Below are 43,780 nucleotides of genomic sequence, written 5' to 3' on the forward strand. Positions count from 1 at the left end.
GCGAGAGTGCTCACTCACCGACGGCTACCAGGCACCGAGTCTGCCCAATCAGGCAACCCGGTAACTCCCATTAGGAGACGATGAGGGCGGCGATGACCAGGACGAGGGCGGCGGCCAGGGCGCCGAGGGCGGACGGGGACCAGGTGACGGTCATCGGGGTCCGCTCGCCCTGCCCGCGCGACCTCTTCTCCGCGAGCTCGGTGAGCTGCTGGGCGACCCAGTCGGCGTGGGTGCGGCCGGCCATGGCCTCCGCCGCCGACTGCTCGGCCTTGGAGAGCTGGGGCTGGCTGGACGGGGTGTAGCGGCCGGCCCGCGCGGGCACGCCGGCGGCGGCGGTGCCGCGCCGCGCGGCCCTGGCCCGTTCGCGGGCCGTCGCCTGGGGTGTCCAGCAGCGGACACTGTCGTCGCCGGACTCGATGATGATCGCGTGGGAGACGTGGACGCCGTCGATGGCCTTCCACGGCACGAAGTGGTTGCGCAGCGGGTTGCGGACGAGGATGCCGTCCTCGCGGGCGAGGATGCCGGGACGCAGGCAGCCGACGAAGACGGCGGCGGTCAGAACGGCGAGCACCGCGCCGGCGACCAGCGCGGACGGGATGCGGCCGTGCAGGATCAGATCGACGGCGTTCAGCCCGGCGAACACCATCCACACCCAGCCGAGCACCCAGGCGATCTTGGACCGGAAGATCTGTGGCTTCACCGCTCGCTCACCGTTACCTCTCCGTTCAGCAGGCGGTCACCACGCTAACGCCTACCGCGCACTGCTCACGCCTGCCACTTGAGCTGCGCGAAGCCGGGCTTGATCACTCCGTTGATCAGCGCGAGCCGCTCGTCGAACGGGATGAACGCCGACTTCATGGCGTTGACCGTGAACCACTGCAGATCGTCCCACCCGTAGCCGAAGGTTTCGACGAGGTTGGCGAATTCCTGAGACACACTGGTGTCACTCATCAACCTGTTGTCGGTGTTGACGGTCACCCGGAAGTACAGGCGGCGCAGCAGCCCGATGGGGTGGTCGGCGAGCGAGGCGGCGGCGCCGGTCTGGAGGTTGGAGGTCGGGCACATCTCCAGCGGGATGCGCTTGTCGCGCACGTACGCGGCGAGCCGGCCGAGCTTCGCCGTGCCGTCCTCGGCGACCTGGATGTCGTCGATGATGCGCACCCCGTGCCCGAGCCGGTCGGCCCCGCACCACTGGATGGCCTGCCAGATGGACGGCAGCCCGAACGCCTCGCCGGCGTGGATGGTGAAGTGGGCGTTCTCCCGCTGGAGGTACTCGAAGGCGTCCAGGTGGCGGGTGGGAGGGTACCCCGCCTCGGCGCCGGCGATGTCGAAGCCGGCCACGCCCACGTCGCGGTAGCGCACGGCCAGCTCGGCGATCTCCATGGAGCGGGCCTGGTGGCGCATCGCGGTCAGCAGCGTGCCGACCTGGATGCCGCGCCCCTCGGAGCCGAGCCGGAAGCCCTCCAGCACCGCCTCGACGACCTCGTCCAGCGACAGGCCGGTGGAGGTGTGCTGCTCCGGCGCGAACCGGACCTCGGCGTACACGACTCCGTCGGCGGCGAGGTCCTCGGCGCACTCGGCGGCGACCCGCACCAGGGACTCGCGGGTCTGCATGACGCCGACGGTGTGGGCGAAGGTCTCCAGGTAGCGCTCCAGCGACCCGGAGTCGGCCGCCTCGCGGAACCACTGGCGCAGGTTGACGGCGTCGGTGCTGGGCAGCCGGTCGTAGCCGGTCTCGCGGGCCAGGTCGATGATCGTCTGCGGTCGCAGACCGCCGTCGAGGTGGTCGTGCAGGAGAACCTTCGGGGCCCTGCGGATGGCGTCGTGTGTGGGCTGCTGAGTCATCTCGACATCCTAGGGATCGATGCGGCCGGATCCTCGCTCATTCGTCCCGGTTGACGGTGTCGGGAGAGAACCCGGGCAGGCAGACGGCGATGTACTCCGCGCCCTCCGGTCCCACGGTGTAGCGGATCTTCTCGCCGGGGAAGGTGGTGATCGCCTCACCGGCCCGCACCTCGGTGACGCCCTCGTCGTGCTCGACCACGACAGTGCCGCGCAGCACGACGGTGTGCTCGGTGAACTCGGGGGTCTGGGCAGGCTCCTCCCAGCCCGGCGGGGCGACCATATGGGCGACGGACACCTGCTCGTCACCGCTGTTGACCCGTCCGACGTACTCGTCGATGACCTTGCCACCCGGCACCGGAATGCGGGTCGCGCCCGCGAGTTTGCGTACCACGCCGGCCAGTCTAGAAGCCGGGCATGCGCACCACACCGGCCGGGCCGCCCCACGCGCGCGCGGTATAGCGGATTCGTCTCGGTGGCCCCTGGGCGCAGGGACAGATCAGCGCGGGATCAGGAGATTCCTGGCCGATCACACGGCGTGGGAACGAGCAGGCACGTGGAAGGGGAAGCGCGGGGACAAGGATGCGCGAGGTCAGGGAAGGGCGGAGAAGGGGCAGGAACGCGCGGAAGGGCGGGAGATCCGGCGGCGCTGGGGGCGGGCCGGGCGGGCGTCAGTGGGCGATGTCGACGATCAGGCGGGTGGGGTCGGACTGCTCGGAGACCCGGAACCCGGCGCGGTGGCGCAGCACCAGCGCGATCGTCACGACGCCCTCGAAGTCGCCGGTGCGCACGACGGTCGCGAGGTTGGGCAGGCCGGGCCGCAGAACGGGCTTGCGCCCGAAGGTGATCTCGCCGTCTTCGGTGTGGGCGTTGGCGGGCTTGAGCGTCACCTGGAGGTACGCCCCGCCGTTGACGTCCACCGGCTTGCCCGAGCCGTCCTCGTACAGCTTGCGCACCCAGTCGACGGTGTAGCCGGTCCTCGCGCCCTGCAGGTCGATGACCACCCGGTCGAACCCGTCGTGCCGGGCGAAGCGCGCCCCCTGCACGATCGGCGGGTGCTCGGGGGCGCGGGTCACCGAGACCCGGTCGGTGCCGGTGGGCGGGGACGTCTCGCCGGGGGCGGCGGTGGTCGTCCTGCCCGGTGTCGCTCCGGGCGTCGGCGTGGCCGGGGACGTCTCCGTCGGCGCGGGAGAGCCGGACGGACCCGGGCTCCGCGGGCTCGCGGAGCCGGCGACCGTGGCGGTGGGCGACGGTGCGGCGGGCGTTGCCGTGGCCGTGGTGTCCGTGCCGGGCCCGGCGCCACAGGCGGAGCCGGCCAGGGCGAGGGACACGAGCGCGGCCGTGGCGATGGTGATCCTCTTCATGCTGGGCACCTCCACTGACCGGCTCTACTCCTCTGACCCCGAGAATGCCTCACAGGTTCGCGGAGAAACTCCGTGACTCGAAAATGTGCCCCATACGTCCGAGAATGCGACGCCGGAGCCCCGGCACGGTGCGGCCCCCGGCGCCCAGGGCACCGAGGGCTGCATCTGCGCCTTGGTCAGGCGGTCTCCACGAGCTGGGGCTGGGGGTCGGCTTCGGCGGTGGCCTTCTTGGCGTTGCCGCGGGCCAGGAGGACGCCGGTCAGCGCGATGCCGAGCCCGATCAGGGCGATGGCGGCGCAGACCGCGAAGGAGGACCGGATGGCCGGCATGGTGACCGCGCCCCCGTGGGCGGTCGCCACGGCGGTCACGACGGCGAGGGTGAGCGCGCCGCCGACCTGGCCGGAGGTGTTGAGCAGGCCGGAGGCCAGGCCCTGCTCGTCGTCGGCCACTCCGGCGGTGGCCTGGATGTTCAGCGCGGGGAACATCAGCGCGAACGCCACGCCGAGCAGCACCATGCCCGGGATGACCATCGTGGCCAGGCTGGGGTGCTCCCCCGCGCCGAGGAAGACGCCGTACCCGCCGACCAGGGCGACGGATCCGATGGCGATCAGCCGGCCGGTGCCGAACCGGTCGGCGAAGTCGCCCATCTTGGTGGAGGTGAGCGCGACCAGCAGGCCCGCGGGCAGGAAGGCCAGGGCGGTGTGCAGGGCCGACCAGCCCAGCAGGTTCTGGAAGTACTGCATGGCGACGAACTGGAAGCTCACGTAGGAGCCGAACAGGATCACCAGGCCCAGGTTGGCGCGCACCAGCGGCCCGGAGCGCAGGATGGCCAGCCGGACGAGCGGGTGCTCGACTCGCAGCTCGGTGATGACGAACACCGCGAGCAGTGCGATGGCGCCGGCGAGGCTGCCCAGGGTCCGTGCGGAGCCCCATCCGGCTTCGGGGGCCTGGACGACGGCGAACACCAGCAGCAGCATCGAGAAGGTGATGGTGGCGGCGCCGAGCAGGTCGTGGCCGCCCTCGGCCCGCTCTTCGCGCTTGGGGCGCGGCAGCATCCGCAGGCCCGCGGCGAGCGCGATGAGCGCGACCGGCACCGGCATGAGGAACGTCCAGCGCCAGCCGAGCTCGGTGAGGAATCCGGACAGCACCAGGCCCAGCGAGAAGCCGCTGGCGCCGCTGGCGGTGAAGATGCTGAGCGCCCGGTTGCGGGCGGGGCCTTCGGCGAAGGTGGTGGTGATGATGGACAGGGCGGCGGGCGCGGTGAAGGCGGCGCTGATGCCCTTGACGAAGCGGGCGACGATCAGCAGCGTGCCGTCGTTCACGATGCCGCCGAGCAGGGAGGCCACGGCGAAGACGGCGAGCGCGATGAGGAAGACCCGGCGGCGGCCGAGCAGGTCGGCGGTGCGTCCGCCGAGCAGGAGCAGCCCGCCGTAGCCGAGGACGTATCCGCTGACGACCCACTGCAGCGTCGCGGTGGACAGGCCGAGGTCGGCCTGGATGGACGGCAGCGCCACTCCGACCATCGAGACGTCGAGTGCGTCGAGGAAGATGACGGCGCTGAGCACGACGAGCGCTCCCCAGAGACGCCCGTCCCAACGCTGGTCTTGCGGGGTGGGAGACATGGGACAGGACAGTACATGCACATGCATTCAATGCACAAGCATTTAATGCGCGTGCATTTATTGACCTTGCATGCTATAGTCCGGTCATGGACGACGGCGTCGGAGTCGATGTCGTGAGCTCATGGCGCGGCCTGCTGGCCTGCCATGCCACGACGTGGTGCGCGCTCGAACGCGAGCTCGGCGACAAGCACGGGCTGGGCGTGAGCGATTTCGAGGTGCTCGACCGGCTGGCCGAGTCCGAGCATGGCAAGGCGCGCGTCCAGGAGCTCGCCGACGCCGTCAGCCTGAGCCAGAGCGCGCTATCGCGGCTGATCTCCCGCCTGGAGAAGGCCGGTCTGGTGTCCCGCGACGCCTGTCAGCACGACCGGCGGGGCGTCTTCGTCCGCATCACCGAGGCGGGGGCCGAGCGCCACGAGCAGGCCCTGCCCACCCACCGCGCCATCCTGAACGACCGCCTCCCCCAAGGCCTCAGCGCCCTCCCCCACTGACCAGCCCCCGAACGCCCGGCCGGTGTGCGCCGGTCATTCCAAGAAAAGCGGGATGGCCGAGCGGGCGTGCGGTGCTGCCTCCGTCCCACACAAAGGGTGAAGAACGGCACCGGAAACGCCTCACCCGCTCCAGATGGGCACGTCGCGGGAGCGGGTGAGGCGGGAGGCGTCAGGGGGTGATGCGGTCGATCACCAGGGGGAGCAGGGCCGGGTCGGCGGCGTCGCCGATCGCGTACGCGCCGTCCAGGGCGGCGAGGGCGCGGTCGAAGCGCGTGGCGTCGTCGGCGTGCAGGGTCATCAGCGACTGCCCCTCGCGCACCGCGTCGCCGGGACGGGCGTGCAGGGTGATGCCCGCGCCGAACGACACGGCGTCCTCTTTGCGGGCCCGGCCGGCGCCGAGCCGCCAGGCGGCCAGCCCGACTCCGTAGGCGTCCAGCCTGGCCAGCACGCCCGAGGACGGCGCGGTGACCACCGTCGTCTCGGCGGCCCTGGGCAGCGCGGCGTCGGGGTCGCCGCCCTGGGCGCCGATCATCCGCCGCCAGGCGTCCATGGCCGAGCCGTCCTTCAGCGCGTCCGCCGGGTCCTTGCCGCTCACTCCGGCCGCGGCGAGCATCTCGCGGGCGAGCAGCACGGTGAGTTCCACCACGTCGGACGGGCCGCCACCGGCCAGGACCTCGACGGCCTCCTCGACCTCCAGGGCGTTGCCCACGGCGCGGCCGAGCGGGCGGTCCATGGCGGTCAGCAGCGCCACGGTGGCCACCCCGTGGTCGGCGCCGAGGTCGACCATGGTGCGCGCCAGCTCACGCGCGGTGTCGACGTCCTTCATGAACGCGCCGGAGCCGACCTTGACGTCGAGCACGAGCGCGCCGGTGCCCTCGGCGATCTTCTTGGACATGATCGACGACGCGATCAGCGGGATGGACTCGACCGTGCCGGTGACGTCGCGAAGCGCGTACAGCTTCTTGTCGGCCGGTGCGAGCCCGTCGCCGGCCGCGCAGATCACCGCGCCGGCGTCGCGCAGCACGGCGAGCATCTCCTCGGCCGACAGCGAGGCCCGCCAGCCGGGGATCGACTCCAGTTTGTCCAGGGTGCCGCCGGTGTGCCCGAGCCCGCGTCCGGAGAGCTGCGGCACGTACGCGCCGCAGGCGGCCACCAGCGGCGCGAGCGGCAGTGTGATCTTGTCGCCGACGCCGCCGGTGGAGTGCTTGTCGGTGGTGGGCCGGTCGAGCACCGACCAGTCCATGCGGGTGCCGGACCGGATCATGGCCTCGGTCCACCGCCCGATCTCGCGGCGGTTCATCCCGTTCAGCAGGATCGCCATGGCCAGGGCGGACATCTGCTCGTCGGCGACCTCGCCGCGCGTGTAGGCGTCGATCACCCAGTCGATCTGCGGGTCGGACAGCTCGCGGCGCTCGCGCTTGGCGACGATGACCTCGATCGCGTCCATCGCGGTCAGGCCCCCCGCGACAGGTCGTCCGGGCCGAAGGCGTGCGGCAGCACCTCGGCCATCCGCCACGGCCCGTCCGGCGTCTCGACCAGCAGCTCGGGGCCGCCGTGCTCGAACAGGAGCTGCCGGCACCGCCCGCAGGGCATGAGCAGCTCACCGTGGCCGTCCACGCAGGTGAAGGCCACCAGCCGCCCGCCGCCGGAGGCGTGCAGCGCCGAGACCAGGCCGCACTCGGCGCACAGCGACAGGCCGTAGGAGGCGTTCTCGACGTTGCAGCCGGTGATGACCCGGCCGTCGTCCACGAGGGCGGCGGCGCCCACGGGGAACTTCGAGTAGGGCGCGTAGGCGCTGGCCATCGCCTCGGTCGCGGCCTCGCGCAGCGCGTCCCAGTCGATGTGCTCGCCGGTGGTTCCGGTCTCGCTCACTTGCTGCTTCCCCCGTGATGGTGCCGATGATGTCGCAGGTGGTGACGCCGCCGCCTCACGTGGCCTGGCCCTTGCGGTAGGGCAGGCCGTCGGCCGCCGGCATGCGCAGCCTCTGGGAGGCGAGCGACAGCACCAGCAGCGTGGTGAGGTGCGGCGTGAAGGAGGTGAACTGCTCGGGCACGGTGTCGGTGGTGGTGAACACCGCGAACACCAGGATCGCGAAGATCCCGGTGATCAGCGCCGCGCGGGTGCGGCGCTGCCGGACGAGCTGGTAGACGCAGAATGCCGCGAGCAGCAGGGCGACGACCAGCAGCAGCGCGTGCACCGAGGTGCCGCCCTGGCGCAGTTGCAGGGCGTCGGTGTAGCCGAACAGCAGGGCGCCGCCGGCCAGGCCGCCGGGCCGCCAGTTCCCGAAGATCATGGCGGCCAGGCCGATGAAGCCGCGCCCGCCGGTCTGGCCCTCGCGGTAGATGCCGGCGGCGACGATCGACAGGAACGCCCCGCCGAGCCCGGCGAGCGCACCGGAGATCACCACGGCGACGTACTTGTAGAGGTACACGTTGACGCCGAGCGACTCGGCGGCCACCGGGCTCTCGCCGCACGAACGCAGCCGCAGGCCGAAGGCCGTCCGCCAGAGCAGGTAGAAGCTGAGCGGCACCAGCAGGATGGCCACGATGGTGAACAGCGAGACGTTCTGCGTGATGCCGTACAGCACGCCGGCCAGGTCCGACAGCAGGAACATGTGCGTGCCGGCCAGGTCGCGCAGCGGCGCGCCGATGCCGGGGACGCTGACCGACTCGATGGGCGGGATGCGCGGCGACTGGGTCTCGCCGCCGCCCTTCATCCCGACGAACACCAGCTTGGACAGGTACTGCGTGACGCCTTGGCCGAGCAGGGTGATGGCGACGCCGGAGATGATGTGGTCGACGCCGAAGGTCACGGTGGCGATGGCGTGCAGCAGTCCGCCGAGCGCGCCGCCGACGGCTCCGGCGATCACTCCGGCCCAGGGGCTGCCGAAGGTCAGGCCACCCCAGGCGCCGCACCAGGTGCCCATGATCATCATGCCTTCGAGGCCGATGTTGACCACGCCGGACCGTTCGGACCACAGGCCGCCGAGCGCGGCCAGGCCGATGGGCACCGCGAGGCCGATGGCCGCGCCGACGGTGCCGCCGGAGGTGATGTCGTTGGCTCCGGTCACCACCCGGGCCAGCGACATCATGACCAGCAGGGCGAGGACGCCGAGCAGCGCGATCTGCCAGCTCAGCCGGAAGCGGCGGGCCGAAGGTGCGGGCGCCGCCTTGGCCGAGAGGTCGGTGACGGTCATCGCGCATCCCTTCTGGCCGGAGCGGAGACGTGCGTGATCGTCATGCCGCCACCTCCTGGGCGGGGGTGCCGGCCCCCGCGGAGAGCTGCCGGCTGACCCGGCGCTGCTCGGCGACGGCGCGGTAGCGGTGGACCAGCTCGTAGGCGACGATGACCGAGAGCACGATGGTGCCCTGCATGATGACCACGATCTCCTTCGGGATGCCGTTGAAGTCGAGGATGTCGTTGGAGTTGTCCAGGAAACTCCACAGCAGGGCGCCCAGGGCGATGCCGATCGGGTTGTTGCGTCCCATGAGGGCGATCGCGATGCCGGTGAAGCCCAGCCCGGCCGGGAAGTCCAGGCTGTAGGAGTAGGACGCGCCGAGGAGCTGCGGCATGCCGACCAGGCCGGCGACCGCGCCGGACAGGATCATCGTGTAGAGCACCATCTTCTTGACGTTCACGCCGCTCGCGACGGCCGCGGACTCCGACCGGCCGGTGGCCCGCAGGTCGAAGCCGAAGCGGGTCCGGTTGAGCACGACGGAGTACGCCACACCGAGCAGCGCCGCCACGATGATCATGCCGAAGACCTTGACCGGGGTGCCGGGGATGAGCGCGATGCCGGGGAACTGCCCGGACGGGCCGATGGGCTTGGTGCCGACGTTGTTGCCGTTCAGGATCGCCAGCCGGCCGGGGGTGAGCAGCCAGGCGCCGAGGCCGGTGGCGATCGCGTTCAGCATGATCGTCGAGATGACCTCGCTGACCCCGCGCGCGGTCTTCAGCACCGCGGCGATCGACGCCCACAGGCCGCCGATCAGCACGGCGACCAGCATGGTGACGCCGACGTGCAGCGGGCCGGGCAGGGTGATCGCGCCGCCGACCGCGGCGGCGATCAGCGCGGCGAGGCGGTACTGGCCGTCCACGCCGATGTTGAACAGGTTCATCCGGAACCCGATCGCGACGGCGAGCGCGGAGATGTAGTACGTGGTGGCGCTGTTGAGGATGATCACCTGCACCCGCGGCTTGGTGCTGAAGTCCAGCAGCAGCCCGAAGGTCGCCAGCGGGTCGTTGCCGTTCAGCAGCAGGATGATCGAGGTGACCACGCCGGCGAAGACGATGGCGAGGATAGGAGCGGCGAGCGCGAGCAGGCCGCTGAGCCTGACCCTGCCGAGCAGCCGGTCGGTGAAGGACGAACTCATGCTTCCTCCCCGGCCTCGGCCGCGGCCGAGCCGGCTCGCTCTGGGGACGTGGCGGCGCCGGTCATCGCGGAGCCGAGCTGCTCGGGCGTCACCGAGGCGGGGTCCACGTCGGCGACGACGCGGCCGCGCAGGATGACCTTCAGCGAGTCCGACAGGCCGATCAGCTCGTCCAGGTCCGCCGAGATCAGCAGGACGGCCAGGCCCTGGGCGCGGGCGGCGCGCAGGTGGTCCCAGATGGCGGCCTGGGCGCCGACGTCCACGCCGCGGGTGGGGTGGGAGGCGATGAGCACGACCGGGGCGCCGCTCATCTCCCGGCCGACGATCAGTTTCTGCTGGTTTCCGCCGGACAGCGCCAGGGCGTCCACGTCGATGCCGGGAGTGCGGACGTCGTAGTCCCTGACGATGCGCTCGGTGTCGGCGCGGGCGCCGGCCCGGTCGATCCACGGGCCCCTGACGTTGGGCTTCCTGGTCTGGTGGCCGAGGATGCGGTTCTCCCAGAGGGGCGCCTGGAGCAGCAGTCCGTGCCGGTGGCGGTCCTCGGGGATGTAGCCGATGCCGCCTTCGCGGCGCCGCAGCGTGCTCCAGGCGGAGATGTCGGCACCGTCGAGGACGATCGTGCCCGCGGCGGAGCGCATGCCCATGATGGCCTCGACCAGCTCGGCCTGCCCGTTGCCCTCGACACCGGCGATGCCGAGCACCTCGCCCTTGTGGATGTCGAACGAGACGTCCGCCACGACCGCGCGTCCGTCGCCGTCGCGGACGGTGAGGCCGCGTACGGCCAGCGCGACCTGGTCGGTGACCGTGGACTCGCGGGTCTCGGGGCTCGGCAGCTCGCTGCCCACCATCAGCTCGGCGAGCCGCCGGGCCGTGACGTCCTTGGGGTCGACCTCGGCCACGGTGGTGCCGCGCCGGATGACCGTGATGGCGTCGGCGACCCGCAGCACCTCGTCGAGCTTGTGGGAGATGAAGATGATGGTCAGGCCCTCGCGGACCAGGCCGCGCAGGTTGTCGAACAGCTCGTCGACCTCCTGCGGCACCAGCACGGCGGTCGGCTCGTCCAGGATGAGGATGCGCGCGCCGCGGTAGAGCACCTTGAGGATCTCCACCCGCTGGCGGGCGCCGACGCCGAGGTCCTCGACCAGGCTGTCGGGCTGGACGCCGAGACCGTAGGCGTCGGAGATCTCCTTGATCTTGCGGCGGGCCGCGGCGAAGTCGATGCCGACACCGCCCTTGCGCGGCTCGCTGCCCAGGATGATGTTCTCCAGGACGGTGAGGTTGTCGGCGAGCATGAAGTGCTGGTGCACCATGCCGATGCCGGCCGCGATGGCGTCGCCCGGGGTACGGAAGGAGACCGGCGCGCCGTTGACGCGGATCACGCCTTCGTCCGGCCGTTGCATGCCGTACAGGATCTTCATGAGCGTGGACTTGCCCGCGCCGTTCTCTCCGACGATCGCGTGCACGTGTCCGCGGCGCACGGTCAGGCGGATGTCACGGTTGGCGACGACGCCGGGGAATCTCTTGGTGATGCCCTCTAGCTCGACGGCGGGCTCGGTCGTGGTGGCCGAAGAAGTCGAAGTGCTGATGGCGGCCTCCTCCATGCGGACGGCCTCGGTGGCGGGGCGGCCTGTCCGCTGGGGCGCGGCGGCCGGCCTCTCGCCGGCGGGACGGGTGGGCGCTCGGACCACGCGGGCCCGTGCCGGACGCGGCGGCGGGCCCCCCGGGCGGATCGGCGTCCGGGGATGGCCGCCGCCCCGGCGGAGCGTGAACCGACAGTAGCCGAAGGGGCCCGGTGCTCTGGCCGCCGGGCCCCTCGCGGATTTCAGCAGGTCACTCGGACGGGACCTTGATCTCGCCGTCGATGATCTTCTGCTTGTACTCGTCCAGCTTGTTCTTGATGTCGTCGACCTGGCCGCCGGTGGTGGAGAAGTCGACGCCGCCGGCCTTGAGGTCGTAGGTCGTCGGGCCGGCCTTGACCGTGCCGTCCACGTAGCTCTTCAGGAAGTCGAAGACCGCGACATCGACCTTCTTGAGCATGGAGGTCAGGATGACGCTGCGCACGCTCGCGTCGGCGGTGAGGGCCTGGTCGGAGTCGACGCCGATGGCCCAGGCCTTGGCGTCCTTGGCGGCCTCGAAGACGCCGCCACCCGAGCCGCCCGCCGCCTGGTAGACGATGTCGGCGCCGGCGTCGTACATGCCCTGCGCGGCGGTCTTGCCCTTGGCCGGGTCGTTGAACCCGGCGAAGTCCGGCGGCTGGGTGAGGTACTTCACGTCGACCTTGATGTCCGGCTTCACGGACTGGGCGCCGCGGACGTACCCGGCCTCGAACTTCTTGATCAGCGGCACCTGGACGCCGCCGACGAAGCCGATGTGGTCCTTCTTGGTCTTCAGCGCCGCGGCGGCGCCGACCAGGAAGGAGCCCTCGTTCTCGGCGAAGACCAGGTTGGAGATGTTCGGGCCCTGCGCCGCGTCGTCGATGATGGCGAACTTGACCTCGGGGAACTCGGCCGCGACCTTCTTGATCGCCTCGGAGTAGGCGAAGCCGACCGCGATGACCGGGTTGTAGCCGCTCTGCGCGAGGAGGCGGAGGCGCTCCTCCTTCTGGGCGCCGGTCTCGCCGGCCCCGGCCTCGAGCTCCTTGGTCTCGCCCAGCTTCAGCTCGGCCTTGGCCTTCTCCAGGCCCGCCGCGGCGGCGTCGTTGAACGACTGGTCGCCCCGGCCGCCGATGTCGTACGCGAGGCCGACCTTGGCGGCGTCCGCCGCCGCCGGCGCCGAGGAGGCCGCGGTGGCCCCCTGGGAGGCGGTGTCGGTGCCGCCGGAACCGCTGTCGCCGCCGCATGCCGCGACGGCCATGAGCATGGCGCTCACCGCGGTCGTGGCGGCCAACTTGCCTGCGTGATTGCGGAGCAAGATGACTCCTTCCGTGATCTTCGCCGTCCAACCTGTGTGCACGCGCGAAGAAAGACCGCACGGCAACCCTGCACGGAAGATAGTTGTTTGACCGGTGATGGCCAAACCAGCGCCTGGCTCCGAAATAGGTCCGTTATGCAGCTCAGTCCGGCCTGTGACCTGCGAAACCGTGAAACAGCGCCCCGGAGAGCCCCTTTCGGACGCCCCGCACGGCCCGCCGCCGGGGCGTGGAGGGCTAGGCGGTCACCGGCTGGGCGTCGGGCCGCTCGGCGGAGCCGGTGGCACCCTCCCACAGCGCGGTGAGGGCCGTGGCGGCCAGGATGCGCACGCCGATGCCGATGCACCTCTCGTCCACGTCGAAGGTGCCCTGGTGGATGTCGATCTGCCGGGTGTCCCCCGGGGTGCGCACGCCGAGCCGGGCGTAGGCGCCGGCGACCGACTCCAGGTACCAGCCGAAGTCCTCGCCGCCGAGGGACTGCGGCGTGGGCACGGTGGACTCCTCGCCCAGCACGCGGTGGGCGGAATCGCGCAGCATCCGCACGCTGTCGGCCTCGTTGATGGTGGGCGGGACGCCGCGGATGTAGTTCATCTCGGCCTCGACGCCGTAGGCGATGGCGACCGAGTCCAGCAGTGACTTGAACAGGTCGGGGGCCTCGTGCCAGGCCTGCTCGTCCAGGCAGCGGATGGTGCCCTCGGCCACGCCGTCGTCGGGGATGGCGTTGGCGACCGAGCCCGCCTGGACCCGGCCCCACACCAGCGACAGCGACGAGCGGGGGTCGACGCGGCGACTCAGCGCGGCCGGCAGCTCGGTGACGATCTTGGCGAGCGCGAAGACCAGGTCGGCGGTCAGGTGGGGGCGTGCGGTGTGGCCGCCGGGGCCGGCGACCCGGACGCTGACCTTGTCGCACGCGCCGGTGATCGGGCCGACCCGCAGGCCGAGCTTGCCGACCTCCACGCGCGGGTCGCAGTGCAGGCCGAAGATGCGGTCCACACCGCTGATGCCACCGGCCTCAAGGACCTTCAGCGCGCCGCCGGGCATGACCTCCTCGGCGGGCTGGAAGATCAGGCGGACCCGCCCGGGCAGCAGCCCGGCGGCCGCCTGCCCGGCCAGGAACAGCCCGGTGCCGAGCACGATCGAGGTGTGCACGTCGTGGCCGCAGGCGTGGCAGACGCCCGGGACGGTCGAGCGGTAGGACACGTCCTTCTCGTCGGGGAGCGGCAGCGCGTCGATGTCGGCCCGCAGCGCGACGGTGGGGCCGTCGCCGCTGCCGATGTCGCAGATGAGGCCGGTGCCGCGCGGCAGTGGGGTCGGGACGAGCCCGGCGGCGGCCAGGCGCGCGGCGATGCGCTCGGTCGTGCGGTGCTCGACGAATCCGAGCTCGGGGTGGGCGTGCAGGTCACGCCGGAACCCGATCAGGGACTCGTTGTGAGCGCGCAGGAACGCGTCGAGCTCGCCCCGTAGATCACTTGCCGGCATGGCCTATCGCCCCGTTCGACGTCCTCAGGTTGGTGGTGACGAAGCGGTCCTCGGCGAGTTCTGCGATCGTCGCGTCGACGACGTCGTCGAGGGTTCCGCCCGCGTTCAGGATGGTGCGCTGGCGTTCGCAGGAGTTGCCCTGCTCCACCACGTCGGTGATGGTGGCGAGCTCGTCGGCGCAGCCGAGTCGCTCGGCGACCGGCGCCAGCTCACGCGCCAGCTCGTACAGCATGTCGCGCATCGGCGCGGTGGATCCGTGGTCGTCGGTGATGACGAACGCGTCCAGCCCGTAGCGGGTGGCCCGCCACTTGTTGTCGCGCACGACCCAGGGGGCGGGGTGCGGAAGGCGGTAGCCGCGGTCGAGCTGCTGGTCGAACTGCTGGACCAGACACTGCGACAGCGCCGTCACCATCCCGACCTCGCGGAGGGTGGGTATCCCGTCGAACATGCGAATCTCAATCGTGCCGAAGTCGGGGTGTGGCCGGATGTCCCACCACACCTCTTTGATGCTCTTGATGGTCCCCGCGCGCTTCAGGGTGTCCATGTATTCTTCGAACTCGGCCCAGTCGGCCAGCATCTGCGGTGGTCCCGCGGTCGGCAGCGCACCGAAGACAATGGCCCTGCTGGAGGCGAGCCCGGTGTCTTGGCCGCCCCAGTATGGGCTGGAGGCCGTCAGCGCCAGGAAATGCGGCAGGTAGGCCGCAAGTGCGTTGACGATGGGGATGACTTTATCCCGATCCCGCACCCCCACGTGGACATGTACGCCAAATGTTTGGATCCTCCATGCCAGCCACTGCATCTCTTCGACCAGCTCGGTGTAGCGCTGGACGGGGGCGTAGACGGCGTCGCGCCAGTCGCTGATCGCGTGCGTACCCGTGCAGGCCAGGGCCATTCCCTGCGGGTCGACGACCTCACGGAGGCGATCGATCGTTGTGCGCAGGTCGTGCAGTGCCTCGCCGACCGTGTGGCACACGTCGGTGATTATCTCGAGTTGCGACTGCATCAACTCGTGCATGACCTTCGGCCGGGGGGTCTCGCTGAGATCGGGGATGGCCTCCAGCACCATGCGCGCGTCCTGGCGGAGCCGGCGCGTGCGCTTGTCGACGAGCTGGAGCTCCCATTCGACGCCCAGAGAAGGGCCACGCGAGGGGTTGAACGCGATAGGCACAGCAACGCCTCCATGAGCAACGGTCCCAAGGCCGAGTCTCCGCCACCCGGCGTGATCGGCCAACCCTGAGTCACCCCAGTACGCTCCGGCTTACCGCGAATACCGCGTTGTCCCCACGAAACCGGAGGAGCTACCCCACCTATCCATGGTCAACCGCAAAACGGTCGTTCACCATCTCTGCCCCTGAAGGGGCCCTTGTATGCGGGCACCACACGGACCGGAGGCGGCTACCGGTCGGCCGTGCGCAGGAAGCGCCAGGCGATGAGCCCGATCACCAGGGCCAACAGCAGATTGACGGCGATCAGGATGCCGTGCACCACGTAGAAGGCCTTCGGGTGCCCATCGGCGAGGTTGAACCCCAGCATGATCCACTCAAAGACCATGAACGCGGCCACGACCAGCAGAAAGCCGGCCACACGTCGAGTCGTCTTCACCGAGTCCACTGTACCTCCGGATGATGACCGACCGTCTTCGTGATCTTTGTAGTGTCTTGCCCCACTGGAAATCCGACAAAGCTACTCTGAGTTCCCTATGGGGATGAAGTTCGTATCAGCCGTCAGCGCGCTCGCGCTGGCCGGCGGGCTCACGCTCGTCGGCCCCGCTCCGGCGCGCTCCGCGTCCGACGACACCGCGCCCGTCGGCGGCGCGCTGCTCGGCCGGCGCGGCGTGGTGGTCGACCCGGCGGCCAAGGCCCTGCCCAAGACCGAGGCGTCGGCCTTCGTCGTCGCCGACGCCGACACCGGCGAGGTGCTGGCCGCCAAGGACGCCCACGGGCGCTTTCTGCCCGCCAGCACCCTGAAGATCCTCACGGCCGTCACGCTCATCCCCAAGCTGGACAAGGCAAAGATCATCAAGCCGAGCGCGGAGGCGTGCAACGTCGAGGGCAGCGCCGTCGGGCTGACCCAGCACCGGATCTACCGGGTGCACGACCTGCTCCGCGCGCTGATGATGGTGTCCGGCAACGACGCCGCCGTGGCGCTCGCCGAGGCCAACGGAGGCCTCGCCCGCACCCTGGCCGACATGAACGCCGAGGCCAGGCGGCTGCAGGCACTGGACACCGTCGCCAAGACGCCGAACGGCCTGGACAAGCCGGGGCAGAGCAGCTCGGCCTACGACCTCGCGCTCATCGCCCGCGCCGGGCTGGCCAACGCCGACTTCCGCGAGTACGTCGGCACCAAGGTGGCGAACTTCCCCGCCCCCGGCGGCAAGCACTACGAGATGGCCAACCACAACCGGCTCCTCGGCCGCTACCCCGGCATGATCGGCGTCAAGAACGGCTGGACGACCAAGGCGCTCGGCAGCTTCGTCGGCGCCGCCAAGCGCGGCGGCCACACGATCATCGTCTCGATCATGCGGCACGAGGGATCGTTCTGGGAGGAGGTCAAGCAGCTCCTGGACTGGGGGTTCGCCTCCCGGGGGCACGTGGCCGCCGTCGGTTCGCTCGTCCAGCCGGTGCCCGAGGCCAGGCCCACCAAGCCGGTCGGCGGCCCGCCCGGCGCGCCGCCCGTCGCACGGGCCGCGACGCCCGCGCCGGCCGCCTCCGGCCAGAACTCCCCACTGCTCGGCACCGGCGCCCTGGTCGCGGCCGCCGGCCTGCTCGGCGGCGGCCTGTGGATCGCCTACGGCGTGCGCCGCCGCTCCCGCCGCCGCGGTCGGCCGCTCCCGCCGTCGCCGTAGCCGCCGCTCAGCGGTACTCGCTGGCCGGGGCGGGCGTCGGCTCCGGCGGCGGGGCTCCCCCGGAGGTGGCGGTCCAGGCGGCGACGTACAACGCCCAGCGGGTGGACAGGTTGAGCCACACGAGCAGGCCGACGATCACGGCGAACGCCCCGTAGATCGGATTGCCCAAGGTGTGCCCGAGCAGCAGCGTCGCGGCCTGCTTGAGCACGCCGAACCCCGCCGCGCCGAGCAGCGCGCCCTTGAGCGTGATCAGCACCGGCTGGCCCACCCGGGCCATCCAGCCGAGGATGACCAGGAAGACCAGCATGTCGGCCAGGACGCTGATCAGCACGCCCGCCGTCCGCACCAGCGCGGTGGCCACCACCGACTCGCCGAACCCGAGCCAGCCCGCGATGGTGCCGGTGGCCTGCACGGCGAACCCGCCGACCACCACCGAGACCACCAAGGTGAGGCCGATCAGCAGCAGGGCCACCAGGTCGCGCAGTTTGCCGACGAACCAGTTCACCGGCGGCTCGCAGCTCACGCACATCTCCTGCAGCGCGCCGCGCAGGGCGTCCACGACGCCGAGCCCGGCGTACAGCAGGCCGAGCAGGCCGATGAGGCCCGCGCTCGTGCGCGCCGCGGCGAGATCCTGGATGCGCAGCCGGCCGGCCAGGCCGGGAAGCTGCTGGTCGACGGCGCGCACGAACGTGGCGAGCGCGTCGGGCCGCACGCTGAGGACGTAGCCGAACAGGGAGAACGCCAGCGCGAGCAGGGGGAAGAACGACAGGAACGCGAAGTAGGTGACCGCGCCGGCCAGCCGGTCGCCGCGCTGGCTCTGGTAACGGTGAAAGGTGCGGATCAGGTGGTCCAGCCAGAGCCAGCGCACCCGCGACCGCTCGATGCGGCGCCTGCTCCACTGTTTGCCGGCCTCGATCGTCCGCACGACCGAGGCCCACGCGTCGCCCATGCAGGTCACCTACCCCGTGGGCGTACCATATGCGATCATCGCGGCCCGCGCTCGAACCGGGCTCGCCGCGGCCGCCACGCGGGCGCGGCCAGCCCGGACACATCCCGGCGCCGGCCGGGCGGCCTTCGCGGCGGGTCAGCGCCTGGGCAGGAAGCCGACGCGCTCGCGGACCTGCTCCATGGTCTCGCGGGCCACGGCCGAGGCCCGCTCGGCGCCGACGGCGAGCATGCGGTCGAGCTCGGCCTCGTCGGACAGGAGCTTCTCGGTGCGCTCGCGGATCGGCGCGAAGGCGTCCACGACGACCTCGGCGACGTCCTTCTTGAACGCGCCGTAGCCGAGGCCGGCGTACCGTGCCTCCAGCTCGGGGATCGGCGTGCCGGTGAGCACCGACTGGATGCGCAGCAGGTTGGTCACCCCGGGCTTGTTCTCGGGGTCGGCGACGACCTCGGAGCCGGTGTCGGTGACCGCGCGCATGATCTTCTTGCGCAGCGGGCCGGGCTCCTCCAGGACCTCCAGCAGGCCCTGCGGGCTGGAGGACGACTTGGACATCTTCGCCAGAGGGTCCTGCAGGTCGGCGATCTTCTCGACCTCTTTGAGAATGTAGGGCGCCGGGACGGTGAACGTCTGGCCGTACCTGCTGTTGAAGCGCTGCGCCAGGTCGCGGGTGAGCTCCAGGTGCTGCTTCTGGTCGCCGCCGACCGGCACGAAGTCGGCCTGGTACATCAGGATGTCGGCCGCCTGCAGGATCGGGTAGGTGAACAGGCCCACCCCGGCCGAGCTCTCGCCGTACTTGGCGGACTTGTCCTTGAACTGCGTCATGCGCGCGGCCTCGCCCATGCCGGTGTTGCACATGAGGATCCAGGCCAGCTCGGCGTGCTCGCGCACCTGGCTCTGCACGAACAGCGTGCTGCGCTCGGGGTCGATGCCCGCGCCGAAGAGCTGCGCGGCCGAGACGCGCGTGCGGCGGCGCAGCTCGGCGGCCGAGGGGTTCACCGTGATGGCGTGCAGGTCGGCGATGAAGTAGAACGCGTCATGCGTCTCCTGCATGTCCACCCACTGGCGGACGGCGCCGAGGAAGTTGCCGAGATGGAAGGACTCGGCGGTGGGCTGGATGCCGGAGAGCACGCGAGGTCTGGCCATAGCTCCCAATTGTGTCAGGAGTGCGGACCCGCCCGCGACCCGCGCGCGCCGTGGGAGAGGTCCCCGGAGGCGCGGTCAGGCGGTGGCGGGGGTGGGCGGTTCGGCTTCGCCGGGGGCGGCCGGGACGACCTTGGGGACGACGCGCACCCGGGCCACCCGGCGGCCGTCCATCTCGGTGACGATCAGCGTGCAGGCGGGCCGGTCCACCCGCTCGCCGGTCTCCGGCAGGTGGCCGAGCGCGGCCATGACGTACCCGCCGAGGGTCTCGTACGGGCCCTGGTCGAGCCGGATGCCGGTCTCGGCGGCGAAGTCCTCCAGGTTGACCAGCCCGTCGATCTCCATCTCGCCCGCGACCAGGCGCACCTGCTCGCCGTCGGCGTCGTACTCGTCGCGGATGTCGCCGGTGAGCTGCTCGACCAGGTCCTCCATGGTGACGATGCCGGCCGTGCCGCCGTACTCGTCGACGACGATGGCCAGGTGCTGGCCGTCGTGGCGCATCTCGCTGAGCGTGGGCAGCACCCGCTTGCTGCCCGGGAGCAGCTTGACCGGCCTGATCGGCACCAGCTCGCCGATGGGTTCGATGCGGCCGGTGAGCACCGGGTCGAGCAGATCGCGCACATGGACGAATCCCACGATGTCGTCATAGGAGTCGCGGTACACCGGGAACCGGGAGTGCGGCATCGCGGCGGCCAGGATAGCCGCCTCGGCGAGCGGGGTGTCCAGCGCCATGAACTCCACCTCGGTGCGCGGCAGCATCACCTCGCGCAGATGGCGCTTGCCGGCGGTGAAGACCTCGTCGATCAGGTCGCGCTCGTCCTGGGTGAGCTCCTGGTGGGCGACGACCATGTCCCGCAGTTCCTCGGTGGTCATCTCGGCCCGGTCGGCCTGCGGGTTGCCGCCGAGCAGCCGCACCACCCCGTCGGTGGACTTCGACAGCAGCCAGATCACCGGCCGCGAGAGCATGGCCAGCCGGTCGAGGAACGGGGCGACGGCCAGCGACAGTCCCTCGGCCCGCTGCAGGGCCAGCCGCTTGGGGGCCAGCTCGCCGAGCACGAGGCTGGTGTAGGAGATCGCGAGGGTGACCGCCACCAGCGACACCGGCCGCACGACCGCGTCCGGGGCCCCGGAGCGGGCGACGTACGGTTCGAGCTGGCCGGCCAGGGTGTCGGCGCCGACCGCGGCCGACAGCATGGTGGCCACGGTCACCCCGATCTGCACGGCCGACAGGAAGCGGTTGGGATCGCGGGCCAGCCTGGCCACCCGCGCGCCTCGCCCGCCCTCGTCGGCCAACCGGCGGATCTGGCTCTCTCGCAGGGAGACCAGCGCGATCTCGGCCGCCGCGAAGAACCCGCCGGCCAGGATGAACAGCAGGACCAGGGCGATGTCCGCCACGACGTTCTGCACGCCGATGTCCGTTCGTGAGGCTCACACGATGATCTGGTCAGCGTACCCGTTGCCGCTTTTCCACCCGGACGCCGGAGCCGGGTAAGCTAGGCGATAGACCTACAAAATCAAACACGATCGCACACGATCGAACGGAGGCTGGCTAGTGAAGCTGCTGGTTACCGGAGGCGCCGGATACATCGGGAGCGCCGTGGCGGCTCAGCTCGTGGAGGCGGGCCACGAGGTCACCGTGCTGGACGACCTGTCCACCGGGCACGCCGACGCGGTGCCCGCGGGCGCCGCCTTCGTCCGGGCCGGCATCACCGAGGCGGGCGGCGTGCTCGACCCGTCCTTCGATGGCGTGCTGCACTTCGCGGCCCGCTCGCTGGTGGGCGAGTCGGTGGAGAAGCCCTCGCTGTACTGGTCCAACAACCTCGGCGGCACGCTCGCCCTGCTGGAGGCCATGCGGGCGCACGGCGTACGGCGCGTGGTCTTCTCCTCCACCGCCGCGACCTACGGCGAGCCCGAGCGCACCCCGATCACCGAGACCGACCCGACGCGGCCCACCAACCCCTACGGCGCCTCCAAGCTGGCCGTGGACACCGCGCTCACCGCCTTCGCCGGCCTGCATGGGCTCGGCGCGGTCAGCCTGCGCTATTTCAACGTCGCCGGGGCCTACACCGGCGCCGACGGCCGGGTGTACGCCGAGCGCCACGCGGTGGAGACCCACCTCATCCCGAACGTCCTGGCCGTCGCCCTCGGCCGACGCGAGGCGGTGAGCGTGTTCGGCACCGACTACCCCACCCCCGACGGCACCTGCGTGCGCGACTACATCCACATCGACGATCTCGCGCGGGCCCACCTGCTGGCGCTGGACGCGTGCCGGCCGGGCGAGCACAAGATCTACAACCTGGGCAGCGGCACCGGTTTCTCGGTGCAGGAGGTCATCTCGGTGTGCCGCGAGGTGACCGGCCACCCCATCCCGGCCGTGGTCGGCGAGCGCCGCCCGGGCGACCCGGCGGTGCTGGTGGCCTCCTCCGAGCGCATTCAACGCGAGCTGGGGTGGAAGGCCGAGCACGCCGACCTGCGCCGCATCGTCGCCGACGCCTGGGCCGCCATCCCCCGCTGACCTCGCACCACCGTCCCGCGCCGCCCCCGGGCCGCCCGCTTTCCCTGCCGGTCCCGGGCCACCGGCACCGCCGTGCCGCGCTGCCCCGCGGCCACCGGGGCCGCCGTACCCGGATGGGACGCCCCTGCCGCCCGGCCCTGCGTCCGCCGGCGGGACGCCCCGGCAGTCTTGGCCGTCTTGGCCGTCTTGGACGCCGTTCCGCGCGGGCAGCGGGTCCGAGCGCCGGGTGGGCGCAGGCCGGTCAGCCGCGCGGCGGTGAGACCCGTGTGCCGGGCCGGTTGGTCGCGGGCCGCCGGTCGCCGGCGCGCGGGGGTCGCGCCCCGATCGACCGGCGTGACCAGTTCGGCGCGGTTGTCGCCCTCGTTGCCGTCGACCACCTCGGAGGTCAGGCCGGCGACGGCGCGCAGCGGGCCGCGGGCGTCCCCCTTGACCCGCCCGACGATGGTGACCGCTCCGGAGTCCCCGGCCGGGATGTCGACGGCCGAGGAGCACACCACCTCGTTCCTGGACGTCCCCGGACGGCAGGAGGCGACGTTGACGGCGGCGATCCGGACGGCGTCCGGCACGCGTACGGTGAGCACCGGCAGCACCGCCTGGCCCGGCCCGGCGTTGCGCACCTTCACCACGTACGACAGCCAGTGGCGGGGCTGGGCGACCCGCGGCGTGGCCGTGACGCGCACCGACAGGTCCGCCCCGCCCCACCTGCCGGGCCGGGGCCCGGTGGACGCGTGGACGACCGTGGGAGCGGCGGCGGCGACGAAGAGGACCAGTCCGGCGGCGATCCCGGCGGTGAACAGACCCATTGACGTACGACCCCCAAGTGTTCGGGATCAATTGAACGCCGCGGCACCGCCACTCCGCCCGCCCGACACGCACCCCGCCGTCCAGGCGAATCCCAGCCCCGGGCAAAATCTCATCCCCGCGCAGGGAGCGCGACGCCCCGGAACGGTCAGCGGCAGGGGGCGAGGGCCGGACGGGTGGTGTCGGGCTTGAAATCCACCTTGGAGAAGTACTTGCGCAGCAGCCCCCGCACGGTGCCGTCGGCGTACATCTGGCTGATCGCCGCGCGCACCGTCTCGCAGGCCCGCACGTCGCCCTTGGGCACGCCGACGGCGTACCGCTCGTCGGTCAGCCGCGCGCCCAGCACCCGGTAACGGGCGTTCTCCCGGTCGGCGAACCCGGCCAGGAGCAGGTCGTCGCCGGGGACGGCGTCCACCTCGGCGGCCCGCAGCAGGTCCATGCACTCGGCGTAGGTCGCGGCCGGCACGAGTTGCACCCGCACCGCGTCCTGGACGATGCCGGTGGTCACGCTGGCCCCGGGATTGCACATCTTGCGCCCGGCGAGGTCGGCGAGCTTCTCGAACGGGTCGCCGTCGCGCACCAGGACGTCCACGTGGGAGACGTAGTACGGGCCGGCGAACGTCACGGCGTCCTGCCGGGCGGCCGACATCGTGTACGTCGCGACGACCAGGTCGGCCCGGCCGGAGGCGAGCGCGCCGGCCCGCCCGCCCAGGGGAACCGCCCGGTAGGTGACGCCGTCCGGCGGGACGCCGAGCTGCCGGGCAATGTGCCCGGCCAGCTCCACCTCGAAGCCGTGCCAGCCGTCCTGCTGGTGCAGGGCCACCCCCGGCACCAGGTCGCGCACGGCGATGGTCAGCTTTCCGGTGCGCGCGGCCTTGTCGACGATCGAGGAGAAGGTGGGCCGACTCGGCGAGGGCGAGGCGCTCGGGGATGGCCGGTGGCTGACGACCGGGGGCGTCGCGCGGCCGAACTCCGGGCCCCACTCCCACGCGGCCAGGGCGCCACCGCCGGCCAGGGCCAGCACCGCCGCCGCGGCGGCGATCCACCGCCCCCGGCGCGGCGCGCGGGGGGCCGCCGCGCCGCTTCCGGCGTGCGTGGCCACCGTCCCCGCGGGCACGTCGTGCGCGAGGACCGGCACGGCCGCCATCCCCCCGCCCGGCGTGGTCACCCCGGCCCCGACGCCGGACCGAACCTCGGCGGGCCATCCGGCCGGAACCCCACCAGGACCGACCGCAGCGGAAGCATCCCCGGGCCGGGCTCCGGAGGGCGTGCGGCCGGGAGCGGAGGCGGCCCACCCGGCGGAGACGTCACCGGGATGAGTACCGGAGGGCCGTCCGGCAGGGGCGTCACCAGGACGGACGCCGGCGGGCCACCCGGCGGAGACGTCACCGGGGTGGGTACCAGGGGGGCGTCCGGTGGGGGCGTCTCCGGAACGGGAACCGGGGGGACGGGCGGCGGGGGGCCAGGGAGTCGTGGGGGTCTCACGGCCGGCGAGTTCGGCGCCCTCGCTGAGCACGGCGGTCGAGACGCCCGCGTCGCCGGCGTCGGCATGGCCGAGCAGCCACAGCAGCACCCGGTCGGCGGTGGGCCGCGCGGCGGGATCCTTGCTGAGGCAGGCCCGCACCACGCCGCGCAGCCGCTCGGGCATCGCGCTCAGGTCGGCCTCGTCGTTGAGCACGCGGTTGAGCACGGCGGCGATGGACGTGCCACCGAAGGGCGCGCGGCCGGTGGCGGCGAAGGCGACGGTCGAACCCCAGGCGAACACGTCCGCGGCCGGCCCCACCTCGCCGCCGGAGATCTGCTCGGGGGCCATGTACGCGGGAGTGCCGACCGCCCGGCTGGTGATCGTTCCGGTGGAGTCCAGGATGCGGGAGATGCCGAAGTCGACCACGCGCGGGCCGTCCGGCGCAATGAGCACGTTGTCGGGTTTGAAGTCCCGGTGCACGATGCCCGCCTTGTGAATGGCGGTGAGCGCCGTGGCCGTGCCGACCGCCAGCCGCTCCAGCGCGCCGCCGGCGAGCGGCCCGCCGGTCTCGACGGCCTCGCGCAGCGACCTGCCCTCGATGTACTCGCTGGCGATGTAGGGGACGTCCCCGTCCAGGTCGGCGGCGATCACGCGGGCCGTGCAGAAGGACGCCACCCGCGCGGCGGCCTTCAGCTCACGGGCGAAGCGCGACCGGGCCGTATGGTCGCCGGAGAACCGGACGTGCAGCAGCTTGACCGCCACCCGCTCGCCCGACTCGTCCTGGCCCAGGTAGACGACGCCCTGGCCGCCCTCGCCCAGGCGTCCGGCGAGCCGGAAAGGGCCAATCTGCGCGGGGTCTCCCCGTCCGAGTGGCCCGAGTTGCGGCATTCCTGTCCCCGATGGTGTTGTCCGGTCCCGACCAGGAAACTTTACGACCCCTTGGCCGTCCGCTCCGCACCCGAGACCACGCCGTGATCTCCCGCCCACGCCGCGACCCGGCGGCACGCGCGTGGCCGGCCTCTCTCAGCGCGCGCCGGCCGCTGTCTCCGTACGCGCTCGCCGGCGCGTGTTCCTCGTACGCGTCGGCCCGTGTGACGTCGAAGGGCCGCCCCACCGGCGCACCGGAGGAACGGCCCCACGTCCTGGCCTCCCGCGGTCGGGAGGACTTCTCAATTGGTGGTCATCATGACCCGGTGACTCGCAGGTGTCGTCGTTCGGCCAGCTCCTCCGCGCCGACCAGGGTCAGAATCGGGGTACCGGGCGGCGCGAACATGGTCACCACCAGCTGCGACTGCGCGTCCGGAAGGTTGTTGGCGCCCTGGAGGTGGATCACGTCACCCCCGGGCTCGAACAGGGCGTCACCGGCCTTGAGCACCCGGGGCGGCTGCCCCTCCAGCTCGAAAAGGATCTGGCCCTGGGTCACGTAGCCGAAGATCGGCCCGGGGTGCCGGTGCGGCGGCGCACCCGGGTCACCGGGCGGCAGGGTGACCCGGATGGTCCTGGCCTCGGCGCCGGCCGGGATCCGGGCCGCCGCTTCTGGCAGGGTGGTGATCACCTCAACGCCTGGGGGCAGGTGTGCGTGCTCGCCGCTCATGCATTCCTCCGTCCGAACAGGGACTGTCCAGAGTGAGGACAAGACGGCCTCCCCATTTGTGACACCTCTGCCCGCCGAGGGTGTGACGGCCCGCAGACGCGAAAAGGCCCCTACCAGCGGCGACGCCGCAGGCAGGGGCCCGTCCTCGGCTAGGCGGACATCTTCTTCTTGAGGTTCTCGTCCAGCGCGGCCAGGAAGTCCTGGGTGGTGAGCCACTTGGCGTCCTTGCCGACGATGATCGCGAGGTCCTTGGTCATCTGACCGCTCTCGACGGTCTCGATGGAGACCTTCTCCAGCGTCTCGGCGAACGCGGTCACCTCGGGGGTGTTGTCGAGCTTGCCGCGGTGGGCCAGGCCACGGGTCCAGGCGAAGATCGAGGCGATCGGGTTGGTGGAGGTCGGGTTGCCCTTCTGGTGCTCACGGTAGTGGCGGGTCACCGTGCCGTGGGCGGCCTCGGCCTCGACGGTGCGGCCGTCGGGGGTCATCAGCACCGAGGTCATCAGGCCGAGCGAGCCGAAGCCCTGCGCGACGGTGTCGGACTGCACGTCGCCGTCGTAGTTCTTGCAGGCCCAGACGTAGCCGCCCTCCCACTTCAGCGCCGCGGCGACCATGTCGTCGATCAGGCGGTGCTCGTAGGTGATGCCGGCGGCCTCGAAGTCGGCCTTGAACTCGGTCTCGTACACCTCGGCGAAGATGTCCTTGAAGCGGCCGTCGTAGGCCTTGAGGATGGTGTTCTTCGTCGACAGGTAGACCGGGTACTTACGGGCCAGGCCGTAGCGCATGGAGGCGCGGGCGAAGTCGCGGATCGACTCGTCCAGGTTGTACATGGCCAGCGCGACACCGGAGCCGGGGAAGTCGTAGACGTCCAGCTCGATGGGGTCCGAGCCGTCCTTGGGGGTGAAGGTCAGGGTCAGCGTGCCCTCGCCCGGGATCTTCAGGTCGGTCGCGCGGTACTGGTCGCCGAACGCGTGACGGCCGACGACGATGGGCTTGGTCCAGCCCGGGACGAGCCTCGGCACGTTCGACATGATGATCGGCTCGCGGAAGATGACGCCGCCGAGGATGTTGCGGATGGTGCCGTTCGGCGACCGCCACATCTTCTTCAGGCCGAACTCCTCGACCCGGGCCTCGTCGGGGGTGATGGTGGCGCACTTGACGCCGACGCCGTACTGCTTGATGGCGTTGGCGGCGTCGATCGTCACCTGGTCGTCGGTCGCGTCCCGGTGCTCGATCCCGAGGTCGTAGTACTTGAGGTCGACGTCGAGGTAGGGCAGGATCAGCTGGTCCTTGATGAACTTCCAGATGATCCGGGTCATCTCGTCGCCATCGAGTTCGACGACGGGGCCGGCTACCTTGATCTTGGGCATGCTTGGGGTTCCCCTTCTTACCACTTCATACGACTAGGCTGACCAAACCGGTCTTTCTACGCACACAATCGTCCGTGAGGCTACCTGACCGGGTTCGCCGTGCCGCTATCTGCCCGCCATCCACTGCAGGGCGAGGCTGACGGCGACCCCGGCGAGCAGGCAGCCGAGGACGCCGAGGGTGACGGCGTCGGTGCGCCGCCTGCGCACGGCGAGCAGGCTCTCGCCGGGGACGACCAGTCGCAGGACGGCGCCCAGCAGCACCGAGCCCGCGACGACCAATGAGCCCGCCCATGCGGGCAGGCCCATCGCGATCGTCACCAGGCCGGTCGCCGCGCCCGCCAGGACCAGCAGGTACGACGCCCAGCCTCTACCTCTCGTCAATCGGTGTCCACTTCTGGGCGCTTTGCCCGATGTACTCGCTGTCGGGACGGATCAACCGGTTGTCGGCGTGCTGCTCGATCACATGGGCGGTCCAGCCGGACATCCTGCTCACCGAGAACACCGGGGTGAACAGGTCCGTCGGGATGCCGAGGTAGTGATAGACCGTCGCGGCGTAGAAGTCGACGTTCGGGTAGAGCCCCTTCTCGGCGAAGACGACCTCTTCCATCTCCTTCGACATCCGATAGTAGGTGTCGTCACCGCTCGCCTCGCCCAACTCCCGCGACATCTCGCGCAGGTGCGTCGCGCGCGGGTCCTCGGTCTTGTACACGCGGTGGCCGAACCCCATGATCTTCTCGCCGCGGACCAGCCGGTCGCGTACCGCCTGGGCCACGCCGCTCGGCTCGATGCTCTCCAGGGTGCGCATCACCTGCTCGTTGGCGCCGCCGTGCAGCGGGCCCTTCAGCGTGCCGATCGCGGCCACGATCGCCGAGTGCATGTCCGAGAGCGTCGCCGCGCACACGCGGGCGGCGAAGGTGGAGGCGTTCATGGTGTGGTCGGCGTGCAGCACCAGGCAGGTGTCGAAGATCTCGACCGCGCGGCGCTCGGGCACCCGGCCGGTGATCTGCAGCAGGAAGTTGGCCGCGATGCTCAGCTCGGGGTCGGGCTCGCGCGGCTCGCCGCCGGTACGGGCCGCGTGGTAGCGCGCGACCAGGATGGGCTGCTGCGCGGTCAGGCGGGCCGCCTTGCGGTGGTTGGCCTCGGCCGAGTTGGAGCCCTTGTCCGGGTCATCGGCGCTGGCCAGGGAGACCAGGGTCCGCAAGGCCTCCATGGGGGCCTGTTTCTCGGCGATCTCGGCGACGTTCGCCGCGACCAGGCCGCCGAGGGTGCGGCCCTGGACGAGCTCGGCGCCGTACGCGGCGAGCTGCGCGCGGGTGGGCAGCGTGCCGACCTGCAGCAGATGCGCGGTCTCTTCGAAGCTCGTGCGCCCCGCCAGCTCGTGGATGTCGTAGCCGCGGTAGAAGAGGCGCCCGGCTCTGCCGTCGATGTCGCTCAGCGCTGTGGACGCGGCGACGACATCGGCGAGACCTTTGGTGGGGTTGTCCGCCATGGGTGGTTTCCTCCGCTTATCTTCGCTCGAAGTCTACCTGTGAGCAGGTAAAACCCGCCGCGGAGGCCCAGACGAATTTCCCCATTGATTCTCGTTATGGCAAAGGAGATTCCCCACCCCTTCGTTTGGGTAAGCCGGAGCTATAGCGGAAGTAACGGCGGGCTACCTGGGGAGGAACTGCCGTGGAGGGGCCGTTCATACGCGTCGAGGACAGCGGCGAGGTCGTCCCGTTGCGCCCCGAAGTGACCACCATCGGCCGAGGCCGGGGTGTCGATGTCAGGCTGGCCGATCCGAGCGTGTCACGACTGCACGCCGAGTTCGTCCGCCGAGGGCCCTACCTGTATGTCGTTGACCTGGGCCTGTCCCGCAACGGCACCCGGGTGAACGGCAGGCCGATCGCCCGGAGGGTGCTCGACGACGGCGACGTCGTCTCCTTCGGCGCGGCGCGCTGCCGGGTGGGCGGCATCCCCCGGGAGGACATCACGCCCGAGGTCGAGCTGCGGCGGGCCGCCGCGCCCGAGCTGACCAGGCGCGAGGTCGACGTCCTCACCTCGCTGTGCCGGCCCGCGCTGTCGGACGAGGCGTTCGTCGCCCCGGCGACCGCCCGCGAGATCGCCGACGACCTGGTGGTGACCGAGGCCGCGGTCAAGCAGCACCTTCTGCGGCTGTACCAGAAGTTCCGCATCCCCGAGGGGATCAACCGGCGCACGCGGCTGGCCAACGAGGTCGTCGCCCTCGGCCTCGTGCGGCCCACCCCCGTGGTGCCGCCTCAGCGCACCTCCGGCCCCGGCGAGTCCCCACCCCCGCAGACCGCCGGCCGCCGCGCCTCATAAGCGTCCGTTCCCGCCCCCGCACCGGCGGGAACGCACCGCACCCACCCGAGCGCGTTCCGTCATACCAGGACGCGGAAACCACCCCGGAAACGCCTGCGATCGCTAGCGTAAAGGTCATGACAGCCCAGGTCCGGCCCGAAGTCATGACAGACCGGCCATTTCCCGACTGGTTGATCCCGCCACCCGAGGGGTTCCATGCGGAAGACCTCGATCACATGCCGGATCTGCCCGCGCACAGCGAGTTGATCGACGGAAGCCTGGTCTTCGTCAGCCCGCAGACATCCTTCCACTCGGTGATCCTCGACCTCATCGGTGCCGCTCTGCGACGGCTGGCCCCCTCGGAGTACCGCGTGCGCAGAGACATGAGTGTCATCCTCGGGCCACGACAACGTCCGGAACCGGACCTCACCCTCATCCACGACAGCGCCGATCGAGGGCTCGACGTGACCGCCTATCGGGCGGCCGATGTCCTGCTCGCCGTCGAGGTCGTCAGCCGGGACTCGGAGGTACGCGACCGTGAGCGCAAGCCGCAGTTGTACGCGGCCGCGGGCATCCCGCACTTCTGGCGGGTCGAGCCGAATGGCCGGCAGGCCACGGTGTACGTCTACGAGCTCGACCCGGCCACCAAGGCGTACGCGCTGATGGGCATCCACCACGACAAGCTGCAGCTCACCGTGCCCTTCGAGATCGACATCGACCTCACCGAGATCGAGCGCCTCTGATCGGCGAACCGCTCGGCCCGGCCGGGGCGCGGGGCCGGGGGCCGAGTGGACGTACCTCGGCCCCGGGTGTGCGGGTGGGTGGTCAGCTCGTGCAGGTGGCCTTGCCGGAGACGTAGACGCGGACGGCGCCCCCGTTGGTGGCCGTCACCGTCAGCTTGTCCCGGCTGAAGGCGTCGGAGTCGGTGTCCAGGCTGGTCGACACCGACACCGCCGGGCTCGCGGTGATGACGATGGTGCCGGTCAGCATGGTGGGCGCGTACGACGGGCACATGACCAGGAACGATTTGGTGGCGCCGGGTTCGACCCAGACGGCGTTGCCCGCGCCGGCCGTCGCCGCCGAGGCCGGGGCGACGACGGCGGTGAGCCCGCCGGCCGCGGCGGCGGTGGCCAGGACGACGCTCGCGGTGAAGCGCTTGATCATGATGGTGTCCTTTCTCTCCGGCCCCCGTTGGGACCGTGTGGATTTCCTGGGCCCCGCCACGGATCGGGCGGGGTGGTCGTGGGCCGGCCGGGCACTCGCCCGGTCCGGAATGCGGGGGTCTGCGGTCAGGGGCGGGCGGGGACCGAGGGCTCGGGCGTGAGGCGGGGGGTCGCGGAGGCGGCGGGGCGGGGGCGCAGCACCCGGGCCAGGACGCCCGGCGACATGAGCCGCTGGGGCGGGGCCTGCAGGTTGGCGACGCTCAGGAACGCGTTGCCGACCACCGGGTCGGTCTCCGCGGCCGCGTGGACGCGCGCGAGGTAGCCGTTGAGCAGCCGCACGCGCGCAGGTCGCGGTCCTTCGACGGCGGGGAACCGCAGGTCACCGACGACGGACATGTCCCACGCGATGTCGATGGCCTTGGCGGCGCGCCGGTAGAAGCGGCGGGCCAGCTCGTCCCGCCCGGCGGCCAGGCAGTCGCGCAGGGCCAGGGCCTCGCACGCGGCCACGGTCATGCCCTGTCCGTAGCTCGGGTTGAACTGGCACAGGGCGTCGCCGAACACCAGGTATCCCTCGGGGTGCCGCCGCAGGCTCTCGTACCGGGACCTGATGCTCACCGGGATGCGCATCAGCCGCGGCGCTCCGAGCGGCTCAAGGCGGGTCAGGAGGCGGTGCAGGTCCGGAACCGGGAGCCGGGCCGCGAACCGGTGGTACCCCTCGGGATCGACGGGCGGGATGTCGTCACCCATGCCGAACAGCGTGACGAGCCACCGATCCCCCTCCGCGCTGAGCGCCACCCCGCCCCGGGGCACGGCCACGCTGTGCCCGACGATCATGGCGACCACGTCGGCGTCGCCCGGCCGGCGCCGGTAGGCGCGCGAGACGTACACCAGGCCGGAGTCGACGCGTTCCTCCCGCGCGGGCCGATGGCCGAGCCGGCGCAGCCACTCGGCGCCCCGGTTGCCGCGGCCGGTGGCGTTCACCACGAGGTCGGCCGGCAGTTCCTCGGCGTCCTCCGCGCGCCGGCCGTGGCCGAGCACGCGTACCCCGGTCACCGCGCCGTCCCGGCCGGCGATCGGCTCGACGACCTCGCGGCCGTCGTGGATCTCCACACCGGGCAGCGCCGCGACGCGGGCCCGCAGGTAGCGTTCGAGCAGCGGCCGGCTCACGCTCAGGCCGCGCATCCGGGACGGCGCGGGGTGCAGCCGCCGGCCGTCGTTGTACCAGTGGACGTCCTGCTGGATGTCGCAGGGGACGGCGCCCGCCGCGACCAGGTCTTCGCGCAGCCCGGGGAACAGGTCGCCGAGGACCTCGCATCCCCGCGAGAGCATGCCGTGCGCGTGGTGGCCCTGCGGGACGCCGCGCCGGGGCACGCCCTCCTCGGGGAGCGCGTCCCGGTCGAGCACCGTGACGCGGTCGAAGGATTCGCTGAGCGCGCGGGCCGCGAGCAGCCCGCCAACGCCCGCTCCGGCGACGACGGCGTGGCCGCCGGGCCGTGGTCCGATGCCGGTCATCGCCGTCAGCCCCATTGGGAGGGGTCGCCGGTGAGCGACCACTGGGACGGGTCGCCGGCGTCGGCCTGGGCCGATGCCGTGCCCAGGCCGAGGAGGGCTCCCAGGGCGATCAGGGCGATCGCGGCCCGTGCCGCCGTGCGGATGGTTCGTTCGATCATGGTTCACCTCGTTGTCCGCCGCCTGTGCGGGGCGGTGTCGTGCTCACGTCAACGAGGATGCGCGGCGCCGCTTGGGACCCGGTGGGAACCGGCTTTCCCAGCGGATTCCCAGCGGGCTCCCAGCACCGGCCGAGGGCTGAACGCGGTGGTGGAGGTCAGGGGGTGGCGAGGAGGGCGGCGAGGAGAGTGCCGACTTCTTGCCGGGTCATGGCGCGGCCCTGGGCGGCGTGGCGTTCGTACTCCTGCGGCGGCAGGGCCTCGCGCACGGCGGCGGCCTCGCGCGGGCCGTCCAGCGGGTCCATCAGCTCCGGGGAGACGCCGGCCCGGGCGCCGATCGCCTGCACGGCGCCCATCAGTACGGCGGCCTGCGCGGCGCGCCCGGTCAGTACGAGGGCACGGGCCGTGCTGTGCACGGTCACCAGCCAGAACGAGATGTCCCCGTAGCGATCCATCGCGGCGAGGACGTCCGCCGCGACGGCCAGTGCCCGCGCGCCGTCGCCGCGGTCGCAGGCGGTCTTCATCTCGCACCAGGCCGCTCCGTCCGCGGCCCAGTCGTGGCCGCTGGCGCGGGCGGCGGCGACCGCTTCCTGGAAGACCGCCGCGGCCGCGGCCGGGTCGCCGAGGGCGCGCAGGGCCATGCCCTGGACCATGAGCGTCTCGGCTTCCAGCCAGTCCAGGGCGCTGCGCCGGGCGAGGCCGACGGCGGCGCCGGCGGTGGACCGGGCGTCGATGCCGGCCCCGGCGAGCGCGCCCAGGTACGCGAAGTAGGCGGTGGCGCTCGCCTCGGTCACCGGGTCGCCCGCCTCGCGGGCCTCCTGCACCGCCGTACGGGCCGCCTCGTACGCCTCCTGCGGCCGCCCGGCCAGGTAGCACAGCCCGCAGACCGCGAATCGAGCCCGGGCCCGGACGCCGGCAGCGGCGTGCGGGGCCAGGGCGAAGGCCTGGGACAGCCAGGTCAGCCCTTCGGCGACGTACCCGGTGCGGAACCAGAACCAGAAGAGCGCGCCGCCCAGCCGCAGCGCGTACTCCCCGTCGCCCGTCGCCAGGGCGGAGGCGAACGCGGCCCGGAAGTCGGCCTGGTCACGGGTCAGCCCGTCCAGCAGCGCCGCTCCCTGCGGGCCGCGCAGATGCCGTTCGGTGCTCTCGGCGCGGGCCAGCACCCAGGCGCGGTGGCGTTCCCGGGCCGCGGCCAGGTCCTGCGGCGAAAGCTCGGCGCGGGCGTAGTGGCGCAGCGTCTCCAGCATCCGGTAGCGGCGCGGCGCGGTGCCCGGCTCGGCGGTGACCAGGGACTTGCGGACCAGCGCCGACAGCGGGACGAGCACGCCGTCGACGTCGCCGACGGCGGCGGCGGCCTCCAGGTCGAAGCCGCCTTCCAGGACGCCGAGCCGGTGGAACAGCCGGCGTTCGGCGGGCTGTAACAACTGGTCGCTCCAGGCGACGGTGTCGAGCAGCGTGCGATGGCGGCCGGGCCGTCCGGCGGATCCGGCGACCAGCAGGGTGAACCGGTCGGTCAGGGCGTCGGCGATCTGGTTCAGCGACAACGTACGGCACTGCGCCGCGGCGAGCTCGATGGCGAGCGGGATGCCGTCGAGCCCCGCGCACAGGCCGGCGATCAGCTCGCGGTCGCCCGGCTCGGGCGTCCATCCGGGCAGCGCGGCGGCGGCGCGGCGGAGGAACAGTTCGGCGCCCTCGGTGGCGGCGGGAAGCGGCGGCACCTCGTACACCATCTCTCCGCTGATGCCGAGGGACTCGCGGCTGGTGGCCAGGACGCGCACGCCGCCGCATCGGGTCAGCAGGGTGTGGACCAGCGTGGCGGCCGGGGCCAGCAGGTGCTCGCAGTTGTCCAGGACGACGAGGGTGTCGCGTCCGGCGAGCATCCCGGCAAGGTGATCGGGAGAGGCGGTGGTGGGCAGGCCGAGCGCGGCGGCGATCGTCGGAACGAGCAGGTCGGCGGTGTGCAGGCCGGCGATCTCCACCAGCCACGGCCCGTCGGCGCCGGTACGGGCACGCGCGGCCTCCAGGGCCAGTCGTGTCTTGCCGACCCCGCCCGGGCCGGTGAACGTGACCAGCCGGTGCGCGTCCAGCAACGCGGCGACGGTGGCCAGCTCATCGGCGCGGCCCACGAAACTGGAGAGCGCGAACGGCAAATTACCCGTGGCCTGCGCCGGCCTCGTGGCGTGAAGAGGGGGGACGTCGAGCATTCCCTCCCCGGCACCGGAGAACCGGGGATCGCGCACGCCTTCGCCAGGCCGAGGAGAAACGACGGCGGCCCCGTGCCCTCGTACGGGCTGGGCCGAACGCTCCTCCTGAGCAGGCACGACAGCGCCTTCCCGAGCAAGAAGCGCGGCCTCCCCTCCCGAGGCGGGCACCGCCGAGTCAGTGCCATGGGCGGGTGCCGCCGGTTCGCGTACCGGGGGTCGTGCGGGGGCGGGCGGTGGGTCGAGGAGGGGGTCTTGGGCGAGGATGGCCGTCTCCAGGTCGCGCAGGCCGCGTCCGGGGTCGATGCCCAGCTCGTCGGCCAGCCGCCGGCGCACCGCGCGCAGCGCGGCCAGCGCGTCGGCCTGCCGTCCGGAGCGGTACAGGGCCAGAGCGAGCAGCTCCCAGCCGCGTTCACGCAGTGGCCGCTCGGCGACCAGCGCCTCCAGCTCGCCGACGGCGTCGGTGTGCCGTCCCGTGGCGATGATCGCGGCGAGCCGGTCCTCCTGGACGGCGGCGCGGAGGTTCTCCAGCCGGGTCACGTCCGGGGTGGCGAAGGCCGCGCCGCCGAAGTCGGCGTACGCCGGGCCGCGCCACAGCGCGAGGGCCCGGCCGAGCAGGTCCGCCGCCTGCCCGGGGTCGCCGCCCTCCAGTGCGCGCCGGCCGCGCGCCGCCAGGTCGGCGAAGCGTTCGGCGTCGACGGCGGCGGGGGCCACCCGCAGGGCGTACCCGGGGCCCTCGCGCACCAGCAGCCGGGGCGGCGCACCGGGCGGGCGCTCGGGCTCCAGGGCTCTGCGCAGGTCGGCGACGTAGCCGTGCAGAGTGGTCGGCGAGGGCTGCCGCGCGCCCTCCCACACCTCGGACATGATGCGGTCGGCCGAGACGATGCGGCCCCGGGCGATGAGCAGCAACGCCAGCACGGCCCGCTGGCGCGGCCCGCCGAGCCCGGCCGCCCGTCCGCCCACCTCGGCCCGGATCGTTCCCAGCACCCCGAACCGCACGTCCTCGGCAACGCCCACCGCAGCCCTCCCGGCCTGGATCACCGCCCCGCCGCGACGATATCCGACCGGCCGTTCTCCGCAAGGCCGCCGATACCCGCGAATCGGGATTCAGCTTGCGGCCATGTTCCGGGAGATGTGTCGGTAGCAGATGTTCAGGACTTCCAGACTCAGGTAATCGTCGTTGTCGCAGCGCAGCCTGATGGTTCTGGTGAGGCCGGCCACTTCGGGGAAGGCGGCCAGCGGGTCGGGATCGAGCGCGGTCGCGGCGGCCGGCATCGCCTTGCGCTTGCGGTGCAGGTTATCGGCGTGTTCCTGGGTGACACCGGCTGCGGAGGCCTGGGCCAGGTGATCCTCGGCGAGACTCCGCAGTCACCGGACCAGCGGCTCGGCCTCGGCCTGCGGCGGCTCGGTCCCGATGGCGGCCAGGGCGGCTTCGGTGAGGGGCGTCGCAATCACGAACCGCCACATTTGGTTACAGGGAAAGGTTCATCGGCCGAGAGGATCAGTCGACCTGATAGAGGGCGGCACGGTACGCGCCGTCCGCACAGTCCGCATATGCTCCCGCTCCCAATAGCATGGTCGTTCCAGGCTTTCGTGCGATGGCGACGATGTTCTGGCCGCAGTCCTTGCCGCCGCCCAACTGCTGCCTTCGCAGTGTGCGTCCCCTCGCGTCCACGTGCCGCAGGTAGGTGTCGTAGGAGTCCCTGATCCAGGCCCCGCCCCTGCCGTCGGCCTCGATCTCCATGAAGCCCGTCCCCTCGATGGCCCTGTCAGCTCCCACCTCGATCCGCCAGGCGCTGCCGTCCCAGCGGGCCAGCAGCGTCCGCGACTTGGATGGCTCCTCAGCCGAGCTGTCGAAGATCCCGCCGACCGCCCACACCTGTCCGTGGCCGCGTACCAGGACGTCCCAGAAGATGGCGCTGCCACCTTCTGGGAGTTTCTGTGGGGGCAGCGGCATCTTCTCCCACCCGTGACCGTTCCACCGGGCGGCTGCCGATCTTCCGGGCCGGTGCCGCGGCGCTCCAACCCCCGGCCGACCGCCCACACTTCGCCGGGGACCTGTCCGTCGAGCCCTTCCCCCCAGATCGGCACCTTGGTGTCCACCCAGGTTCCTCCGGTCAGGCGCTTGACCACGGCGGGGCTTTTCGGATCGTACGGACCGCGCCTGGCCAGGAACCAGATCTCGTCGCCCACCGTGACCGCGTCCTTCACGAACAGGCCCGGACCGAGGTCGGTGACCTGCCAAGCCTTGCCATCCCAGCGTGCGGCATAGCTGTGGTCCCGCTCCGACTGGTAGTCGGGCGGTCCGATGAAGACCCAGACGTTTCCACGGGCGTCAATCGTCGCGGCCAGGCCGAGTCCTTTGACCGGGGGGAGTTTCACCTGCCGCCAGCCGTCCGCCCCGAACCGGCCCAGCCAGGCCGCGCCGTCCTGTTCCCCGATGGCCCACGCGACGCCATCCGGCCGGACCGCCACGTCGTGGAGAATCCCGGACTCCTGATCCCGAGGGAGGATGTGCACGGGCTGCCATGATCCCTTCGTCGTTCTGGCCGGTGGGCTTGGTGTGGCGACGGGCGGTGATGGTTCGACGACCGTCTTCGTCAGCGTGGGTGTGCTCGTCGAAGGAGCGGCTTCCGGCGGCGGCACGTCGCCGGCGCAACCCGCCACACCCCAGACGATCATGATGGTGGCGAGGAACCGGGGGACCTGTCGCATGTGGCCCAGACAACAGCAGAAGATCACCGCACGCAACGGGGCGCCTTTCTTGGGGCCAGGAGTACTTAAGGTGCCGCATGAAGCGGCACGGGCTGAATCCCCGGCCCTCAAGCCGGGGAGCGCGTCAACGAACGGCCGGTAGCAGGCGGACCGCCGGGGGCAGTGGCGCGCGGGCCGGGCCGGCGCGGAACGACTGGATCATCAGGGCCGCGAAACGGCGCGACGCCGCGGCGCGCTGCTCGGGTGACTCGGCGCGGATGCCCTCGTTCGCCATCAGCGCCATGATGAAGTCCTCCAGCACGAAGTCCGCCCGCAGGACACCCGCCTCCTTCGCCCGCGCGATGAGCCGGAGCAACAGCCCGATCGTGCGCTCGCGGTCGGCGGTGAAGTACGGCAGCCGTGCGGTGAACGCGCGGGACAGGCCCCGGTCGAGTGCGTGCGCCTCCATGAGCTTCTCGAGCACCAGGCAGAAGCCGTGCCACGGGTCGGCCTGCGCCAGCCCTTCCTCGACGACCGTCGAACACATGGCCATCGGCTCGGCGAAGACCTCGCCGAGCAGCGCCTCCTTGGTCGGGAAGTGCCGGTAGACGGTGGCCGCGCCGACCTGCGCGCGCCGGGCGATCTCCCTGATCGGCACGTCGAGGCCCTCGGCGGCGAACGCCGCGCGGGCGACCGCGAGGATGCGCGCGCGGTTGTCGCGGGCGTCCGAGCGCAGCTTCTCCCTCACTTCGGCGGTCACCGCTCTCACTTTAGTCAAACGGACGGGGTGTTCCGTTACGGTGCGGCGCATGAGAGCTGTTCAGTTTTCCGAGTACGGCCCGGCCGGCGTCGTGCACGTCGCCGAAGTCGAGGAGCCGCACGCGGGGCCGGGGACGATCCGCGTCGCCGTACGGGCGTCCGGGCTGTCGACGGGAGAGGCGTCCATCCGTTCCGGGAAGATGCGTGACCTGGTGCCGGTGGCGTTCCCGCACCGCACCGGGTTCGACGCCGCGGGTGTGGTGGACGAGGTCGGCGACGGCGTCACGGGCGTCGGAGTCGGCGACGAAGTGTTCGGCATGACCGCGACGACCACGCGCGGCGCCAACGCCGACCACGCGGTCCTGGGCGCCTGGGCGCCGAAACCGGCCCCGTGGAGCTGGGAGGAGGCCGGTGGCGCCGCCGGAAGCGTCGAGACGGCGACCCGCGTGCTCGACCGGCTCGCGGTCGGCGCCGGGCACACCGTACTGGTGCAGGGCGCGGCCGGCGCGGTGGGCACGGTCGCCGTGCAGCTCGCGGTGGTACGCGGCGCCACCGTCATCGGCACGGCCGGGGAGCACAACCACGACTTCCTGCGTTCGCTCGGCGCGGAGCCGACGACGTACGGCGCGGGCCTGGCCGAACGGGTCCGCGCGCTGGCACCGGGCGGGGTGGACGCGGTGTTCGACTGCGCGGGAGGGGCGCTGCCCGACCTGATCGCCATCGCCGGGAGCCCGGCGCGCGTGGTGACCATCGCCCCCGACCGCACCGCGGCGGCCCTCGGCGTGCACCTGTCGCACGGCGTACCGGCCGGGGACGCGGCGGCGGCCGTCGGAGCCGCCGACCCGCTGGCGGTACACGGCCTCGCCCTCGCGGTCGAACTCGCCGGGCAGGGCAGGCTGCGGGTACCGGTCGCGGCGGCGTTCCCGCTCACCGAAGCCGCCGCCGCCCACGAGCTGAGCGAAACCCGCCACGCCCGCGGCCGAATCGTCCTGGTGAACTGACCACCCCGCCGACCGGCCACCCACGGCTCAGAACGTGCCACATGTGTGGTCAGGTTCGACGGGCGGCTCGCACAGCACCAGGACGAGTTTCATAAGCGGTGCCGTGTGAGTCATACCTCTGGGAGGGAGGGATCAGGTTTCCAAGGGTTCGGTGCGGTGATGGACCAGCGTTCATGGTCGCGCCAGGCCCCGTCGATATAGAGGTATGCGGGCGACAGCCCTTCGTAACGGAAACCCAGGCGCCGGGCCAGGGCCAGGGATGCTTCGTTCGCCGGCTGAATGTTGGCCTCCAACCGATGGAGCCGCAGTTCGGTGAAGGCGTGCTGCAGAATGAGGGTGAGCCCGTCGGTCATATAACCTTGCCCTGCGGACGGGGTGAAGGCCGCATAGCCCAGGGACGCGCCCTGATAACGGCCCCGGATGATCGAATTGATGTTGACCGTGCCGGCGGCTACGCCGGTCTCCCGGACACGGATCAGAAAGCCCAGATTCGTGCCGTCATCGAAGCGGCGCATCCAGACCTGAAACTCTTCCGCGGTCGCGGGCAGCTGCATCCATGGCGAATGTAGCCCGGTGCTGGCCTGCACGAGTGAGCAGAACTCGTCCTGGTCGGAGAGGGTGAGCGGGCGCAGTTCGACCCGTGATGGCAGTTCGGACATGGATCAACGTTAGGGCCTGGTGTGAGCTCGCCGTCCGCTACGAGGCGACCTTGCACATCGCCTGTATCAAAGAGTGGCTGCGACCACATTCGAACGCGTCGTAGCATCGGGTCCCGTGATCGTATGGCTCAACGGCACGCACGGCGCGGGCAAGACGACGACCAGTGCACTCGTGCAGCGACTGATCCCGGATTCCCGGGTCTTCGACGCCGAGAAAGTCGGCGAGACGCTCATGGACATCACGCCGGGGCTGCCCGCGACGGACAACTTCCAGCACTGGCCGCCTTGGCGGCCACTCGTGGTCGAAACCGCCCGCCGCGTACTCGACTACACCGGTGGCACTCTGGTAATGCCCATGACGGTCCTGGTCGAGCAGTACTGGCGCGAGATCAGCACGGGCCTCGCCCACCATGCCATTCCGGTACGGCACTTCGTCCTCCACGCCGACCAAGAGACCCTCCGCGCGCGCATCGAGGGGGACACTCTTCTCGCCCCCGTCCCCTCCCCCTTCCGGCTCAAATACCTTGAGCCCTACGCCGAGGCGGCCCGCACGTGGCTGCACGCCGAGGCCGAGGTCGTCGACACCACACACCTCACCCCCACCGAGGTCGCCCTGCAGATCGCCAAGGCCCTCAGCAACTGAAATCCATCCCCCTGTGATACCGCGCGCTGTCGGTGAACGTTTCCGGGTCACAGCACCGGCTAGGAGGAGCGGAGTGGTCGACGTCAGGAAGACTCTGACTCTGGCTGTTACGACGATGGCCGTCCTTGTGCTGAGCGGGTGCGGGCGTCAGCCGGTCACTCAGACGAGCTCAGGCGACACCGGCAACGCCAAGACGGGAAAGCTCGATGTCGCCGTCTTACGGACGAGCGAATACGATCACCTGGTCTTCGACTCCCCCGAAGACCTTGCCGCCAGTCGGGCCGCTCCTGTAGTGATCGCGTTTCCTGCTGTTCCTCCAACCGGCCAAGAATCCGGCAGCAGGCATGGCCGACGGCGGAAGAATAGCCAATCCTTATGCTGGACGACCGGCGAACGCCCCGCTTTTCACGGCATATCCGCAAGGGCTGATCTTCGAGCAGGCGTCAGATGTCGACAAGAAACTGGTCGGCGGTTTCGAGGACCTGGAGGATCAACCAGAAGGCTGGCAACCGAAGAACCGCTCAATATCCCCCATGAATGAGTACATCACCCGAATCAAGTCACAAGGGTTCAACGGGTAACGAACACCGTCCGATCATGCCCCTGCGGTCAACGTCGGCGACCAGGCGGCGGCTCTTGATCAGCGCCTGGTCGCCGTAGCCCCGTACCGCTGCTGCCGGCTACCTGCCGCCTTGGCCCGCAGGTCAGGGGCTTCATTGCCGCGCGGCTTCTTACGCGGCGGGCGCCGCGGGGGCTTGGTTTCGAGGAGTGGGCGGAGGGGGTGCGGGTGTTGTGGGTCTCCACCGGGGAGGCCGCTGGGCTGCTAACCACAGCGCGGTCCCGCGCCCCACCTCCCCGCACCGGCCCACGGCACTGGCCCCGGCTCCGGACGCGAGGGTTCCGACGACGAGACCGGACGGGACGGCGCCGGCGACCGGCCCGAGCAGGAGGGGGACCACGATGGGGCCGGACGGGAGGGGGGCCGTCACGGCCGGGCCCTGGTCAGCGCTTACGCGACCGGCCACATCACCTTGCACCTACATTCGAGCGTAACCGTGTTCTGGAGAAACAAAAGTTCACGGTACGGATCTCGGACAGCCAGGAACCTGGATCACTCGGCTACTATCCGCCGCCGCCGCGCACCGATACCCTGGCCGACGAGCAGATTGTTCCTGACGCCGAGGCTTTTTAACCGTCCATACTTCGCATAAGGTGTGGCCCAGCCTCCGACTTTCCGGTGGGCCGGGCCCTTTCTCTTTGCCGGGAGAGGACATTGGACTCCGATGCGCTGACGCACTACCGCAAGCTACTGGAGGAGGACCTGGACGTGCCGTTGTGCGTCACGTGGATCGAGTGCATGCCGGCCACCGAGGCGCTCGTCGTGGCGGGAGGGCAGGAGGACGGCTCGGGCAGGCGCACCTTCACGCAGACCGTACAGGCGGCCTACGACGCGCTTCCCGCTCGGGCCGGCGCGGCGATGGCCGGAAGCCTGGGGTCCTGGACCGTCCTGGTCGAGCCCAACGGCTTTCAAGGGACGCGTCCAGAAGTTCTGGCCCGGTTGGCGCGGCAAGGACGGGCGCTCAGCGTGTTCTGGAACGCCAACGCGGACGGGCAACTCGCCTATGCCGAGCACGGCCGCGTCCTGGTCACGGCGGATCTGCTCGACCCCGAAGAGCTGCAAGACCTCGAAGACCTGCCCGACGCGCTGTCGGCCTGGCCCGAGCTGGCGGAACAGGACGATCTCCGCAGTGCGGCCCTGACCTTGGGCGAGATGCTCACCGGCGAGCGTCTGGCGGCGGAGTGGCTGGCCGCGGAGCACCAGAGCGCCGTTCTGGACGCGTACGCGGAACCGGCCGGAGCGGTTCTGTCCGACCAGGACAAGCGCGACCATCTCGCTTATCTCGCCAGCGACCCACGCGTGGCCGACCTCATCGCAGCCCCCGGCCCCGGCCGCGCGCGCGAGATCGCCGCGCTGGTGGCGGAGACCGCGTGCGAGCTGAGCGACCTGCACGTGCCGGTGGCCGACCGTGTTGCGGCCGCTCTGGCGGGGGCGCCGAGCCCGGCCGTTCTCGCCGAACTCCGCGCCGAAGTACGCCTCCTCAGCCAGGAACTGCTGGCTCAGAGCCCACCGGCCGATGCTCCCGCTGAGACCAGGGAACACTGGCGCGCGCGGTACCAGGCATTGAGCGTGCTTGAGGCCGCGGTCGGTGAGGACGCCCTGGCCGCGGCCAGGGATGCGATCTGGCGGATCGGCATGCTCCGATTGGGCGACCGGGCGGGCCGCCGGGTGGGCGCGCTCATGACAGTGCTGGAACAGCTTCAGAAGTAGGGCCGGGAACTACCTCCGCCATCACTCACACGAGGTATTGAAGACGGTGGCCGGCCAGGGAACGTGCCGCACGCGTGATCAGATTCGTCGGCATGCGACGCCGGGAGCGAGATCGATGGGGGTGCTTCGCTCGATGTGCTAGCCGGTCGGGTCGGCGATCTCGCAGATGTACAGCGGCTCGCCCAGCGACCGGGCGGGTTCCTCCCACCGCGCGGCCTTGAGGGTGAGGATCGGGCAGATGGCCGCGATAGCGACCGCGGCGACGTGCGCGTCCCACGGTTCGAGATCGGTCCTGGCGATCACCTCGGCCAGGGCGATGCCCTGCTTGGGGCCGGCCAGCGGTGCGATCTCCACCGACTCCAGCAATGCCATCCCGTACAGGGCGTCAGCGGCCTCGGAGGACCTGGAGTCCAGCGACGCCCCCACGATGGCGAGCGCCGGGATGACCATCGGCTGCTTCTCGGCGTCGAACCGTCGCACGATGTTGATCAGGTCGGGATACCCGCGCACCACCTCGGACAGAAAGGTCGTGTCGAACGCGAGGGGGATGGGGGTGTGGTCAGACACCGAAATGAACTCCTTCACAGCGGCGATCCTGCGCTCGGCCCACTCGACGGAGCCCGTGTCGGCAGCGGCGGTCCCGGCACGAGCCGCCCAGGCGGCCTTCCGCTCCAACCGGAACGCCAGAACCAGAGCCGCAGGGGGTTGGTTCCGAGGAGCGCTGGTCGGGCTGGTTCTGGACGGGGATCGGGCACCCCGGCCGGGTGGGGGCCGGGGTGGTGGGAGCGGTCAGTTGCCGGGCGGGTCGGGGTCGGAGGTGACCGGGGGCCGCGGGTCCGGGGTCGGGGCCGGAGCGGAGGTCGAGGCCGGACCGGGGGCCTGGGTGGGGACCGCAGCGGATGCCGGACCGGGGGCCGGAGCGCGGGTGGTTATGGCTTGGGCGGCGGCGGAGGGGTTGGCGGTGCTGTGGGTCGCGACGGGGAGGCCGCTGGGCTCCTTGAGCAGGTACCAGGCGCCGCCTCCGCCGGGGACGTCGACCACGGCCACCGTCACGATCAGCCGCCCGCCGCCGTACACGTCCAGCTCGGGCGGGAGCAGGAACGGCCGGTAGTAGTCGCCCCCCATGGGCAGGTGCAGGCGCTCGACCGGACGGCAGCGCAGGCCGTGGCACTCCAGCTCCTTGGCCAGGTCGCCGAGCGCACCGCGGTGGCGTTCGGCCTGGTCCTCCGGCCTCCCCCAGAACCACAGCGCGGTCACGCGCCCCACCTCCCCGCACCGGCCCCGGCCGCGACAGCGCCCACAGCGAAACCGTGCAGGACGCTGCCTGCGACAGGACCGGCCGGGACGTTTGCTGCGAGGGGGTGGGGGTGGAGGGGGCGCACGCCTGGCTCTGCTGGGGCGGCACTTGCGGCAGGGCCCGGCAGAGGGCTGGTTGCGGGAGGGGGGCCGGGGTGGGTGGCGGGCGTCAGGAGGGCTGCCGGTGGGGCGGGCGTGAGGGGGGGTTCTGGTGGGGTGGTGGGGGGTTGGCGGCGGGTGGGGTGGGGCACGGGATCGCACTCCTGATCGGATCGGGGCGGACTTTCAGAACTGGCGCTCTGTAATCAGTCCATCATTTAG

42 protein-coding genes are annotated in these 43,780 nt (G+C 71.6%); 9 read left to right on the plus strand and 33 right to left on the minus strand.

Features of this window, described 5'->3' with window-relative positions:
• Positions 1-70 precede the first annotated feature (70 nt).
• The 5 genes from IEY93_RS09495 to IEY93_RS09515 form a co-directional block, all read right to left on the minus strand.
• Complete coding sequence (locus IEY93_RS09495) at positions 71-700, minus strand: PH domain-containing protein (protein ID WP_189162624.1); 630 nt, start codon at positions 698-700, stop codon at positions 71-73.
• Positions 701-765: 65 nt separating this feature from the next.
• Positions 766-1,845 (minus strand): adenosine deaminase, encoded by a 1,080-nt coding sequence (locus IEY93_RS09500; RefSeq protein WP_189162625.1) that lies wholly within the window; start codon positions 1,843-1,845, stop codon positions 766-768.
• Positions 1,846-1,882: 37 nt separating this feature from the next.
• The gene (locus IEY93_RS09505; protein WP_189162626.1) at positions 1,883-2,236 is read right to left on the minus strand and encodes a cupin domain-containing protein; all 354 of its coding nucleotides are present in this window, start codon (positions 2,234-2,236) and stop codon (positions 1,883-1,885) included.
• Between the two features lie 277 nt (positions 2,237-2,513).
• Positions 2,514-3,206, minus strand: coding sequence for an AMIN-like domain-containing (lipo)protein (locus tag IEY93_RS09510; RefSeq protein WP_189162627.1), 693 nt, complete (start codon positions 3,204-3,206; stop codon positions 2,514-2,516).
• Positions 3,207-3,382: 176 nt separating this feature from the next.
• Entirely contained in the window at positions 3,383-4,828 is a 1,446-nt protein-coding gene (locus IEY93_RS09515; protein WP_229691008.1) for an MFS transporter, read from the minus strand.
• 86 nt (positions 4,829-4,914) lie between these two features.
• On the opposite strand from IEY93_RS09515, the gene IEY93_RS09520 reads away from it, so the two are divergent.
• On the plus strand, positions 4,915-5,316 hold the full coding sequence (locus IEY93_RS09520) for a MarR family winged helix-turn-helix transcriptional regulator (RefSeq protein WP_189162629.1): 402 nt from the start codon (positions 4,915-4,917) through the stop codon (positions 5,314-5,316).
• Positions 5,317-5,485: 169 nt separating this feature from the next.
• Here the strand turns inward: IEY93_RS09520 and IEY93_RS09525 are convergent, their stop codons facing one another.
• The 9 genes from IEY93_RS09525 to IEY93_RS09565 form a co-directional block, all read right to left on the minus strand.
• Positions 5,486-6,763: a thymidine phosphorylase gene (locus IEY93_RS09525; protein WP_189162630.1), complete on the minus strand. Its 1,278-nt coding sequence runs from the start codon at positions 6,761-6,763 to the stop codon at positions 5,486-5,488.
• Positions 6,764-6,768: 5 nt separating this feature from the next.
• Positions 6,769-7,188 (minus strand): cytidine deaminase, encoded by a 420-nt coding sequence (locus IEY93_RS09530; protein WP_189162631.1) that lies wholly within the window; start codon positions 7,186-7,188, stop codon positions 6,769-6,771.
• Between the two features lie 55 nt (positions 7,189-7,243).
• On the minus strand, positions 7,244-8,512 hold the full coding sequence (locus IEY93_RS09535) for an ABC transporter permease (protein WP_189162632.1): 1,269 nt from the start codon (positions 8,510-8,512) through the stop codon (positions 7,244-7,246).
• 40 nt (positions 8,513-8,552) lie between these two features.
• Positions 8,553-9,689, minus strand: a complete 1,137-nt coding sequence (locus IEY93_RS09540) for an ABC transporter permease (RefSeq protein ID WP_189162633.1) — start codon at positions 9,687-9,689, stop codon at positions 8,553-8,555.
• On the minus strand, positions 9,686-11,287 hold the full coding sequence (locus tag IEY93_RS09545) for an ABC transporter ATP-binding protein (protein WP_189162634.1): 1,602 nt from the start codon (positions 11,285-11,287) through the stop codon (positions 9,686-9,688). The genes IEY93_RS09540 and IEY93_RS09545 overlap by 4 nt, the downstream gene beginning before the upstream one ends.
• A 229-nt stretch (positions 11,288-11,516) precedes the next feature.
• Entirely contained in the window at positions 11,517-12,596 is a 1,080-nt protein-coding gene (locus IEY93_RS09550) for a BMP family lipoprotein (RefSeq protein ID WP_203968544.1), read from the minus strand.
• Between the two features lie 235 nt (positions 12,597-12,831).
• Complete coding sequence (locus tag IEY93_RS09555; protein ID WP_189162635.1) at positions 12,832-14,073, minus strand: amidohydrolase; 1,242 nt, start codon at positions 14,071-14,073, stop codon at positions 12,832-12,834.
• Positions 14,060-15,241 carry a glutamate--cysteine ligase gene (locus IEY93_RS09560; RefSeq protein WP_189162636.1) on the minus strand — a complete coding sequence of 394 codons (1,182 nt, stop codon included), beginning with the start codon at positions 15,239-15,241 and terminating at the stop codon, positions 14,060-14,062. Before IEY93_RS09560 ends, IEY93_RS09555 begins: the two co-directional genes overlap by 14 nt.
• 227 nt (positions 15,242-15,468) lie before the next feature.
• Entirely contained in the window at positions 15,469-15,675 is a 207-nt protein-coding gene (locus tag IEY93_RS09565) for an SCO4848 family membrane protein (RefSeq protein ID WP_189162637.1), read from the minus strand.
• A 103-nt stretch (positions 15,676-15,778) separates the two neighbouring features.
• On the opposite strand from IEY93_RS09565, the gene IEY93_RS09570 reads away from it, so the two are divergent.
• Positions 15,779-16,918, plus strand: a complete 1,140-nt coding sequence (locus tag IEY93_RS09570; RefSeq protein ID WP_229691009.1) for a D-alanyl-D-alanine carboxypeptidase family protein — start codon at positions 15,779-15,781, stop codon at positions 16,916-16,918.
• Between the two features lie 7 nt (positions 16,919-16,925).
• Here the strand turns inward: IEY93_RS09570 and IEY93_RS09575 are convergent, their stop codons facing one another.
• The 3 genes from IEY93_RS09575 to IEY93_RS09585 all read right to left on the minus strand — a co-directional run bounded on the left by IEY93_RS09575 (position 16,926) and on the right by IEY93_RS09585 (position 20,411).
• Entirely contained in the window at positions 16,926-17,867 is a 942-nt protein-coding gene (locus IEY93_RS09575; RefSeq protein WP_189162639.1) for a YihY/virulence factor BrkB family protein, read from the minus strand.
• Positions 17,868-18,002: 135 nt separating this feature from the next.
• The gene (gene trpS, locus IEY93_RS09580) at positions 18,003-19,007 is read right to left on the minus strand and encodes a tryptophan--tRNA ligase (RefSeq protein ID WP_189162640.1); all 1,005 of its coding nucleotides are present in this window, start codon (positions 19,005-19,007) and stop codon (positions 18,003-18,005) included.
• A gap of 75 nt (positions 19,008-19,082) precedes the next feature.
• Entirely contained in the window at positions 19,083-20,411 is a 1,329-nt protein-coding gene (locus IEY93_RS09585; protein WP_189162641.1) for a hemolysin family protein, read from the minus strand.
• A 145-nt stretch (positions 20,412-20,556) separates the two neighbouring features.
• On the opposite strand from IEY93_RS09585, the gene galE reads away from it, so the two are divergent.
• Positions 20,557-21,519: a UDP-glucose 4-epimerase GalE gene (gene galE, locus IEY93_RS09590; protein WP_189162642.1), complete on the plus strand. Its 963-nt coding sequence runs from the start codon at positions 20,557-20,559 to the stop codon at positions 21,517-21,519.
• On the opposite strand, the gene IEY93_RS09595 is transcribed toward galE, so the two are convergent.
• The 6 genes from IEY93_RS09595 to IEY93_RS09620 all read right to left on the minus strand — a co-directional run bounded on the left by IEY93_RS09595 (position 21,438) and on the right by IEY93_RS09620 (position 28,235).
• A complete protein-coding gene (locus IEY93_RS09595; protein WP_189162643.1) occupies positions 21,438-22,322 on the minus strand; it encodes a DUF11 domain-containing protein in 885 nt (294 codons plus the stop codon). The genes galE and IEY93_RS09595 overlap by 82 nt on opposite strands.
• 146 nt (positions 22,323-22,468) lie before the next feature.
• Entirely contained in the window at positions 22,469-24,673 is a 2,205-nt protein-coding gene (locus IEY93_RS09600; RefSeq protein WP_189162644.1) for a serine/threonine-protein kinase, read from the minus strand.
• Positions 24,674-24,968: 295 nt separating this feature from the next.
• Positions 24,969-25,379 (minus strand): cupin domain-containing protein, encoded by a 411-nt coding sequence (locus tag IEY93_RS09605; protein WP_189162645.1) that lies wholly within the window; start codon positions 25,377-25,379, stop codon positions 24,969-24,971.
• Positions 25,380-25,528: 149 nt separating this feature from the next.
• Positions 25,529-26,746 carry an NADP-dependent isocitrate dehydrogenase gene (locus IEY93_RS09610; protein ID WP_189162646.1) on the minus strand — a complete coding sequence of 406 codons (1,218 nt, stop codon included), beginning with the start codon at positions 26,744-26,746 and terminating at the stop codon, positions 25,529-25,531.
• Positions 26,747-26,851: 105 nt separating this feature from the next.
• Positions 26,852-27,127 (minus strand): DUF3017 domain-containing protein, encoded by a 276-nt coding sequence (locus IEY93_RS09615; protein ID WP_189162647.1) that lies wholly within the window; start codon positions 27,125-27,127, stop codon positions 26,852-26,854.
• Positions 27,114-28,235, minus strand: a complete 1,122-nt coding sequence (locus tag IEY93_RS09620) for a citrate/2-methylcitrate synthase (RefSeq protein ID WP_189162648.1) — start codon at positions 28,233-28,235, stop codon at positions 27,114-27,116. The genes IEY93_RS09615 and IEY93_RS09620 overlap by 14 nt, the downstream gene beginning before the upstream one ends.
• Before the next feature lie 182 nt (positions 28,236-28,417).
• On the opposite strand from IEY93_RS09620, the gene IEY93_RS09625 reads away from it, so the two are divergent.
• Together IEY93_RS09625 and IEY93_RS09630 are read left to right on the plus strand one after the other, a co-directional pair.
• A complete protein-coding gene (locus IEY93_RS09625) occupies positions 28,418-29,068 on the plus strand; it encodes an FHA domain-containing protein (RefSeq protein WP_189162649.1) in 651 nt (216 codons plus the stop codon).
• A 143-nt stretch (positions 29,069-29,211) separates the two neighbouring features.
• On the plus strand, positions 29,212-29,790 hold the full coding sequence (locus tag IEY93_RS09630) for a Uma2 family endonuclease (protein WP_189162783.1): 579 nt from the start codon (positions 29,212-29,214) through the stop codon (positions 29,788-29,790).
• An 82-nt stretch (positions 29,791-29,872) separates the two neighbouring features.
• Here the strand turns inward: IEY93_RS09630 and IEY93_RS09635 are convergent, their stop codons facing one another.
• The 7 genes from IEY93_RS09635 to IEY93_RS09665 all read right to left on the minus strand — a co-directional run bounded on the left by IEY93_RS09635 (position 29,873) and on the right by IEY93_RS09665 (position 37,532).
• On the minus strand, positions 29,873-30,211 hold the full coding sequence (locus IEY93_RS09635; protein WP_189162650.1) for a hypothetical protein: 339 nt from the start codon (positions 30,209-30,211) through the stop codon (positions 29,873-29,875).
• Between the two features lie 125 nt (positions 30,212-30,336).
• Positions 30,337-31,722, minus strand: coding sequence for an NAD(P)/FAD-dependent oxidoreductase (locus IEY93_RS09640; protein WP_189162651.1), 1,386 nt, complete (start codon positions 31,720-31,722; stop codon positions 30,337-30,339).
• A gap of 5 nt (positions 31,723-31,727) precedes the next feature.
• Positions 31,728-31,880 (minus strand): hypothetical protein, encoded by a 153-nt coding sequence (locus IEY93_RS09645; RefSeq protein ID WP_189162652.1) that lies wholly within the window; start codon positions 31,878-31,880, stop codon positions 31,728-31,730.
• A 155-nt stretch (positions 31,881-32,035) separates the two neighbouring features.
• Positions 32,036-35,095 (minus strand): AfsR/SARP family transcriptional regulator, encoded by a 3,060-nt coding sequence (locus IEY93_RS09650; RefSeq protein ID WP_189162653.1) that lies wholly within the window; start codon positions 35,093-35,095, stop codon positions 32,036-32,038.
• Between the two features lie 90 nt (positions 35,096-35,185).
• Complete coding sequence (locus IEY93_RS09655; protein WP_189162654.1) at positions 35,186-35,353, minus strand: hypothetical protein; 168 nt, start codon at positions 35,351-35,353, stop codon at positions 35,186-35,188.
• A gap of 226 nt (positions 35,354-35,579) precedes the next feature.
• Positions 35,580-36,035 carry a hypothetical protein gene (locus IEY93_RS09660; RefSeq protein WP_189162655.1) on the minus strand — a complete coding sequence of 152 codons (456 nt, stop codon included), beginning with the start codon at positions 36,033-36,035 and terminating at the stop codon, positions 35,580-35,582.
• Positions 36,036-36,917: 882 nt separating this feature from the next.
• Complete coding sequence (locus IEY93_RS09665; RefSeq protein WP_229691010.1) at positions 36,918-37,532, minus strand: TetR/AcrR family transcriptional regulator; 615 nt, start codon at positions 37,530-37,532, stop codon at positions 36,918-36,920.
• 49 nt (positions 37,533-37,581) lie between these two features.
• Here IEY93_RS09665 and IEY93_RS09670 point away from each other — a divergent pair, with 49 nt between their 5' ends.
• Entirely contained in the window at positions 37,582-38,532 is a 951-nt protein-coding gene (locus IEY93_RS09670; protein ID WP_189162657.1) for an NADP-dependent oxidoreductase, read from the plus strand.
• A gap of 110 nt (positions 38,533-38,642) precedes the next feature.
• Here the strand turns inward: IEY93_RS09670 and IEY93_RS09675 are convergent, their stop codons facing one another.
• Positions 38,643-39,191 carry a GNAT family N-acetyltransferase gene (locus IEY93_RS09675; protein WP_189162658.1) on the minus strand — a complete coding sequence of 183 codons (549 nt, stop codon included), beginning with the start codon at positions 39,189-39,191 and terminating at the stop codon, positions 38,643-38,645.
• A gap of 115 nt (positions 39,192-39,306) precedes the next feature.
• On the opposite strand from IEY93_RS09675, the gene IEY93_RS09680 reads away from it, so the two are divergent.
• From IEY93_RS09680 to IEY93_RS09690, 3 genes are all read left to right on the plus strand, one after another.
• Entirely contained in the window at positions 39,307-39,834 is a 528-nt protein-coding gene (locus tag IEY93_RS09680; protein WP_189162659.1) for an AAA family ATPase, read from the plus strand.
• Positions 39,835-40,178: 344 nt separating this feature from the next.
• Positions 40,179-40,415 carry a hypothetical protein gene (locus IEY93_RS09685; RefSeq protein WP_189162660.1) on the plus strand — a complete coding sequence of 79 codons (237 nt, stop codon included), beginning with the start codon at positions 40,179-40,181 and terminating at the stop codon, positions 40,413-40,415.
• A gap of 692 nt (positions 40,416-41,107) precedes the next feature.
• On the plus strand, positions 41,108-42,163 hold the full coding sequence (locus IEY93_RS09690) for a DUF6461 domain-containing protein (RefSeq protein ID WP_189162661.1): 1,056 nt from the start codon (positions 41,108-41,110) through the stop codon (positions 42,161-42,163).
• A gap of 138 nt (positions 42,164-42,301) precedes the next feature.
• Here IEY93_RS09690 and IEY93_RS09695 read toward each other — a convergent pair whose 3' ends face one another.
• Positions 42,302-42,730, minus strand: coding sequence for a PIN domain-containing protein (locus IEY93_RS09695; RefSeq protein ID WP_189162662.1), 429 nt, complete (start codon positions 42,728-42,730; stop codon positions 42,302-42,304).
• 222 nt (positions 42,731-42,952) lie between these two features.
• The gene (locus tag IEY93_RS09700) at positions 42,953-43,420 is read right to left on the minus strand and encodes a hypothetical protein (RefSeq protein ID WP_189162663.1); all 468 of its coding nucleotides are present in this window, start codon (positions 43,418-43,420) and stop codon (positions 42,953-42,955) included.
• Between the last annotated feature and the right edge of the window lie 360 nt (positions 43,421-43,780).

Origin of the sequence: Sphaerisporangium melleum, from assembly GCF_014646695.1 — a bacterium.
In the GTDB taxonomy this organism is placed as follows: domain Bacteria; phylum Actinomycetota; class Actinomycetes; order Streptosporangiales; family Streptosporangiaceae; genus Sphaerisporangium; species Sphaerisporangium melleum.

Bases quoted from the DNA above. Each gene is read 5' to 3' on its own strand.
- IEY93_RS09500 (WP_189162625.1), bottom strand. From the start codon at position 1,845: ATGACTCAGCAGCCCACACACGACGCCATCCGCAGGGCCCCGAAGGTT.
- IEY93_RS09510 (WP_189162627.1), bottom strand. From the start codon at position 3,206: ATGAAGAGGATCACCATCGCCACGGCCGCGCTCGTGTCCCTCGCCCTG.
- IEY93_RS09515 (WP_229691008.1), bottom strand. From the start codon at position 4,828: ATGTCTCCCACCCCGCAAGACCAGCGTTGGGACGGGCGTCTCTGGGGA.
- IEY93_RS09520 (WP_189162629.1), top strand. From the start codon at position 4,915: ATGGACGACGGCGTCGGAGTCGATGTCGTGAGCTCATGGCGCGGCCTG.
- IEY93_RS09525 (WP_189162630.1), bottom strand. From the start codon at position 6,763: ATGGACGCGATCGAGGTCATCGTCGCCAAGCGCGAGCGCCGCGAGCTG.
- IEY93_RS09535 (WP_189162632.1), bottom strand. From the start codon at position 8,512: ATGACCGTCACCGACCTCTCGGCCAAGGCGGCGCCCGCACCTTCGGCC.
- IEY93_RS09540 (WP_189162633.1), bottom strand. From the start codon at position 9,689: ATGAGTTCGTCCTTCACCGACCGGCTGCTCGGCAGGGTCAGGCTCAGC.
- IEY93_RS09545 (WP_189162634.1), bottom strand. From the start codon at position 11,287: ATGGAGGAGGCCGCCATCAGCACTTCGACTTCTTCGGCCACCACGACC.
- IEY93_RS09555 (WP_189162635.1), bottom strand. From the start codon at position 14,073: ATGCCGGCAAGTGATCTACGGGGCGAGCTCGACGCGTTCCTGCGCGCT.
- IEY93_RS09570 (WP_229691009.1), top strand. From the start codon at position 15,779: ATGAAGTTCGTATCAGCCGTCAGCGCGCTCGCGCTGGCCGGCGGGCTC.
- IEY93_RS09575 (WP_189162639.1), bottom strand. From the start codon at position 17,867: ATGGGCGACGCGTGGGCCTCGGTCGTGCGGACGATCGAGGCCGGCAAA.
- trpS (WP_189162640.1), bottom strand. From the start codon at position 19,007: ATGGCCAGACCTCGCGTGCTCTCCGGCATCCAGCCCACCGCCGAGTCC.
- IEY93_RS09595 (WP_189162643.1), bottom strand. From the start codon at position 22,322: ATGGGTCTGTTCACCGCCGGGATCGCCGCCGGACTGGTCCTCTTCGTC.
- IEY93_RS09600 (WP_189162644.1), bottom strand. From the start codon at position 24,673: ATGCCGCAACTCGGGCCACTCGGACGGGGAGACCCCGCGCAGATTGGC.
- IEY93_RS09605 (WP_189162645.1), bottom strand. From the start codon at position 25,379: ATGAGCGGCGAGCACGCACACCTGCCCCCAGGCGTTGAGGTGATCACC.
- IEY93_RS09610 (WP_189162646.1), bottom strand. From the start codon at position 26,746: ATGCCCAAGATCAAGGTAGCCGGCCCCGTCGTCGAACTCGATGGCGAC.
- IEY93_RS09620 (WP_189162648.1), bottom strand. From the start codon at position 28,235: ATGGCGGACAACCCCACCAAAGGTCTCGCCGATGTCGTCGCCGCGTCC.
- IEY93_RS09630 (WP_189162783.1), top strand. From the start codon at position 29,212: ATGACAGACCGGCCATTTCCCGACTGGTTGATCCCGCCACCCGAGGGG.
- IEY93_RS09635 (WP_189162650.1), bottom strand. From the start codon at position 30,211: ATGATCAAGCGCTTCACCGCGAGCGTCGTCCTGGCCACCGCCGCCGCG.
- IEY93_RS09640 (WP_189162651.1), bottom strand. From the start codon at position 31,722: ATGACCGGCATCGGACCACGGCCCGGCGGCCACGCCGTCGTCGCCGGA.
- IEY93_RS09645 (WP_189162652.1), bottom strand. From the start codon at position 31,880: ATGATCGAACGAACCATCCGCACGGCGGCACGGGCCGCGATCGCCCTG.
- IEY93_RS09655 (WP_189162654.1), bottom strand. From the start codon at position 35,353: ATGCCGGCCGCCGCGACCGCGCTCGATCCCGACCCGCTGGCCGCCTTC.
- IEY93_RS09660 (WP_189162655.1), bottom strand. From the start codon at position 36,035: ATGCCGCTGCCCCCACAGAAACTCCCAGAAGGTGGCAGCGCCATCTTC.
- IEY93_RS09670 (WP_189162657.1), top strand. From the start codon at position 37,582: ATGAGAGCTGTTCAGTTTTCCGAGTACGGCCCGGCCGGCGTCGTGCAC.
- IEY93_RS09675 (WP_189162658.1), bottom strand. From the start codon at position 39,191: ATGTCCGAACTGCCATCACGGGTCGAACTGCGCCCGCTCACCCTCTCC.
- IEY93_RS09685 (WP_189162660.1), top strand. From the start codon at position 40,179: ATGGCCGACGGCGGAAGAATAGCCAATCCTTATGCTGGACGACCGGCG.